The sequence below is a fragment of the Caballeronia sp. LZ028 genome (assembly GCF_031451415.1).
Taxonomy (GTDB): domain Bacteria; phylum Pseudomonadota; class Gammaproteobacteria; order Burkholderiales; family Burkholderiaceae; genus Caballeronia; species Caballeronia zhejiangensis.
Genome location: NZ_JARUXN010000002.1, coordinates 142884 through 197735, shown reverse-complemented (window position 1 = coordinate 197735; position 54852 = coordinate 142884). Strand labels below are relative to the sequence as shown.

The window sequence follows — 54852 nt, the reverse complement described above, 5'->3', positions numbered from 1 at the left end:
TCACGCGATGCAGGATCGATACCTTGCCCGCCAGCGGCAAGCGATACTTCGCGATCTGACCGATCCCGATGTTCCGGTATTCCGGCCTTGGTTTTTTTAATGCTTCAGCCACATTAGACCCCTTCCCAAACTGATTGACGATTCGCGCGCCGTCGACGATCGACACGGGCGCGACCCGCCCTGCCGATTCGCTTTGACGAGCAACCGGCAACGTATTCGGGGATAGTTCTAGCCCGCGCACTGCGCGATAGCGGTATTTTGTCGCGCGATTGATATACTGTCCAATATCTATCTCGTCTTTCTGAAATAGCTTTTTCATATATCGCATGGAATTGCGACATCTCCGCTACTTTCTGGCCGTCGCCGAGGAACGCAATGTGACGCGCGCGGCCGAGCGGCTCGGCATCGGACAGCCGCCGCTCAGTCAGCAGATTCACGCGCTCGAAGACGAACTCGGCGTGCGGCTCTTTCGCCGCACGGGGCACGGCGTCGTGCTGACGGAAGCCGGCGAGGCGTTCGCCGCCGACGCGAAGCGTCTCGTCGACGACGCGCGTCTCGCCGTCGAGAAAGCGCAGAGCGCGGGGCGCGGCGAGATCGGGCAGCTCAATATCGGCTTCACGGGATCGGCGGCGTTCAATCCGGTCGTGTCGAAGCTCATACGGTCGTATCGGCAGGCTTATCCGAACGTCATGCTGACGCTGACCGAAGGCAATACCGCGCAACTGCTCGCGCATCTCGACGCCGGCCGCGTCGATGTCGCGTTCGTCCGTCTCGGCAGCCAGTCGCCCGCGGGCGTGCAGATCAATCACATCGCGATCGAGCCGATGAAAATCGTGCTGCCCGCCACGCACAAGCTCGCGAAAAAGCGCAAGGTGCCGTTGGCGACGCTGGCGGAGGATCCTTTCGTGATGCTTCCGCGCGAGGCAAGTCCGACATTGCACGACGTCATCATCGGTGCGTGCCGTGAAGCGGGATTCGAGCCGGTCGCCGGCCAGCAGGCGCCGCAGCTATCATCGGTCGTCAATCTGGTCGCGGCGGAATTCGGCGTGTCGCTGGTGCCGGCGTCGGTGTGCCAGATTCAGGTCGATGGCGTCGCCTACACCGATGCGCTCGGCAGCGCGATCACGATTCGTCTGGCGCTTGCATCGCGCATCGATGCGACAACCGCCAAGACCGCCAACTTTCTCGATATCGCGCGGCAGATCGTTACGTCATCGACCTGACATTGTCATCAGAACAAGCGTGCATTGCATTCGACGATTTTTCGTCCAACACTTCATGTCGCAAGAAGAGCGTTGAAGAAGGCCGATTCCCGTCAGGTCGAGGAGCAAGGTCATGCGCGAAGATCTGAAGCATCCGCTGCAATGCACGCCCGCGTGCCGCCGGAGCTTTCTCAAATCAGTTGCGTCTGCAACTATCGCCGGGCTCGCGGTTCCGCCGCTCCTCATGACATCCGCTCACGCCGACGCGTTGACGCACGCGCAGCGCGACGCGATGTCGCCCGAGCAGATTCTCGATGCGATGAAGCGCGGCAACGAGCGTTTCCGCAGAGGCGAACGCAAGGCGCGCAACTACCTTGCCGAACAAAAGACGAGCGCAAAGGGACAATATCCCGCGGCCGTGCTGCTCAGTTGCATCGATTCGCGAGCGCCCGCCGAGGTAATCATGGATCTGGGCATCGGCGATATCTTCAACTGCCGCGTCGCGGGGAACATCGAAAACGACGACATTCTCGGCAGCATGGAATTCGCGTGCAAGCTGATGGGCGCGAAAGTCGTGCTGGTGATGGGACATACGTCTTGCGGCGCGATCAAAGGCGCGATCGCCAATGCCGAACTAGGTCATCTCACGGCGTTGCTCGCGCGCATCAAACCCGCCGTGGAAGCCACGAAGTACGACGGCGAGCGCACGGCGACCAATTACACGTTCGTCGACATGGTGGCGCGCAAGAACGTCGAGTCGACCATCGCGCAGATTCGCCAGGAAAGCGCCGTGCTGAGCGACATGGAGAAGCAGCACGCCATCAAGATAGCCGGCGCGATGTACAACCTCGGCACCGGCGCGGTGGACTTCTTCGGCTCTTAACTTTCGACGCGCTCGCGAAGTTCTTCCGTTTGCCTGACGACACCGCGCTTCGCGGACCAATACTCGGTTCGCACGCCGATGTCCTCCGACACGAACGGTCCGCCGCGCGTCGAGCGGTAGTGCGCGAGCGCCTTGTACACGAGACGTTGCCCGATCAGCAGAATCGGCACGTTGAGCAGCACCATCACGATGTTCATCAGATCGGAAAGCGCCCACAGGTTAGGCAATTCGAGTCCCGCAAGCACGGTGAGCGCGCCGAACGGCACGAACACGAGCGAGCCGACGACGCGAATGCCGATGATGAAACCTCTGCTTCGTGAAATGAAGTTGGCCGAGATTTCGGCGAACGAAATCATGCCGAGCAACGTCGTGAACGCAAAGAGGCCGTAGCACACGCACATCACGATCTTGACGACATGCGCGACCGAAACCGGCACGAGCGTTTCGACCGATGCGAGATAGACCGTGATCTTCGATGCCCTGACCGACTCCCACGCCTGACCGTCCACCGTGCCGGTCCATACGTGCGCCATCACGACGATGAAGCCGGTCATCGTGCAGATGACCATCGTGTCGAAGAACACGCCGAGGCTCTGCACGAAGCCCTGTTCGCAAGGGTGATCGTTGTCGGCGATCGCCGCGGCCATCGTGATGGTGCCCTGCCCCGCTTCGTTCGACATCAGCCCGCGCTTGACGCCTTGAGCGAGCGCCGTGCCGATCGCGCCGCCGAAGAGCGCATGCGGCGCGAATGCACCGACGATCACCTCATGAAAGAAGTAGGGAATCAGCGGCAGATTGATGACGATGATGACGAGCGACATCAGACAAAAGAGCGTCGCCTTGATCGGCACGAGCACATCGGTATAAGCGGTCACGCGGCGAATGCCGCCCATGATGATGAACGAGCACGCTGCGATGAGCACCGCCGCGATGACGTAATACACCGTCGACTGACGCCCGAGATGCGTGCCGGTCACCGTATCGGCGATGGTGCCGATCGCGGTGAACACGTTGAACGTTTGCGGCGGCACATTGAAAAGCGCATAGACGATGAATACGAGCGACAGCAACGTGCCGACGAAGCGCTTGTCGCCGAGAATGCGCCGCCCATAGAACGGCAAGCCGCCGACGAACTCGTCGTGCTTTTTCTCCTTGAAGAGCTGCGCGAGCGTCGATTCCATGAACGCGGTCGCCATGCCGAAGAACGCGGCCACCCACATCCAGAACAACGCGCCCGGTCCGCCGACGGAAATCGCGCCCGTAATGCCGACGATATTGCCGGGCCCGGCACGCATCGCGAGCCCGAGCATGAACGACGCAAGCGCGCTGACGCCGGTTTTCGACGACTGCCTGCGCAGCATCATGCGAACGATCTTGCCGACGTTCATCGTCTGGATGAAGCGCGTGCGGATCGTGAAGTGAATGCCCACGCCGACAAGCAAAAGGATCGCGAACGAAAACTGCCCGAGCACGGGGATTTGTGAATAAGCCTTGAAATTCGTGGGGAAATCCCACAAGAAATCCGAGACGGGCGCAATGCAGGCAAACAATGCATTCACGGATTGGAAGAGACTTTCCACGCTTGGGCGTTCCTTTCTTGCTTCGGCCTGTCTGAGACAGGGGTTCGGGATGTTGATAAACGAGTCGTCGCGCGTGCCGCAATGGACGCGCAAACGTGTGCGAGGCCGCGATTATACGGGTCGGCGTCGTACATTCATCCGACGATCGTTTCGTGCAGAAAGGCGCTGGCACAACGAGACAGTTAGTTGCAGCGAGAAATCAAGCTCAGCTCATTCTTCTCTTGCACAATCACGTTCCCAACGCTGCTGGAGAATGAAGATGAAGATGACCGAACGCCTCGCGAAACTTCTCGTCGTGGCTTCGATGGCCCTGCTCGCGTCGCTCGTCAGCTTTGGCAATCTGACGGACTACGGCAGCAACCTGCAGTTCGTCGAGCACGTCATGCGAATGGACACGACGTTTCCCGGCAACGCGAACATGTATCGCGCGATCACGTCGCCGGTGCTTCAGCATCTCGGCTATGACGCGATCATTTTTCTCGAAACGCTCACCGCGCTTCTTTGCTGGACAGGCGTCATCGCGATGGCCCGCGCACTGCGCCAGGAGAGCGCGGCCTTCGCGCGAGCCAAACGCTGGGCGATCGCGGGCCTCACGCTCGGCTATCTCACCTGGCAAGTCTGCTTCATGTCGATCGGCGGCGAATGGTTCGGCATGTGGCAATCGCAGCAATGGAACGGCACCGAAAGCGCGTTTCGCTTCCTCATCACGTTTCTTCTGATATTGATCTTCGTGACGCGTAGCGAATCAGGTTGAACGCCGATCAGTTCAACGCGACCGCAGCCGCCGCGCCAACGGGCGTGCCTTCGATCGCCACCGACTTCTGCCCGTCCGGCCCCACGGGCACATCGCCGACGAGCGTCGTGCGATACAACTGGCGATCGAAGTCGAGATCGAAGATATCCGTCGGCGCGAGATGCGCGGTCGTGCGGTTGTCCCAGAACGCGATGCTGCCCGGCTCCCACTTGAATCTCACCGTGAATTCCGGCCGCGTCACATGCTCCCATAGCAGTTCGAGCAACACCTGACTTTCGCGCGGCGCGAGCCCCGCGATGTGCTTGAGAAAGCCCGGACTGACATACAGCGCGCGTTCGCCGGTCTCCGGATGCACGCGCACCAACGGATGCTCGGCGACGAGCGTGTGATCCGTCACGGCCTTCGTGAACGCATCGGTGCCGCTTGCGCCTTGCGGCGGCGCGAAACGATGCACGCCGCGCAGACCATCGACGAACGCGCGCAGCGGCGCAGACAGCTTCTCGTATGCGATCACGAGATTGGTCCATTGCGTATCGCCGCCATAGGGCGGAATCGTGACGCCGCGCAGGATCGATGCGAACGGCGGATTCACCGCGGCAGTCACATCCGTATGCCAGCCCGTCCACGGACGCAGCACCGATTGCCCTTCGAAGCGCGTGGCCTTGCGAAACTTCGAAATCGAGTAAATCTCCGGATGCCCGTCGACGTGGCCGAACACCGGATGCCCCACCGTGAGCTCGCCGAAGTGCGCCGAGAACGCGATGTGTTGTTCGTGACTCAGGAACTGCTCGCGGAAGAAGACCACGCGCCATTTGAGCAACGCGGCGCGAATTGCTTCGACCTGTGCGGAAGACAAGGGACGCGTAAGGTCGACGCCGCCGATCTCCGCGCCGATATGCGCCGACAGCGGGCTGACAGTCACTTCCGTTTCATTCCCGATGGCCACTGCATTCATTTCGGATTCCTTTGGATGATGGATAAATGAAAGACGTGTCAACTGCCTTGCGCGCTCGAATCGTCAGCGAAGAAATAGTCGCGCCATGATTTCGGCTCGTGACGAATCACGCCGACCTTATGCAGGAATGTGCCCAGTTGCAGCGTGTTTTGCGGCGTCGTCGCGAAGCTCGCTTCCTTGTCGCTGAGAATGCGCTCGACGAACGCAGGCGAGAGCTTCGACCCGTCCTGACGAATATAGATGGCCGCCGCTTCAGCCTTGTCCTTCTCGACGAGCTTCGCCGCATCGTCGAGCGCCGCGCGCACGGCGGCGTAGGTCTTCGGATTGTCCTTGCGCCATTTGTCGGAAGTCACGACAACACTGCCCGTCGACGGTCCGCCGAGGATTTCGGTGGAACTCGTGACCTTGTGGATCTTCGGATCTTCGAGTTCCTGATACTGATAGGGCGCGTTGGAGAAATGCAGATTGACGACCGAGTTGCCCGATAACATCGCGGTCGTCGCATCGGCGTGCGGCATGTTGACTTCGAAACGGTCGAGCCGCGCATACTCGGCATCGCCGAACGCCCTGGCCGACGCCATTTGCAGCAGACGTCCCTGCTGCGACACTGCGACGGACACCACCGCGATGCGATCCTTCTCGCCGATATCCCTGATGCTGCGAATGCGCGGATCGTTCGTCACGAGATACACCGGCACCGCGCTTTGCGCCGCAATGGCCCGAAAATCCTGATGCCCGCGCGTGCGATCCCAGATCGTCATCAACGGCCCGATGCCGATAGTCGCGATATCCGCCGCGCCCGAGAGCAGCGCTTCGTTCACGGCCGCGCCGCCGGAAAGCGTGTTCCACTGCACGTCGATATCGAGGCCCGCGCGCGCGCCGGCCTTCTCGATGAGCTTCTGGTCCTTCGCGACCTTGAGCAGCAACGAGCCGATGCCATATTGATCGACGATCTTCACCTTGCCTTCGGCGTGCGCGCGATGCATCGGTAAAGCACATGCCGCCATCAACGCGAGCATGGCGAAGAGGCGATGCAATGAAGTCGTCGGGATCATGCGGGGATATCGTGGATGAGCGGCGAGCGATCAATGTACTAGCCGCTTCCTCACACGCGAACGAAGAAATCCCGATACGGATAGCTTCGTTCGCGATAAGCGCCAGGGCGGCGCTCACGACGATTCGATGCACTGCGCCGTTCGAAAGACGCAGTGCGGTGCAACATGCTTACCAGTGATAGTTCATGCCGGCGAACACCTGACGTCCGTAACCGAACGCACACCAGCTGCCGTAGTAACACGACGCGACGTATTCCTTGTTGAAAAGGTTCTGCGCGTTCACATACAGCTCGACGCCCTTGAACTGCGGCATGGCGCGGCCGAGATCGTAGTTCAGCGTGGCATCGACGAGGAAGAAGCTCGACACCTTGAAGCTGTTGTCGCTGCTATACGTCGTGCCGGTGTAGCGTCCGCCCGCGCCCATCGAGAGACCGGCGAGCGGTCCGCGATTGACCGTGTAATACGCCCACAACGAAGCCTGATTCTGCGGAATCGCGGGCAGGAACTTGCCTTCGAGACCGCTGTTGTCCTTCGTGTACTTCGTGCTGAGATACGTGTAGCTCGCCGTGACGTTCAACGAATCCGTGAGGCTCGCCTTCGCTTCGAGTTCGACGCCGAGCGAGCGCGCTTCGCCGACCGCCGACTGGAAGTTCGGGTTGTCCGCATTGACCGTCAGCAGATTCTTGCGCGTCAGGTCGAACAGCGCGGCCGAGAAGAACGCGTTGTAGCCCTTCGGCTGGAACTTCACGCCGACTTCATACTGACGTCCCTTCTCCGGCGAGAACTGCTGACCGTTGATGTCCGTGCCCGCTTGCGGCGTGAACGATTCGGTGTAGCTGACATACGGCGCGATGCCGTTATCGAACACATACGTGAGGCCCGCGCGCCCCGTGAACGCGCGATCGAACTGATGCGACACGACGCCGTACGTCGTGTTGTTCGAATCGCTGCTCGCCCAGTCCTCGCGTCCGCCGAGCGTGAGAATCACGTTGCCCCAGCGCGCCTGATCCTGCGCATACACGCCGTATTGCGTGCCGCTCAGGATCTGGTGATAGCGGTCCGGCGGCGTGATCGCCTGGTTGTAGTTCGGCGCGAACATGTCGAGCGACGGCGCGGTGCCGAAGCCCGCATCGAAGTTGCTCGCATAGTGCTGGTAATCGAAGCCGAACAGCAGCGTATGGTCGATCGGGCCGGTCGAGACGTTGCCTTCGAGCTGATTGTCGAGCTGAATCGTGTTCAGGTTGTCCTTCGACGCAGCCGTGCCGCGATCGAGCGTGCGCAAGTCGTCTTCGAGCGCGCTCGCATAGACGCTCTTGTAGTCCTGCGCGAGATGCAGCAGACGTCCGTTCGAGCGGAACGACCACGCGTTGTTGAGCTTGCGGTCGAACTTGTAGCCGATCGATTCCTGCACGCGATTGAAGCTCTCGAAGTTGTGATCGCCGTCGTAGAAGTCGCTCGGCAGCTTGCCGTTCGGGTTGTAGAGCACCGTGCCTTGCGGCGGCACGCTGCCGTAGGACGTGCTGTCCGGATCGTGCTGATAGAGGCCGTACAGCGTGAGCGAAGTCTTGTTGTCCGGACGCCACGTGAACGACGGCGCGATCGCGATGCGCTTGTTGTACGTCGATTGCACTTGCCCGTCTTCCGAACGCGCGATGCCGGTGATGCGGTACAGATAGCGATCGTCGCCCGCGATCGGCCCGGAGAAATCGAACTTGGCCGACTTGTGCGCGTAGTTGCCGAACTCGATGCCCACTTCATGCAGCGGCACGACCGTCGGCATCTTGCTTTCCTGATCCAGCAGGCCGCCCGCCGCCGCCTGACCGTACAACACCGAGACCGGGCCCTTCAGCACTTCGACGCGCTCCATCAAATACGGATCGATCTGCGGCACCGCGTACCAGCCGTTGTCGAGCAGCTTGAGACCGTTCCAGTACTTGTCGGCGTCGAAGCCGCGCACTTTGAGCATGTCGTAACGCGTCGCGATGCCGCCGCGCGTTTCGGGCGTCACACCCGACACATAGCGCACGGCCGCATTGAGCGTCTGCGCGTTCTGCTGATCCATCTGCTCGCGCGTGACGACCGAGACGGACTGCGGCGTCTCGAGGAGCGACGTGCCCGTCTTGAGCGCCGTCGATTCTTTCGCGACGTAGCCTTTCGTCGGACCATACGGTTCATCGACGTTCTGCGCCGTGACCTTCACCGCGGGCAGCGTGCTTTCGGCCGGCGCGTTCGACGCCGCAGCCGCCGATGCACCCGACGGCGCATCCGCGGACTGTGCGTGGGCGAGCGGCGCTGCCGCGAACAGCAGCAAGGCGGCCAGTTTCAAAGGCCGCATCGCGACCGGGCTCGTCGTTCCTGTCTTCATGCTCATTTCTTTTGGAGGTCCATTGCGTGTGAATGCGAATCGTTATTATTTGCGTCCGCATTGTGACAAGATGTTTTGTCTTTGTAAAGAATCGATTCGAAATCTTTAGTCCAAAAACGACACTCTCGATCTGCCCGAGCCGCGCCAGGCACGCATGGCCTGGACTGGATTCGTTAATGCGGATGCGGTCGACCTCGCCGCCTTCATCGGCGCATGGACGCGCGCAGCTCAACGAGCCGCTTTCTTCTTCGCTTTCGTCTGATTCAACGAGATCGCCGCACGCACGAGATTCTTAAGCGCGTGTGCATCGATCTTGTCGCCTTCGAAAAAATCGATTGCACGCCGCGCGTTGCCTTCGAGGCTCGCGTTGAAGAGCTTGTCGGGGTCCGGCAGGCTCGCCCCGTGCGCGAAGGTGAGCTTCACTTTGTCCTTGTGCGCGTTGCCCACCGCGATCATGCCGTCGCGATACCAGACCGGGCTGCCCATGTACTTCCACTCCTCGACGATCCCTTCGTCCGCTGCGAGGATGATCTTGCGCACATTGGCGAAGGTCTCGCCGCGCCAATCCGCGATGCCCGCGATCAGTTCGTCGATACATTCCGATGCATTCATGCATTTCTCCTGTTTTTGTTCGTGAGCGACATCAGCGGACGAGGCCCGGACTGCCTATGGTGATTTGCAGCCTTTGCGCCTGATCGAGATGAAAGATGAATGAAGGACGCGAGCGGATCAGCAAGGTTCGCGCGTCCGCGCTGCGCGCCGTGCGGATATAGCCTTCGACGGTACGCACCAGCTTCTGCAACGAGACGACCTCGTGTTCGAGATACGCTTCGTCGAAATCGTAGGTGCTGGTTTCATCGAGCTCGGCGATCTCGCTGTTGCTTTGCTTCGTCAATGCGTCGCTCGTCGCGCTGCGTTGCGGCTCCGTGCCGAAGCGCTGCGTCAGCGTCATGATCTCCTGATTGACCTGCGCGTGTTCCGACACGATCCGTTTCGCGTAGACCTGCAGGCTGTTGGAGCGCGTCTTGCGCAACGCGAGATTGGCCGCCGCGATTTCGGCCTGATTCGCGACGAAGACGACGCCGAGCATCTGTTCATCCGTAAGCGAAGGCTCTTGCGCGTACACACGAGCCGTCCAAAAGAGCAACACGAGCAACGCCGCGACGATGCGCTTGCCGTTCATGCGCGCCTCCCGATCATGTCGACGGCGATGACTTTACCTTGAAACATGTGCTTCACCTGTCCGAAACGGTGGCCTTTCGTGTTCGATATGCGAGCCTTCAGGTCGCCCACTCCTCGCAAAGCAGCGTCCAGTATGGAGTGCAGGCCGATGCGTGGACTAAGATGTAGCCTTTGATCCAAACCAAGCTCCTGCCGCTTTTTACGAAGACGGCGGCACATCAACTTTCCCTTCAACTCTATGAACGCCGAAACGGTTTGGCCCGAGCAATCCTTCGACTGTGAAGGCTGGCGCGGCGAGATGGCTTCGCGCATCGCCAGCTTCGACTGGTCGGACACGGCCATGGGCCCGATCGGTCGATGGTCGAAGAGTCTGCGGGCAGCCGTGCAACTTCTGCTTGCTTCGCCTGTGCCGCTCGTCATGCTCTGGGGCCGGCGCGGCACGATGATCTACAACGACGCCTATGCGGGCTTCGCCGGTGGACGTCATCCGTTTCTGCTCGGCAAGCCTGTCGAAGACGGCTGGCCCGAGATCGCCGCGTTCAATCGCAATGTCGTGGACACCTGTTTGTCCGGCGCAACGCTGTCCTACGCCGACAAGCGTCTCACGCTGCATCGCAATGGCCGGCCCGAAGACGTGTGGATGGATCTGCACTACAGTCCTGTCGCAGAAGACGACGGTCATCCGGCAGGCGTGATTGCCGTCGTCGTCGAAACGACTCGCAAGGTGCTTGCCGAAGACAAGCTGCTCAAGCTCATGCAGACGCTGGAAGAACGCGTCGCGGAAGCGGTCACGGCGCGCGTCGAGGCCGAGGAGCGGTTTCGTCAGGTGCAGAAGCTGGAAGCCATCGGCAATCTGACGGGCGGCGTCGCGCACGACTTCAACAACGTCTTGCAGATCATCTCCGCGAACCTGCAGTTGATCGAACTCGCGACGCGCGACAAACCCGATCTCACACGCAGGCTGCGCGTGATGAGCGAAGCCGTCGCGCGCGGCGGCAAGCTCGCCTCGCAGATGCTCGCCTTCGCGCGACGTCAGCCGCTCAATCCCGCCGTCGTCGATCCGGCGAAGCTCGTCGCGGACATGTGCGAGTTCCTGCAACGCGCGCTGCCCGAATCGATCAAGCTGAAGACCACGGTATCGTGCGATGCCTGGAATCTCTTCGTCGATCGCCATCAACTGGAAAACGCGCTGCTCAATCTCGTCATCAATTCGCGGGACGCGATTCATGAAGGCGGCAACATTCAGCTCGAAGTCTCGAACGCGACCCTCGGCGATCAGATGACGACCGGTCTCGCGTTGCCCGCGGGCGATTACGTGAAGCTGGTTGTTACCGACGACGGCGATGGCATGCCCGACAGCGTAAAAGCACGCATGTTCGAGCCTTTCTATTCGACGAAAGCCGAAGGCCAAGGCACCGGCCTCGGCCTGAGCATGGTGTTCGGCTTCGTGTCGCAAAGCGCGGGCTGCGTGGATGTCGAAACGCAGGTGGGCGAAGGCACATCCGTCGCGTTGTACTTCCCACGCTGCACGCAAGTCGAATCGACGAATGCGCACGGCGCGCGCCCGCGTGCATCGAGCGGCGGCGAAGTGGTGCTCGTCGTCGAGGACGATGCCGACGTGCGCCTCGCGACCATCGACATGGTTGCGCAGCTCGGCTACAAGGTGCTGTCGGCGCCGAGCGCGGAATCGGCCCTTGCCGTCCTGCAGAAGCATGGCCACGTCGATCTTCTTTTCAGCGATGTCGTGATGCCCGGCACGCTGCGCGCGAACGAGCTCGCGAAGATCGCGAGCGCGCCGCCGTATAACGCGACCGTGGTGTTCGCATCGGGCTATACGCGCGACATCATCTTTCACGAAGGGCGGCTCGACAAAGGCGTCGTGCTGCTGAAAAAGCCCTTCACGTTCGATGACCTCGCACGCACGATCCGCCATGCGCTCGATGCGCGGCGCTGAACGTCAACGCGACACGCGCGCCTTCGCCCAGTCGGCCTTCTTCGCAAGCGCGATGAACGCCGCGAGATATTCGACGCTGACATCGGCTTCGCGCGCGCCGAGATAAATCTTCTTCGCAATGCCCTTCCTCCCTAGCTTGAGCACGGCGAGCGGCATGCGGTCCGCGTATTCTTCCGCGAGCCAGCGTGGCAGCGCCGCGACGCCACGCGCACTCGCGACCATCTGCATCATGATGTCGGTCGTCTCGATCGTCTTGTGCCTTCTCGGCACGACATTCGCGGGCGTGAGGAACTGGGTGTAGATATCGAGGCGATCGGTTTCGACCGGATACGTGATCAGCACTTCCTGCGCGACCTGCTCCGGCGTGACATGAGCGGCATCGGCGAGCGTGTGCGCTTCGGGAACGACGAGCACCTGCTCGTAATCGAAGACGGGCGTGAAGCGCAAGCCCGGTTTCTTCAGCGGATCGGGTGTCACGAGCACGTCGATGTCGTAACCGAACAGCGCGCCGATGCCGCCGAACTGAAAGCGCTGCTTCACGTCTACATCGACATCGGGCCAGCGCGCGAGATACGGCGACACGACCTTGAGCAGCCACTGATAGCACGGATGACACTCCATGCCGATGCGCAAGGTGCCGCGCTCGCCTTCGGCATATTGCCTCATGCGCGCTTCGGCGAGTTCGAACTGCGGCAGCATGCGATTGGCGAGGCCAAGCAGATACTGGCCCGCCTGCGTGAGCCGCATGCTGCGCCCTTCGCGCGTCCACACCGCCGTGCCCAACTGCTGCTCCAGCTTTTTCACCGTATGGCTCAGCGCGGATTGCGTGAGGTTGAGCACGTCGGCGGCGGCGGTCAGCGAGCCTTGGCGCTCGACTTCTCGCACGACCATCAGATGCGCGCGTTCGAGCATAGGCGTCTCCATGAACAAAGTTAATCGATGCATGAAATTAAACCATTTTTATTCATGCATCGGAAATTCTATCATCGTCGCCATTCACTCTCTTTCCGACGAGAACACGCAACGATGGCCACGACACACAACCTCGGTTTCCCGCGCATCGGCGCAAACCGCGAGCTGAAGTTCGCGCTCGAAAAGTACTGGAAAAAAGAGTCATCGCGCGACGAGTTGAAGGCGGTCGGCGCTCACTTGCGCGAGCGCCACTGGAAGCATCAGTCGCGTCTCGATCTCGTGGCGGCCGGCGATTTCGCGTTCTACGATCAGGTGCTCGACATGAGCTTCACGCTCGGCAATCTGCCCGAACGCGTGCGCGGCTTTCACGGCGATGCGCTCGACAACGCCTTCCGCGTCGCTCGCGGAGGCTCTTCCGAAAGCGCTGAGGAACATGCAGCGTGCTGCGAGGGCGTGGCTGCGGGTGAGATGACGAAATGGTTCGATACCAACTATCACTACATCGTCCCCGAGTTCGATGCGGCGACGCAGTTCACGCTCGATACGTCGCGTCTCGTCGAGCAGCTCGGCGAAGCGCGCGCGCTCGGCGTGAACGCGAAGCCCGTCATCATCGGGCCGGTGACGTATCTCTGGCTCGGCAAGGCGAAGGACGACTCCGACAAGCTCGCGCTTCTCCCGCGCCTGTTGCCCGTCTATGCGGCGCTGCTCGATCACTTCGCGGCGCTCGGTATCGAATGGGTGCAGATCGATGAACCCGCGCTCGTCACCGAACTCGATACGCAATGGCGCGACGCTTTCGTCACCGCTTACGATGCGCTCTCACAACGACGCGTGCGCCTTCTGCTTGCGACCTACTTCGGCCAGTTGCAGGAGAATCTCGATCTCGCGTGCAAGCTGCCGATCGACGGCCTGCATATCGATGCGATCAACGCGCGCGATGACGTCGGCGCCGCCGCAAAGCTGTTGCCGGATTCGTCGGTGCTATCGGTCGGCGCGATCAATGGCCGCAACATCTGGAAAACCGATCTGAACGCCACGCTCGACTGGCTCGAACCGCTGCATGCATCGCTCGGCGACAGGCTGTGGATCGCGCCATCGTGCTCGCTGTTGCATACGCCCGTCGATCTTGCGAGCGAAATGAAGCTCGATGCCGAAATCAGATCGTGGCTCGCATTCGCGCTACAAAAGCTCGATGAACTCGATGTGCTCGCACGCGCCTTGAACGACGGTCGCGCCAGCGTCGCCGATGCGCTCGCGTGCAACGCGGCCGCGATCGCGAGCCGCCGCGCATCATCGCGCGTGCATAACCCGGCGGTGAAAGAAGCGCTCACAAAGATCGACGCGACGCTCGGCCAGCGCGCGAGCGCATACGAAACGCGCGCGCAGAAGCAGGCCGCGATGCTCGCGCTGCCCGCCTATCCGACGACGACCATCGGCTCGTTTCCGCAAACGAACGAAATCCGTCATGCGCGTCGTCAGTTCAGGAGCGGACAGCTCGATGCAACCACCTATCGCGCCGCGATGGAACGCGAAATCACGCGCGCCGTGAAGGAACAGGAGGCGCTCGGGCTCGACGTGCTCGTGCACGGCGAAGCCGAGCGCAACGACATGGTCGAGTACTTCGGCGAGCGGCTCGACGGCTATGCGTTCAGCGAGTTCGGCTGGGTGCAGTCGTATGGATCGCGCTGCGTGAAGCCGCCGATTCTGTTCGGCGATATCAGCCGTCCGAAGCCGATGACCGTCGAATGGACCCGCTATGCGCAAGCGCAAACCCGGAAGCCGATGAAAGGCATGCTGACCGGTCCCGTCACGATCCTGAACTGGTCGTTCGTGCGCGACGATCAACCGCGTTCCGAATCGTGCCGGCAACTCGCGCTCGCGATCCGCGCTGAAGTGCTCGATCTGGAGGAGGCCGGCGTTCGCGTGATCCAGATCGATGAGGCCGCGTTGCGCGAAGGCCTGCCGCTGCGCCGCGCGCAATGGGATGGCTATCTGCGCTGGGCGGTGGAAGCGTTTCGCATCGCCGCGAACGGCGTGCGCGACGAAACGCAGATACACACGCACATGTGCTATTCGGAGTTCAACGACATCATCGCATCGATCGCCGATATGGATGCCGATGTCATCACCATCGAAACGTCGCGCTCCGACATGGAACTGCTCGAAGCCTTCGACCATTTCAAGTATCCGAATCAGATCGGGCCGGGCGTGTACGACATCCACTCGCCGAATATCCCGAGCGAAGCGCAAATCGTCGCGTTGATGACGAAGGCAGCGGAGCGGATTCCGCGCGAGCGTCTGTGGGTGAATCCCGACTGCGGACTCAAGACGCGTCAATGGGGCGAAGTGATTCCCGCGCTGCGCAACATGGTCGCGGCCGCGCATACGCTGCGTGCATCGGCGTAAATCGCTTCATACGGTCAGCATGTTGCGGCCTGCGAGCTTCGTACGGTATAGCGCGACGTCCGCATGGCGGCATTGCGGCATGGCCCTTGCTCGCCGAATACACATATCCTCGTCCAAAGGAGACGCGCATCATGAAGCTCTATTACGCGCCCGGCGCATGCAGTCTCGCCGATCACATCGCGATGCACGAAGCCGGCCTGACCTTCGACCGCGTGAAGGTCGATCTGAAGACCAAGGTGACGGAAGACGGCACGCCCTTCTGCGAAATCAACCCGAAGAGTTATGTGCCCGTCGTCGAGTTCGACGATGGCAAGCGTCTCACCGAAAACGTCGCGATTCTTTCGTGGGTCGCGCAAAAAGCGCCATCGCTCGCGCCTTCCGGCGACGACGGCCATCTGCGTCTGCTGGAAATGCTTGCGTTCATTTCGACCGAGATCCACAAGCAGTTCGGACGCGTGTTCCGGCCGACATCCGATGCGGAAGCGTCGGCGGCGCGCGAGAAAATCGGCCAGCGCTTTGCGTATGTCGCGAAGACGATGCGCGGCTATTATCTCTTCGGCAACGATGTAAGCGTCGCGGATGCCTATCTCTTCACGATGCTGACGTGGGCGCAGAAAATGGGCGTCGATATGCCCGCCGAGCTCCAGGCGTTCTACAAGCGCATGCGCGAGCGCCCCGCAGTGAAACTTGCGTTCGAGCACGAAGGGCTTGAATGAGGGAAACGCGTTGCTGGCCGCAAAGCCCGGAACGCGCCTTGCGCCATGCTTCGTACCAACATCGACTTACGGAGGCAGGTCATGCAAGCGAACAGAACCATCGCGATTTCGGCTTTACTGATGGCGCTCTCGGGCGGCGCATTCGCCGCAGCCGATCAGACGCAGCCGGGCGCAAGCCACGGACCGTCGAGCGCGAAGAACGCGCAGGATGCGGCTGGCATCACGCCGAACTCCGGCCACAGCAGCGGGCCGTCGACCGGGCCGTCCGGCGTGGGCGGCTCATCGAATGGAACGAGCGGCGCGGGTGCGGGCACACGCCAAGGATCGGGCGGCATGCAGCCGCGTCTGAACGGCAGCGGCGGCACGAACGGCCAGACGAGCCCGTCGACGACCGGCGGCGGCGCGCAAGGCTGGTAATGCGTCAGGGCGTGTCGGGTGTGTCGAACCAGTCGTCGGCGGCGCGAAGTTCGAACGAGCATTCGTTCGCGTTCGCCTGACCCGAGCGCGACTGGTCGAACGCACTCCGCACGTGCGCGATCACGCGATCCTGCACGATGAGGCGCTGCGCGGTATCCATCGCGCCATATCGCTCGAACTGACGCGCCGCGATGCGCAACACGACGCTGCAACGCGCATCGAGCGTCGTGTCGCGGCCCGTCTCGATGGCCCACGATACGTTGATGACGATGTCGTCGCCTTCGTCCACCACGCCTACGAACGGCGTCTTCCGTGCATCGAACGCACGCGACAACGCCACCTGCAATTCCTCCACGCGCTGATCCTGATCGGTGTATTTCATTCCTCGCTCTCCCGAATGCCTGTTCGATAATCGCCCAGCAAGCCGCGCTCCTGTCTGTAACGCGAACGGGTCCGTTGCTTGCTGCGCCCGATACTAAGGCGCGCGCCGCGTGCCGCATCACGATTCCGGGAGGCCCATCATGACGCCAGACAAGCCCGTGCCGCATGCCACCGCCGACGATATGGACGAACCCGTAGGCGAAGACACGAAGCAGCGTCAACTCGACGAACGCGAAAAGCGCACGCACGACGCATCGGAAAACGAATTGCCGTCGACGCAGGAAAAGAATCCCGTTCCGCCGGATTCCAACGCAACGTAGCCGATGCATCGCGCAGGTCATTCAACGAGGGATCAAATCATGTCTACCGAGACTTACGTTCGCAACGGACATCGCGTCGAGATCACGATCGATCACGATCCAACGGGTCAATGCACCTGGTCCTACACGATCGATGCGGACGGCTTCACCGAAATGCGCGATCGGCCGTTGGAAAGCGCGGACGCCGCGAGGGAAGCGGCCGCGACGCACGCGAACGCCAAGGCCGACGCACTACCCCCCGGCGACGAGGCCGGGGCCTAAGCGCTCCGGCGGTCTTTGATTCGGCGGATCGCCGATGGGATGCGGCGCGCCATCGGGCGGCACGGGATCGTCATCCGGTACGGAAGGATCGGGATCGACGTCGGGCGGCGGGATTTGCATGCGTTGGTCGGCGTCTGCGGAAAAGCGCGGTGAGTTCATCCTCATCTCCGGTTTGTCGGTCAGATGAACTTCCGCATTCCCCATGCCGCGGCCCTTGTCATGGCAACAACGTCGATGAATCCAGATCGGCGAGCTTGCCGAGTTCTTCGCGCCGCGTATCGCATGCATCGCGCACGCGCTGCCCAAAGCCGATCCAGATCGCGAACGCGACGACAGACATACTTCCAAGCGTGATGAACGCCGCCGGATAGCCATAGTGATGCGCGATCCAGCCGCCGAGCATCGGGCTCAGGCACGCGCCCGCCGCCTGGACGCCAAGCACCGCGCCCTGCCCCAGATTCACTCGTCCGCTTCCGTGCAGCAGATGCACGACGAGCGCGGGCACCGCGACGGTCTGCAAGCCCGCGCCGATGCCATCGAGCACCTGCACCGGCACGATGCCCCATGAAGGCGCGATCCACGCGGCCGTCATCGCGCGCAGCGGAAGCGTCGCGAGCGTGACGAGGATGATCCACCAGAAGCCCCATCGGCGAATCAGGCGGCTCGCATAGGCCGCCGCGACGAGCATCACGATCTGCGAGATCACGATATTGGCGGCCGTCACATGGCTGGGATCGGCAGTATGCGCCGACGCGACTGCGAGACTGTAGAGCGGCAGCATCGCGGAATTGCCGAGGTTGAACGCCGCGAGCGCGGCCGCCAGCACGAGCAGCGAGCGGTTGCGCAGCAGAACCTGTATGGCATCGGCGCGCGTGTCGGAGGGATCGTCGTTGTCGTCCTTTGCAATGCCGCGCGCGAAATGCCGATGCACCGAGCGCGGCGGAATCCACAGCGCCGCGAAGATGCAGCCCGCACCGAACGCCGCGCTCAACCCGAAGATGTACGGCATGCCGAGCCACGCGCCGAGCCAGCCCGAAAGCGCCGCGGCCGCAATATTGCCCGCGTGATTCGCCACCTGATTGCGTCCGAACTGGCGATCGAAATTCTGCCGTCCGACGATGCCGAGCGTGAGGCCCGCGAGCGCGGGGCCCATCGTCGCGCCCGCGATCGCCGTGGCCACTTGCGACAGCGTGACGGGCCAGAAGCCCTGCCACATCCAGATGATGATCGCCGCGACGATGGACAGCGCGCTCGCGACCGCGACGATGGCGCGCCGGTGCGGCGTGGCATCGACGAGCGCGCCGGCGGGCGTCGTCACGAGCATGCCGACGATGCCGCCGATGGTCAGCACCGTGCCGATGCGGTCCGGCGTCCAGCCGTGCGCTTGCAGATAGATACCAAGAAACGGGCCGACGCCCGCCTGGACGTCCGCCGCGAAGAAGCTCACGGCGATGAGCGGACGGGTTGGCTTCACATTGTGTATTGGCATGTTTTGGATTCAGAGCACGACCTGCACGCTAGGTTCGACGACACATTCGCTTCGAAGTCCGTAGTATTCCGCGCTCGATGCCGAATGGATCTTAGCGCGCAGCATGAGGCCCGTTAACGCTTGCTTCGGCGCTGGCGTCGATCGACGATCGCTGCCGTCATCGCGCGCGGGGCGCAAGGCGCGATGCTCGCGTGCATCGTTCGATGTGAGTGTCATCCGAGGTATGCGTCTCCTTTATGCCGTGCCGAACGCACAGCAAATCGCATTCCGCGTGCTCGCGAGCAGTGGCGAACTGGGACTGTCGCTTGCTGCCTCTTCAACGTTCTGACCTTTTTCGGGAAATGTTCATGAACAACTTTGAAGAAGCGCGGGAACGCATGGTCGAACGTCAGTTGAAGGGGCGCGGCATCAGGAACGCGCGCGTGCTCGAATGCATGAGCGCCATCGCCCGCGATGCCTTCGTTCCCCCAGCCCTTGCCGAATTCGCCTACGAGGACAGCCCGTTGCCGATCGCCGCGGGTCAGACGATCTCGCAACCGTACATCGTCGCGCTGATGCTCGAAGCCGCCGACCTGCAACCTGGCGATCATGTCCTCGACATCGGCACCGGCTCGGGTTATGCGGCGGCGATCGCGGCGTGTATCGCGGCGCGCGTCGATACCATCGAACGGCATCGCGAACTCGCCGACGATGCCGCCGCCTTGCTCAAGGCGCTCGGGCTCACGAACGTCAGCGTGCATCATGCGGACGGCACGCTCGGCATGCCGCAGCACGCGCCCTTCGACGCGATCATCGCGGCGGCGGGCGGTCCATCCGTGCCCGACGCATGGCGCGCGCAACTCAAGATAGGCGGACGGCTCGTGATGCCCGTCGGCGACGCGCGCGAATCCCAGCGTCTGATGAAATACACGCGCACGGACGACGATGTGTGGCGCGACGAAGACCTCGGCGGCGTGATGTTCGTGCCGTTGATCGGCGCGCAAGGCTGGAGCGACGAACCCGACATTCGCACGGACAAACCCACGCTCGAGGAGCCCGTTGCGCGCACGTTGCCCGATCTGATCCGCGCATCGGCGGTGCGTCTGCCCGCGCTCGATGCGCCCGACTTCGCACATGCGTTCGATCGTTTCGCGGACAAGCGCGTCGTGTTGCTCGGCGAAGCGAGCCACGGCACCGCCGAGTTCTATGTAGCGCGCGCCGCCATCACGCGGCGTCTCATCGAACGGCACGGCTTCAGTTTCGTCGCGGTGGAAGCGGACTGGCCCGATGCCGCGATCATCGACGAGCACGTTCGCGGCCGTCCGCGCGCGCGACCCGAAGCACGACCGTTCACGCGTTTCCCTACGTGGATGTGGCGCAATACCGAGTTCGCCGCGTTCGTCGCGTGGCTGCGGCAGCACAACGCCGCGTTGCCCGACGAGCGCCGCGCCGCGTTCTATGGACTCGACCTGTATAGCCTTTCCGAATCCATCGCCGCCGTGCTCGCGTATCTCGACGCACAGGACCCGGGCGCGGCGCGCATTGCCCGCGTGCGCTATGGATGCCTCACGCCCTGGCAGAAAAACCCCGCTGTCTATGGACGCGCCGCGTGGCAGGCGGGCTTCGGCACATGCGAGGAAGCCGTCGTCGCGCAATTGCGCGATCTGCTGGACAGACGGCTCGCCACGTCCGCGAGCGATCACGGACTGCTCGACGCGACGCATAACGCGCGGCTCGTCGCATCGGCGGAGCAGTACTATCGCGCGATGTACGGGGCATCGGCGGAAAGCTGGAATCTGCGCGACACGCACATGTTCGACACGCTCCACAGCCTGCTCGATGCATGGGGACCGGACGCGCGCGCGGTCGTATGGGCGCACAACTCGCATCTCGGTGATGCATCCGCGACCGAGATGGGCCGCATGCGCGACGAGTTGAACGTCGGTCAGCTATGCCGCGAGCGCTTCGGCGACGACGCCGCGCTCATCGGCTTCGGCACGCACGCGGGCACGGTCGCGGCGGCATCGGACTGGGAGGAGCCGATGCAGATCATGCAGGTGCGGCCATCGCGCGCCGATAGTTACGAGCATCAGTTTCATCTTGCGGGCGTGAGCCCGTGCCTCGTCGATCTTCGTGCGGGCGTGAACGATGCACTGCGCGACGCATTGGGCGAGGAGCGGCTCGAACGCTTCATCGGCGTGGTCTATCGGCCCGATACCGAGTTGTACAGCCATTACGCGCAAGCCGAGCTGTCGGCGCAATTCGATGCGTTCGTGTGGTTCGATACGACGCGCGCGGTCAGCGCGATCGAGCCTTCACAAGTCACGCACGAGACGCCAGAAACCTTTCCGTTCGGCGTCTGACGCGCGTTTGCGCGTAATGGAGCGCGTAATGGAGCGCGTAATGGAACGTAAGCGTTGCTTACACATGCTCACGTCATTTTCGTTGCCCATTGCGTACAGTCCGGGCATCCAGAACATCCCTTTGCCACTTCGAGAGGAACGAACATGAAGAAGAGTCGAATCGTCGCCGCACTGGTTTGCGCGAGCATCGGACTGACGACGGGCGCCGTTTTCGCACAGCCCGCACCCGGCGGTCCGGACGGCTATCACGATGCGCATCGCGCACCGGGCGGTCCGGGCGGTCCCACTGCCAAGGGCGGTCCCGGCGCGCCGGGTCATGGTCCGGAGATGAATGGCCGCGACGCGCCCCGCCCGCCGCAGCATGCCAACGATGAGCCGCGTCGCGACTGGCGCAAGGGCGAGCGTCTTGATAACGATTACCGAAGCCGTCAGTACGTCGTCGACGACTGGCGCGGACAAGGCCTGCGTCAGCCGCCGCGCGGTTATCAGTGGGTCGGCGTCGGTGCGGACTATCTGCTGGTTGCGGTCGCGTCGGGCGTCATCGCGCAGGTCGTGTTGTCGCATTGATCTGCGTTGAATGCGCATAAAGAAAAGCCCGCCTGTCGAGGCGGGCAAGATGCGCTTAAACGAGAGGGGGTCGAAGCGCACATCCAACGCGGTACGTTACGAATCGATTCGTGCGACTACAGCTTCCTGCGAATCGTGCCGGGCGAATCGGCGCTTTCCGTGGTCCTTGCCGGCGGGTCCGGCACAGCGACCGTCTGATCGAAAACGAAGCCCATTGCGATGTGCTCGGTGTTCGTGGATCCACATGCGGGGCACGTATCGTCTTCGAGAGCATCGTCTGAATATATGAGCTTGTTGCATGCTGCACAGCGTATAAGCATCTGTACTCCCGAAGTTCCAAGAAGATCGTCTCTCATTTATATGTCAAAACGAACGCACAGCCAATTGTTCTTTATGGGTGCCTTATGGGTCGCCTGTCGGGTCCCCTCTTGGGTCGCCTCGAGCACGCTTTAACCACCACGTTAATTCGCTGTACACCGTTCAGCGGATGATGCTCCACTCGGACTCGATCGCGCCCGCAGCCATCGCGCACTCGCTGAACGGCGGCACCGGCTGCGCATCGGGCGCGCCGTGCCAGCGCACTTCGAAGCGCTCTTCCATCCGTTCCGGTCCCTTTGCCGCGCCCGCAATCGAGGCGAGCCTGCAACCCGCCGCCTGCATCGATTCAGCCAGCGTGTCCCGCGAAAAGACGCCTCTTTCATAAGTTATCCGGAGCTCCGCATGATTCTCGCGCGGTATGCGTCTTTCGACCTCCTTCAGAAACCAGAGCACGACGATCCCGAGCCCGAGTCCCGCCGCGCCGAGTCCGAGCTGACCGCCGCCGAAGCACAGTCCGACCACGGTCACGAACCATAACGTCGCCGCTGTCGTCACGCCTTTGACGAGGCCATCCTTGCGAAGAATCGCACCCGCGCCGATGAAGCCCACGCCCGACAGTATCCCGAGCGGCAGGCGCATCAGATCGATCTGCACGAACGAACCGGGCGTCTTGCCCGCCTGAGCAAGCAATGCGTTGACTTGCAGCATCGCGAGACACGCCGCGAGGCATACGAGCAGCGTGGTTCTCAATCCGGCGACTTTGCCCGATTCGCCGCGATTCAATCCGATGAGAATGCCGGCAAGCACCGCCAGCGATATTCGAATGCAGACATCCGGCCATTCGAGGGTGAGAGGCATGAGCGCCATCGTATGTGTCCTGAAGCAATCGTCCGCGTAAAGCGCTCTAGCAATCATCACGCCCGCATGGGTTCATCGCACCTTGCAGCGATTGAAAGACAGCGGCATGGCCATTGCGCGCAAGCCAAACAAGGCGTGCATGCAATGCGGCGCATTCTTTCGATCGTGTTTTCCGGAGACTTCAATCATGGCTATTACCGTCGGCGATTTTCTGGTCGATCGCCTGCATGCATGGGGCGTGCGCCGCATTTACGGTTATCCCGGCGACGGCATCAACGGCGTATTCGGCGCGCTCAGTCGCGCCAAGGGCAAGATCGAATTCATTCAGGCGCGTCATGAAGAGATGGCTGCGTTCATGGCATCGGCACATGCGAAGTTCACCGGCGAGTTGGGCGTATGCATCGCGACATCGGGTCCGGGCGCGGCGCATCTCGTCACCGGTCTCTACGACGCGCGCCTCGATCACATGCCCGTTCTCGCCATTGCGGGCCAGCAGGCACGCGCCGCATTGGGCGGACACTATCAGCAGGAAGTCGATCTGCCCGCGATGTTCAAGGACGTCGCCGGCGCCTTCGTTCAACAGGCGAGCGTGCCCTCGCAGATTCGTCATCTCGTCGATCGCGCGGTGCGTATTGCGCTATCGGAGCGCAAGGTGACGGCGCTCGTGCTGCCCAACGATCTGCAGGATCTGGAATACGAGCCGCCGGGCCGCAAGCACGGCACACTGCATTCGGGCGTGGGCTATCGCGCACCGAAGACGGTGCCTTATGCCGACGATCTGCAACGCGCCGCCGATGTGCTCAACGCCGGCAAGAAGGTCGCGATTCTCGTTGGCGCGGGCGCGCTGGAAGCCACGGACGAAGTCATCGCTGTCGCGGACAAACTCGGCGCGGGCGTCGCGAAGGCGCTGCTTGGCAAGGCCGCATTGCCGGACGATCTGCCCTTCGTCACCGGATCGATCGGCCTGCTCGGCACCGAGCCGAGCTACAAGCTGATGACCGAATGCGACACGCTCTTGATGATCGGCTCGGGCTTTCCCTACGCCGAGTTCCTGCCGAAGGAAGGCGAGGCGCGCGGCGTGCAGATCGACCTCAAGGCGGACATGCTTTCGATCCGCTATCCGATGGAAGTGAATCTCGTCGGCGACAGTGCCGAGACCTTGCGCGCGTTGCTGCCGCTTCTGGAACAGAAGACGGATGGCGCGTGGCGCAAGGACATCGAAGGCTGGATGGACGACTGGTGGAAGAAACTCGAAAAGCGCGCGATAGAGCCTGCGAAAGCCGGCGTGAATCCGCAGCGCACGATCTGGGAGCTGTCGCCGCGCGTGCCCGCGAACGCCATCGTCACGAGCGATTCCGGTTCGGTCGCGAACTGGTACGCGCGCGATCTCAAGGTCAAGCGCGGCATGAAGTGCTCGCTCTCGGGCGGTCTCGCCTCGATGGGCGCGGCCGTGCCCTACGCGATCGCGGCGAAATTCGCGTATCCGGAGCGTCCGGTGATCGCGCTCGTCGGCGATGGCGCGATGCAGATGAACAACATGGCCGAGCTCATCACGGTCGCGAAGTACTGGAAGCAATGGTCGGATCCGCGCTGGATCTGCATGGTGCTCAACAACGAAGACTTGAATCAGGTGACGTGGGAACAGCGCGTGATGGAAGGCGATCCGAAGTTCGAGGCATCGCAGGACATTCCTTCGGTGCCTTATCACAAGTTCGCGGAATTGATCGGGCTGAAGGGCTTTTATGTCGACGATGCCGAGCGCATGGCCGCCGTGTGGGACGAAGCGCTCGCGGCGGATCGTCCCGTCGTGATCGAAGTGAAGGCCGATCCGAACGTGCCGCCGCTGCCGCCGCACATCACGATCGCGCAGGCGAAGGCTTTCGCGACCACGCTCATGAAGGGCGATCCGAACCAGAGCCATGTGATCGTCGATACGGCGAAGCAAGTGCTGGGCGCAGTGCTGCCGGGCCACAAGGACAAGTGATCGTCCATGCATCTGAGGATTCACGACGGCTCGGCATATCCGACCGTCGGCGGCGTGAATCCTTCTCTCACCATTCAGGCGATCGCGCGTTGCACGGCGGACAAAATCGAAGCGCTTGCCGCACGCGGGGAGTCATCGCGATGAGAAAGCCTCGGGTCGTGGTCATCACCGGAGCGAGCGCGGGCGTGGGCCGCGCGACGGCGCTCGAATTCGCCCGACGCGGCGTGGACGTCGCGATGATCGCGCGCGATCCGCAAGCGCTCGAAGACGCCGCCGCCGACGTGCGCGCGCTCGGCGTGCGTGCGCTGAGCATCGCGCTCGACGTGAGCGAAAGCGGCGCGCTCGACAGTGCCGCCGCGCGCGTCGAAGCCGAGCTCGGCCCCATCGACGTATGGGTCAACAACGCGATGCTGACCTCGTTCGCGCGCTTCGCCGATATGCCCGAACGCGATTTCAGGCGCATCACGGACGTCACGTATCTCGGCTTCGTGTGGGGCACGAGGGCCGCGTTGAAACGCATGACGCCGCGCAATCGCGGCGTCATCGTGCAGGTCGGTTCGGCGCTCGCGTATCGATCGATTCCGCTGCAATCGGCCTATTGCGGCGCGAAGCACGCGATACGCGGGTTCACCGATTCGCTGCGTTGCGAGTTGCATCATGCCAAGAGCCGCATCCATCTGACGATGGTGCAGATGCCCGCGCTCAACACGCCGCAATTCGACTGGGCCAGGAGCGCGATGCCGCACGCGCCGCGTCCCGTCGCGCCGATCTACGAACCCGAAGTCGCAGCGCGCGCGATATGGTGGGCGGCCACGCATCGGCGGCGCGAGCTGTGGGTCGGCATGTCGTCGGTCAAGGCGATAGTTGCGAATGCAATCATCCCCGGTTTGCTCGATGTCTATCTCGGACGCACGGGCTTTCGCGCGCAGCAGGACCCCGCTCTCTCCAGCGGCGAACGTCCGGGCAATCTCTCGCAACCGGTCACTGAACTGCATCGGGTGCATGGGCGCTTCACGGACGAGGCGAAGCGCGCGAGCGCGTCGTTTTGGGTGGAGACGCATCGCGGCCTGCTGCTTTGCGCGGGGCTCGGGCTGGGCGCCATCATCGCGCGCTTGATGCGTCGGCGCGCGTAACGACGATGACCGGCATTCGCTTCATGCGTTGTGATCGTGCGCGGTGATGCCATGACGCGCGCCATGCTTGCGCAGCGCGTCCTCGAAGAACGCGGGCGGCATCGGCTCCGGCAAGCCGTATTGCGGCTTCAGTTCGGCAAGCGCACGATCGAAGCGCACGAAGGTCGCGAAGTCGCGCGGATAACGCCGTGCATCGACACCGAGAAAGCGCCCTTCGCGTTTCGCCTTGGCGGTCAACGCGCCCCATTCGTCGATGCTCGTCACGCCGACGCCTTCGGTGCCATGCGAGAACAGCATCATGTCGATCTCGTCGAAGGACTCGCGTTCGAGAAAGCGGCGCAGCGTCTCTGCCGAAGGGTCGGTGCAGAAGACGAGCCAGAATGGGATCGCGCGCAATCGCAGCGTCGTGTACGGGTCCATCAGAAGAAATGAATCGACGACGAGCCGCTTCGACTCGATCCCCATCTCGCGATACCACGCGCGATACAACTCGGCCGTCGCGAAGCTGAACGCTTCCGGCTCTTCGAAGCGCCATTCGACGACGCGCCAGTTCTTCTGCTTCGCCAGCGCGACGATGGATTCGGTGAGCGCCACGTCATAGCCCCATTCGGCTTCGGGCGCGCGCAGGGTCGGCACGGGCGCGTCCCATCGCGTGCGCTTCACGCCATAACGCGCGAGATAGCGCGCGACACGCGGCCCGCCTTCGAAGTACTCGCGCTCGGTCGCGCCGCCCAGCGCGCCGAACTGATAGAACGATCGGTCGCCGGTGCGCGTAACGGGCCAGTCGCGCGTGCATCGGACGATATGAAGCGTCGCGTCCGGCGCGAGACTGCGCAGCAGAAACTCGCGATACGCCAGCGGCAGCGCGCGCAGCTTCAACCGGAAGTAGCTCATCGCGGAGAGCATCAGCCGGTCCTGATTCGGATCCTGCATATGATGAATCGCGATACGCGGATCGGCGCGAAGCAACGCATCGACGGCGGCGAGGCCGTCATCGAAGCCGCTTTGCGCATCGTCGGGATCGCTGAAGGGCGCGCGCACCGGGCACAGAAACGTCTGCGGCAGCCAGGGCACGCCGAGCGCCGCCGCAACGTGCATGAGCGCGCCATTCGACGAACCGATGAACGCGGCATCGTAGGTGCGCTGCGGGTAAAGCCCCGCGATCCATTCGCCGATGCCTTCCACATCGAGACGCCGCGCCTGCCGCGCCGTGATGCCCTCCGACATGCCGCCCACGGTGTACACCCATTCGCGGGCGCGCTTCGGCAGCAGGTTGATCGGCGGCATCAGGCTATCGAGCAGCGGCGACTGGCTCGGGCTGCTGAAGCGTTCGCCATGCAGACACGCGGCGAGCGCCTGCACCATGCCCGCGGCCGAATCGAAGCGGGCAATGCCGCGCGGTGGCTTCGTCATCTCGATGCGCCGCCCTGAAGAAGAAACGTGCGGATCGCGAGCGCGAAGCTATGCGGATAGACATAGTTGAGCGTGTGCGTGCCGCCGTCTATCGCCAGCAACGCGCCGTTCGGCACGCGCGCCGCGACTTCGCTCGCCCACGCGAGCGGCGCGACGGGATCGCGCGATCCGGCGACGACGAGCGTCGGCGCAACGATGCGCGACAGCTTGCGCTCGATGCGATCGCGCATGAGTTCGCGCATCGTCGCGAGCGCGCGCACCACGCCCGCTTTCGCATAGTCGATGCGCCCGATCGGCGCCGACGATCTCGCCTGTTCGAGCCGTCCATTGCGCCAGTCGCGACAAACTTGCGTGAAGAGCGAGCGCGCATCGCGATCGACGGTCGGTCCTTGCAGCACGAGCCGGTCGACCGACTCGGGATAGCGCGCGGCGAAATCCGCGAGAATCTGGCAGCCGAAGGAATTGCCGATGAACATCGCCCGCTCGATGCCGCGCGCGCCGAGCCAGAGGCGCAACGCATCGGCGAGTTCGGGCACCGACAGCGCGCCGCCGCGCAGTTTGCTTTCGCCGAAGCCGGGCAGATCGGGCGCGTACACGTCGAAGTCGCTGCGCAACGCGAGCGCGAGCGGCTCCATGTAGCGGCTCGATATCACGAGACCATGCACGAGCACCACGGGCAGGCGCTTCGCGTGGCCACCTTCGCATGCCGCGTGACGCGAGAACATGCGATACGGTCCGGCCTGCGTGTAGCGCGCCGTGATGCCCTTGCGGGCGCTTTCATCGGAAAGGGCGGGCGTGCGCTTGAGGCGCTTCCATTCGATCGCCGCCCAGGCCACGAACGCGCACGCGCCGACGCCCGCGACGATGCGCCATGAAGGCCGCGCGGCCGTCACGCGGCGGGATCGAGCGCGACCTTGATCCATCCCGGTTGCCTTTGATCGAATGCCTTGTATGCGTCGATGACGTTCATCATCGGCTCGCGTGTCGACAGCACGCGCAGCGGATCGAACGATCCGTTCCTCACGCGCTCGACGAGTCCGGGCGTCACCGCGCGATGATTGCAGTTGCCCATCTTGATGGTGAGATTCTTGTTCATCGCCACACCGAGCGGAAAGAAGCGGTCGTTCGGCGGATACACGCCGATCACGCCGAGCGTGCCCGCCTTCGCCAATGCAGCCACGCCCCAGTCGAGCGCCTGCGTGGGCGCATCGCCGGGAATCCAGTTGCCGTCGTGTTCGTTGCGCTGCGCCGTGACGGTCCTGCTTTCCGCTTCGCCCTGCTTGACGGCATCCTGCGATGCAGCCGGCCCGCCCTGCGCGTGCACTGCATCGACGCCCACGGCATCGATCACACGATCCACGCCGATGCCGCCCGTCAACGCGAGAATCGTTGCGACGGGATCCTCCTCGTCGAAGTTCACCGCTTCCGCGCCTTGCGCGCGCGCCATCGCGAGACGATCCGTCAGGCGATCCACGACGATCACGCGTCCCGCGCCGAGCATGAACGCACTCGCGACGGCGAACTGGCCGACCGGTCCCGCGCCGAAGACCGCGACGGTATCGCCGTCACGCACCTCGGCAAGTTGCGCCCCGAAAAAGCCCGTCGGAAAGATATCGGACAGCAGGATCGCGCGTTCGTCGTCGATATTCTCCGGCAATTTGATGAGGCTCGCATGGGCTAGCGGCGTGCGCGCGTATTCGGCCTGCAATCCGTCGATCGGCCCTGTCGACTTCGGTCCGCCAAAGAACGCCGTGCCCGCGGCCGCGCCATTGGGATTCGCCGAGTCGCACTGCGCCGTGTAGCCCGTGCGGCAATACGAACAGCAGCCACACGAAATCGTCGATGGAATCAGCACGCGGTCTCCCGGCTTCAGGTTGCGCACGCCGCGACCGACCTGCTCGATCACGCCGACGCCCTCGTGGCCGAGTATCGTGCCCGGCACCATCCCTGGCAGCGTGCCGCGCACCATGTGCAGATCGGTGCCGCAGATCGCGCTCGCGGTCAGGCGCACGATCGCGTCCTGATCGTGACGAATCGAAGGGTCGGGCACGTTATCGAGCGATATATCGCCTATTCCATGAAACACAACCGCTTTCATTGCACACTCCTTGAATGGCCGGGTCCGTGTGCGATTTCAGCAATGGATGCGCCCGCGCACCGCATTAGGGACTTTCGTTTCAGCGAGAAGCAACAGCGGGTCCAGACCGGGTACGGCGCTTGCCCGCATGTTCGACACACATCGAGGAATGCGCCATGAATACGCTGCGCATCGGCGATCTGCATCCGACGCAGGCGACGCACGGAGAACGGCAGGTCCGCCGCAAAGCCGAGGAATATCGCGCGCTGAGCGCACATGAACTGGCAATGTCGATAGCCGCGAAGCCGATTGCCGTCGTGCTCGGGCCGGGCGGCGAGCCGTATGTCATCGACCATCATCATGTGGCTTGCGCGCTGGCCCGCATCGGCGTGCAGGACGTGCCGTTCGTGCTGGTGCGGGACTTGTCGTCGTTATCGCGCGCGGCGTTCTGGCTGACGATGGAGAACGAGGCGTGGGTGCATCCCTACGACGCCGATGGCCGCCGCATCGCTTTCAAGGACATGCCGGTGCATATGCGGGACGCCATCGACGACGATTTCCGCAGCCTTGCGGCCTTCGTGCGCAGCGCGGGCGGCTACGAAAAAACCGACGTGCCGCTTGCCGATTTTCGCTGGGCGGACTTCTTTCGCGCGCACTTCCCGCGACCGCGCGACGATGCGCAATTCGACGCGCTGCTCGAACGCGCCGCCGGTCTGGCGCGCAGCGACGCGGCTCTCGGCCTTCCCGGTTTCATCGGATGATCTTCAACGCGGATTCGCCGCGATGAAATTCTTGAGCGCGGTATAGACGGGTTTCTTCGTCACGCCGTCGTTGAGCATGATGCCGTAAGGGCCCTGACCGGTGGGCGGATCGTCGTAGAGCTCGTAGACCTGTATCGACTGAATGTTGTATTGCGGCGCGATTGAGAGAAGCCTGCCCATCATGTCGTTGGCCATGTAAGTGGCCGCCTGATCGACGGTGCCGGGAAAGTCCGGACGCATGCCCACTTCGTTGATCCAGATCGGCTTGCCGAACGACAGCAGCGTGCCGACTACGTTGTAGCAGCGGATTCCGCATGCGTGCGTGATATCGCCCTGCTCCGAGTACCAGTGCCACGCGGTGATGTCCCACGTCACGATGGGATGTCCGCTCGTGCCGTCGGGTTGCGTGCCGTTGGCGAGCATCGTATCGAGGCCGAGGTGCATCCACGTATTGCCGCCGATGATGATCTTGCCGACAGCATCCACCGACTTGATGCCCGCGATCAATCCGCGAATCACGCCGCGCGCGATCCGATAACAATCGTTGTGGTAATCGGCCGGATTCACGCCGTCGACCGCACCGACGAGACATGTCGGTGCAAGTTCGTTGGTGACTTCGTAATAGGCATATTGCTGCACGCTGACGATTTGCTGAGCGAGCGTGAAGCTCGCCTGATAAGCCGAATTCTCATCGGCGAAGTTGAGGTCTTGCAGGATCACCGGATAAACCATCACGCCGGATTGCGCCATGATCTTCGCGAACTTCGCGAGATTTTTCGCGCCGGCTACGTTGGAAATGTCGTTGCGGTACATCGTCATGTTGAGGTCTTTCAGTTGCGCGGCTTGTTGCTCCGGCGTCGACGTCTGATATGGACCGACCCAGTTGGCATGACCGTTCATGCCATAAAACACGCTGCCCGCAGGCGCAATCACAGGCTTTGCGGTGCTGCTCGCGCCGCCGGGGCTGCTCGCCGCCGACGGCGCCGATGCAACCGCTGGCGCCGATGCAACCGCAGGCGCCGACGCTCCGCCGTCCGAAGGGCTCGACGCCGCTATGGGACTCGATGCACCCGAAGGACTCGATTGCGCGCCACCGGTCGTGCTCGCGCCGCCAGTTTCACCGCCGCCACCGCCGCCGCATGCGGCCAACAGAAGCGCGATCGCGAAACCCGGCCATATCGAAAGCCGCCCCGCTGAAATAATGCGCCGCGATTTGAAGATATGAGCAACGGATCGAACGAAAGTAATGGCTTTCATGGCGCGTTCGGAATATTCAAAATAGATATCGAGCGGCCGGTTCATTGCCGGAATTGAAACGCCCGCGTCGCGCGGCGAAATGCGAGCGCGAACAGGCTCAGCCGCGTTCGACGAATGACGAACGCGGCCCCGCTTCGATACGAGAGATAAGACGACGCCCCACTGACCGATGCGCGCAAACGCGATGGCGCGAGCGTGGCAATCGCCGGACGCAACAAAGGGCCTTCGCGCTGCGTTTCAATCGAGCGCGCGAAGGAGAATCGGAAACCATCGAAAGACACGAACATGCATGGACATGCATGTCGCAAATACGTTAGTACATCATAACGTCGGTGCGCGCTTATTCAAGCATTGCGAGTGAATCGGCGAAGAATACTTATCGAATCGATAAGATCCATTGGACTGATGAAAACGCTTCGCGAAATAAAGCGCATTACATGCGTTGCGCCGTAAGGCTATCGTTGGGATCGTGGATTGCTCGGGGAACGAAGCCCCGCGCGCCCGTCTGGCGTGCCGGAACCTCACTGCGAGCCAATCTTTCAAGGAGATACATGCGGATGCCTGCTACGCACAAAGCGATCCATTGTGCCAGCCGTAGCACCCGCGCCATGATCGCTTTTCTCGCCGCATTCGTTTGTCACGCGAGCGCGCGCGCCGACGCGCCGCTCAATTACTTCCTTCACGCCGACGGTCCCGCCGCCACGCCGACGATGCGTCTCGGCTGGGCGCTCGCGGCACTGGCCGTCGCCGTCGCGCTGATCGTGAGCGCATTGCTCGTCGGCGCGATCATCCGCAAGCGTCCGCCGCCCACGAAGCGCGATGCATCGCACGTGCAGGGCGAAGGCGGCGGCATGCGCTGGGTCTGGATCGGCACGGGCATCTCGTCGGTCGCGCTTTTCGTCGCGCTCGCCTATGTGCTCGTGACGCTCGAATCGGTCGCGTCGCCGAGAAAGGAGCCCGCGCTGACCATCGCGGTCACGGCCTACGACTGGTGGTGGAAGATCGACTATGCGGGCGTGACCACGGCCAACGAGATTCACATACCGGTCGGCGAGCCTGTGAAAATCGAATTGCGCAGCGCCGATGTCATTCATGCGTTCTGGGTGCCGCGTCTCGCGGGCAAGACTCAGACGATACCGGGTGTCGTCAACGAGCAATGGATTCAGGCGGATCGCGCGGGCGTGTATCGCGGGCAATGCTCGCAGTTTTGCGGCGCGCAACACGCGCATATGGCCTTCGAAGTGATCGCGGAACCGCGTGCTCAATTCGATGCGTGGTACGCGGCGCAAGCGCGCCCGCATGCCGCCGACGCCACCGCGAGCGCCGGGCAGCGACTCTTTCTCGATCGCTGCGCGGGCTGTCACGCCGTGCGCGGCAGCGATGCGAACGGCACGCAAGCGCCCGATCTCACGCATCTGAATTCGCGCAGGCTCATCGCCGCCGGCACGTTGCCGAACACCGAATCGAATCAACTCGACTGGATACGCCATGCACAGCGCATCAAACCGGATTCGCTGATGCCATCGATCGCGCTCACAGCGGCCGAAGCCGCCGCGCTCTCCGCTTATCTTCGGACACTGCAATGACCGAACACGCCACGTCCCCGCCGCCGCTGCAACGCACGCTCGCGATCGGCCGCATCGAACCCGGCAGCGCCGAAGAACGCAAGCTGCGCGAGACATGGGAAACGCCACCGGGATGGCGCGGCTGGCTTTCGACCGTCGATCATAAAAGCATCGGCTTGCGCTATCTCCTCACCGCGTTTGCGTTTCTGATCGCGGGCGGCATCGAGGCGCTCATCATGCGCGTGCAGCTTGCGCGCCCGGACTCGACGCTGCTCACGCCCGAGCAATACAACCAGCTCTTCACGATGCACGGCGTGACGATGATCTTCCTTTACGCGTTGCCCGTGCTCTCCGGCTTCTCCAACTATCTGTGGCCGCTGATACTCGGCGCGCGCGACATGGCGTTTCCGCGCCTGAATGCGCTGTCGTACTGGATCTTTCTTTTCGCCGGACTCTTTCTGTATGCGAGCTTTCCGTTCGGCGAAGCGCCCAACGCCGGCTGGTTCAACTATGCGCCGCTTGCCGGTCTCACTTACAACACCGGTCCCAACATCGATGTCTATGCGCTCGGCATGGTGCTGCTCGGCATCTCGACGACAGTCGGCTCGATGAACTTCGTGGTCACGTTCCTGCGCATGCGCGCGCCGGGCATGTCGCTCGATCGCGTGCCGGTGCTCGTGTGGGGCACGCTCACCGCATCGGGCGGCAACCTGCTTGCAGTGCCATCGGTGAGTCTCGCGTTCTTTCTGTTGTGGCTTGACCGGCGCATCGGCACGCATTTCTTCGACGTCGTCAACGGCGGCCGCGCGCTGCTCTGGCAGCATCTCTTCTGGATCTTCGCGCATCCGTGGGTGTATGCCGTGGTGCTGCCCGCGATGGGCATCGTCTCCGATGCGCTCCCGGTCTTCTGCCGCAGGCCGCTGGTCGGCTATCTGCCGGTCGCGCTGTCGACCGTCGCGACGATGGTCATAGGCTTCGTCGTATGGATCCATCACATGTTCGCGACGGGCATTCCCGCGCTCGCGCTGTCGTTCTTCGGCGCGGCGAGCATGGTGATCGCGATACCGAGCGCGGTCGCGACGTTCGCATGGATCGCGACGATATGGACGGGACGTCCCGTGTTTCGCGTGCCTTTTCTGTATTTCGCGGGCTTCGTGTTTCTCTTCGTGATCGGCGGATTGTCGGGCGTGCTCACCGCAGCGGTGCCTTTCGACTGGCAACTCACGGATACCTATTTCGTCGTCGCGCATCTGCATTACGTGCTACTCGGCATCAACGTGTTTCCCGTTATCGGCGGCATCTACTTCTGGTTCCCGAAATTCACCGGGCGCATGATGAGCGAGAGGATCGGGCGCATCGGCTTCTGGATTCTGTTCACGGGCTTCAATATCGCGTTCTTTCCGATGCATATCGCGGGTTTGCTCGGCATGCCGCGACGCATCTATACCTACGCGCCCGACATGGGCTGGAACACGGTCAACATGATTACGTCGATCGGCGCGTTCCTGTTCGCGTTCGGCGTGCTGATCTTCGTGTGGGACTTCGTGTACAGCCTGCGGCGCGGTCCCGTTGCGGGCGATAACCCCTGGGATGCGCCCACGCTCGAATGGGCGACTTCATCGCCGCCGCCGCCGTATAACTTCGCGATCGCGCCGCGCATCGCGAGCCGTCATCCGCTATGGGAGGAACGCATTTCCGGCAAGATGCGTTCGCGGCTCGACGAAGGGTACATCCTCGACAAGGGACGCGAGGCGCTCGGCACCACCGCGCTCGACGGCGATCCCGACGTGATTCTCAAGATGCCGGAAGACTCGTATGCGCCTTTCTGGCTCGGCGTCGCGTCGCTGGTGTTCTTCTCGGGCCTCGCATTGACCGCATGGTGGCTCGCGGCGCTCGGGTTGATCGGATGCGGCGCGGCCATCGTCGTATGGTTGTGGCCGCGCCGCGAACTCGGCCAGCGCGACGACGCCCGAGCCGCACGAAACCGGAGCGACACCATGAGCGATTTCGCGGAAGCGTTGCCCGAACGCGCGCGTCTGCCCATCGGCAGTCCGGGCGAACGGTCGGGCGGATGGTGGGGATGTCTCACGCTCGTCGCGACCGAAGCGGCGCTCTTCGGCTATCTGATCTTCTCGTATCTGTATCTCGCTTCGCAGACGACACAACACTGGCCGCCCGAAGGCATGCCGAAGCTCGGCCTCGGCATCGCGAACACCTGCATTCTGTTGTCGAGCAGCGTGTTCGTATGGGCAAGCGAGCGCTTCGTGCGGCGCGGAAAACGCGGCATGGGCGTGCTGATGCTCGCTATCGCGCTCGCGCTCGGGGCGATCTTCGTCGGCATACAACTCAAGGAATGGGCCGATCATCCCTACGGCCTGACGACGCATCTCTACGGCTCGCTCTACTTCACGATCACCGGCTTTCACATGATGCATGTGCTCGTCGGCCTCGTCGTGCTCGCGTTCCTGCTGCTATGGACCGCGCTCGGCTACTTCGACCGGGCGCGTTCGGCGGCGCTGACCATCGGCGGCTTGTATTGGCATTTCGTCGATGTCGTATGGCTCTTCATTTTCGCGACGCTGTATCTGTCGCCCTACGTGCTGGCGAAATGAAATGAACGATGCATCGCCCATCGACGAAAAGCGGCATCCCGTGCGTCCGGGCGGCATGGCGCTCGCGATCGGTCTCCTGCTCGCACCCGCCGCGTGGATGACGCAGACGACGCTCGCGCAGACCATCGCCGCGTGGGGCTGCTTCCCGCATGAGCGTCCGGTGAACGCGCCCGCGATGCCTTGGCTCGAGCACGGCATCGTGCTGCTGGCGCTGGTCGCGTTGCTGCTGGGCGTCGCGGGCGGCGTCGTCGCGTGGCGCAACTGGCGGCGTACGGGCGAGCTTGCATCGACGCTGAAAGAGCATGGAACGATCGACAGACATGCGGCCCGCGATGCGTTCATCGCGCGGGCGGGGGCGCTTGCGAGCGCGCTCTTCGTGTTCGCGCTGATCGCGACGGATCTCGCGTGGCTGCTCGTGTCGCCATGTGGAGGACGCTGATCGTGACGACGTTCCGACGCCGCGCGCTCTTCTGCGCTTTCACGCTGATCGCATCGATGCCGCTCGCTCGCGGACAGACGCCCGATCTCGTCACGCGCGGCGCGTATCTCGCGAAGGCCGCCGATTGCGCCGGCTGTCATACCGCGCCGCCCGCGCCCGGCAAACCGCAGCCGCATCCGTTCGCGGGCGGCCTGCCGATGGGCTCGCCCTTCGGCACGATCTGGTCGAGCAACATCACGCCGGACCCGCAACATGGCATCGGGCGTTATAGCTACGAGGACTTCGCGCGCGCGTTGCGTGAAGGCGTCGCGCCGGGCGGCAAGCATCTTTATCCGGCGATGCCTTATCCATCGTTCTCGAAGATCAGCGACGGCGACATGCGCGCGCTCTATGCCTATTTCATGCACGGCGTGGAACCCGTCGCGCAAGCCGCGCCCGAAACGCATCTGCCGTTTCCGTTCAGCCAGCGCTGGGCGCTCGTCTTCTGGAATCTGGCCTTCAGGCCGACGGAACCGTTCACGCCCGATCCGAAGCGCGAAGCGCAATGGAATCGCGGCGCCTATCTCGTGCAATCGCTCGGGCACTGCGGCGCGTGCCATACGCCGCGCGGACCTGCCTATAACGAACGCGGCTATACCGAATCGTCGCGGACGTATCTCACGGGCGGCACCAACGATCACTGGTACGCGCCGAACCTGACCGGCGTATCGGGCGCGGGACTGGGACGCATTGCACCCGACGACATCGCCGCGTTTCTCAAGACGGGGCACGGCGCGGGTCTCGCCACCTTCGGCAGCATGGTGCAGGTGGTCGAAGACAGCACGCAATATCTCGACGATCAGGATCTGCTCGCGATCGCGTCGTATCTGAAGAGCCTGCCGGCGAACGGAAACGGCGGCACCTACGATGCGCGCTCGCGCGCGGCGCAACAGAGCGTGGCCGCATTGCGCACCGGCGACGACGAGCGTCCCGGCGCGGGTCTCTATCAAAGCGCATGCGCGCGCTGTCACAAGAGCGACGGCGCGGGTGAAGCGTTCAAGTATCCGCGGCTTGCGGGCAATCCGGCCGTGCTGTCGGAGAAGCCCGATTCGCTCGTGCGGATGGTGCTGCAGGGCGGCAACGCGCCATCCACGGAACATGGGCCGCAGCCGAAGAAGATGCCCGCGTTCGCCGACAAGCTCACCGATACGGAAATCGCCCGCGTGCTGACCTTCGTCCGCTCGGCATGGGGCAACGATGCTTCGCCTGTCACGACGCGCGACGTGCGCAGCATGCGCGATGCGGTCTCGAAGCGCGCGCAACCTTGAATTGACGAAGCGAAAGTGACCGATTCACTGCGCCGCATCGGCGATTCGCGGCGCGTTGTACCATGGTTGACTGGACAAAATTTCCTACTACGCGAACGTCCGCCATGGCCAACACCAGAGCTTTAGAGGAACTCGCACGTCTTGACCTGCATATCGAGAATTGCGGGCGGCGCATCGTCGAGCAGACGGAACGCCTCGAATCGCTCCGACAGTGCGGATGGAACACCGACGACTCGGAAAGCCTGTTGCGCAATCTCATCACCAGCCTGCGCGCGCTCGATCAGCTTCGCAAGACCGTGGTCAAGGAAGTCGACGAAGCGGACCACTGATCGCCATTACCGCTCTTCGCGCGTCGTAAGGCGCGGATTCCGCACGCCGTGTTTCGATTCCTGGAACGCTCGATGCTGACACGACCGCATGACCGCGCATGCGGTCGTCTTTCTAACCAGCACCGGAGTCGTGAATGAAAACACTCGTCAATGAAAGAGCGCGCAGCGCCGCTCGTACAGGCGCCCTCAGGGAAAGCCGGGCCACGGTCGTTCTTGAAGCGGCAGCGTAAGGAGCACGACATGAGCAATACCACCGATAGCGGATACCCACGCCCGCCGATGCCGGCGCAACAGCAGGACAATCGCCCGGGACTCACCGGCCCGATGGACCCGCCGCCCGATCACGGCGAATCGAGCTACAAGGGCAGCAACCGGCTCGCCGGCAAAGTCGCGCTCATCACGGGCGCGGACAGCGGCATCGGCCGCGCGGTGGCGATCGCCTATGCGCGCGAAGGCGCGGACGTCGCCATCTCCTATCTCAACGAGCATGACGACGCCGAGGAAACGAAGCGCTGGGTCGAGAAAGCCGGACGCCGCGCGCTGCTTCTGCCCGGCGATATCACGGATCGCGAGCATTGCAAGCAGATCGTCGCGAAGACGGCCGAAACGTTCGGGCGCATCGACGTGCTCGTGAACAACGCGGCGTATCAGGCGACTTACGACAAGCTCGAAGACATCAGCGACGACGAATGGGACAAGACCTATTCGACGAATATCGGCGCGATGTTCCGCATCACGAAGGCCGCGCTCGCGCATATGAAAGAAGGCAGTTCGATCGTCAACACGACGTCCGTCAATGCCGATGCGCCGAATCCCGGACTGATCGCGTATGCGAGCACGAAGGGCGCGATCCAGAACTTCACGGGCGGGCTTGCGCAACTGCTGGCCGAGCGCGGCATACGCGCGAACTGCGTGGCGCCGGGGCCGATCTGGACGCCGCTGATTCCATCGACGATGCCGCCTTCGAGCGTCGAGAACTTCGGCAAGCAGGTGCCGATGAAGCGCCCCGGACAGCCTGCGGAACTCGCGGCGCCTTATGTGATGCTGGCATCGGACGAGGCGAGCTACATATCAGGCGCGACCATCGCGGTAACGGGCGGCAAGCCGATTATTTAGCGCGGCCGGGGCACAGCGAATGCTGTTTTGAAAGCATGAAAGGCTTCGCGCAAACCCGCGCGAAGCCAACGACAAGAGCGGGCGATGAGCCCGAACAATCATGCAATCCGACATGTTGAAGCTGGCCCGTGAATCCGGAATGACCGTTCTGCTCGACGGCAGGATCGGACAGCAGGCGTACATGAGCGTCAGCGGATCGGCGGATGCGCTGCAAAAATTCGCTCACGACGTGCACGCTTCGCTATCCAGGGAGCCGCGACGCAAGGCACGCGCGGCACGCTCGCCCAGCCTCAATTCGCTCGTCATGGCGCGTATGCGCGAGTGCATCGCCGCACGCGCGTGTCGCGGCGTCGGCACGCTGCATCGCCGCCGACAGACCCCGCGCGGAGCACGTCCTACGTTAAGATCCCGCTCTTCCACTGCGCGATGCGAGCGACAATGAGCGAGCGATGCTGCATCATGGCCGTCAGCGTGTCTTCGAGCGTGCTGAGCAGCCTGACCGCATCCGTCGTGTCGTGTCCGCCGGAGCGCAGTTGCTCGATGATCTTGCGCTGACGCTCGATGCGTTCCTTGCCTTCGTTGATATCGCGATCAGCCTGGACAAGCGCCAGGCTCTCCGCTTCGAGATCCATTCGATCCTCCGTTTCCCGTCAGTTCGTCAGTTCGCGGATGAAGATGCTGTCTGCACCGCTTCGCGCAACAATTCGACGAGACGTTCCGCTTCGTCGATGCGCGCCTGCTCGATTTTTATCTGATCTTCATTGCCCGACCGCTCCGCCCAGCGCTGCCGCTCTTTCGCGAAGATGACGCGCTCGTGCACCGCGCGCATGGCCGACCAGATCGCCGTCTCCGAACGCGCTTCGATGCCCTCCTCCAGCGACAGCCCGGTGAACGCATGTCCGGTATGGCAGCGATAGCGCATCGGATGATCGTCCTTGATGCGCCACAGCGCGCCGCCGCAATCGGGACATGTCAGCGCCGACCGCTCGCCGACTTCGTCGAGCGAATCGATATCCGACAGGCGGCTGGCTGCGAGGCGAGCCTCTTTCTCGAACACGTTCTTGTTCATCTGCGCTCCCTCGGAAGCTTCGTCGGACGACATCCCGTGCACCGCCGCCTGAATGCACCGCGAGAGTTCGCGCTCGACACACAGCAAGTCGGCGCCGCACGATTCGAGTGCGGCACGCGGCATGCTCGGCGCTTCGCAATCGTCCGGATTCTGCACGATGGCGAAACCGCGTTGGGCGCGGATGTTGGCGAGACCGGCAGCGCCATCGTCGAGATCGCCGCTCATCACGACGCCGACGACACGCGCCCCGTATTCCATCGCGGCACTGCGAAACAGCGGATCGGCGGCGGGCCGCGAGAAGTTTTCCTTCGCACCCTCGCTGAGCCACACGCGCCCTTTCGACAACACGAGATGCCGGTCCGGCGGCGCTACGCGGATGGTTCCATGTTCGACCTTTTCGCCATGCGTTGCATAACGCGCGATCAACCGTCCCCAACTCGTGAGCAGGTCCGGCAGCATGCTGGCGTGACGGCCGATATGCAGCACGACGAACACCGCAGCCGGAAGATCGGCGGGAAGCGCGCTAACGAGCGCCCTGAGTCCCTGAAAACCGCCTCTCGATGCACCGATCACCACGATGTCCCGTTCAGCCATAGCGCCTCCTGTCTGATCTGGGAAGCAATCGGCGGACCGGGGCCGGTGCTTCAGCCGCCGCGCTCCTTCTCGCGCCCCGGCTCGAGCAATACATCGAGTGTATGAAGCAGCTCCGAAAAATCAACCGGCTTGGTCAGATGCGCGTCGAAGCCCGCCTGACGCGCCGCGCGTTTATCCTCGTCGCGGCCGAACCCCGTCAGGGCGATCGCCTTCACATCCGCGAGCGTCGCGTCTGCGCGCACGCGCCTGATGAACGTGTAGCCGTCGATGCCGGGCAACTGGATATCCGATATCACCGCATCCACGGAACCCTTGCCGAGCAGTTCGAGACCCTGCTCGGCGCTCGATGCGATCTGCACCGACGCCTGCTCGAGCTCGAGCAGCGCGGCGAACGATGCGGTCGCTTCGACGTCGTTGTCGACGAGCAAAAGGCGCGCGCCGCTGACGGGCCGCGCGCGGTCCTCGCTGCGCGGCGGCACGGCCTGTTGCGTCGCGGCGGCGGGCAGCCAGACCGAGACCGTCGTGCCGCGGCCGAGGCCATCGGAACGCGCCTCGATGCGCCCGCCGTGCATGTCGACGAGCTGCTTCGCGAGTGCAAGGCCGATGCCGAGCCCGGACGATGTCGGATTGCGCCCGCCTTGCCGGTACATGTCGAAGATATGCGGCAGAGCGGACGCCTCGATGCCCTGCCCGGTATCCACGACATCGATACGCACCATGCCGCCGTCGCGCGCGATCCGCAGATCGACGGAACCGCCGCGATCCGTGAACTTCAGCGCATTGGAAACGAGGTTCCAGAGAATCTGCTCGCAACGCACAGAATCGGCGAATGCGTAGATCGGCTCCGCGCGATTGCTCGCGAGCAGCGCGATTCCACGTTGCACGGCTTCCGTTTCGGCGACATCCGCGATGCGCGCGAGTACGCCCGCGACATCCACCGGCGCGATGCTCAGCGCGAGCTTGCCGGTGCGAACGCGCGAAAGATCCAGCAGATCGTCGATGATCTGCGCCTGCCCGCGCACCGCGCGGCGGATCGAATCGGCGGTTTCCTGCACCACTTCGATACCGCGCGTTTCCGGCAGGCGCGGCAGGATTTCCGCCTTCATGCCGATGAGATTCAGCGGATGCTTGAGTTCGTGCGACAGCATCGCGATGAAGTCGTCCTTCAACTGGTTCGACAGCGACGCCTTCTCGCGCTCGGCGTGCTCGTGCGCGAGCGCTTCGCGGTTGGCGTCCTCGCGCATCTTGCGCTCGGTCAGATCGCGCGCGATCTTCGCGTAACCCGTGAACGACGGATCGGAGATCGGCGTCACCACGCCGCTGCAATACACGCGGCGTTCGTCGCGCGTGATGTGCCAGCGTTCGTCGTCGGCGCGTCCGTCGCGTTCCGCGAGTTCGCGCTCGTTCGCCGGCACGTTCGCCGCGCGGTCTTCGGGCGAGTAGATGAGCGAGATGTTCCTCCCGACGACTTCCTTCTCCGAGAAGCCGAAGATGCGCTCCGCGCCCGCGTTCCAGGTGACGATCGTGCCGTTCGGATCCTGCACGATGATCGCGTAGTCGGCGGTCGATTGCGCGACGAGCCGCAGACGCTCTTCGCCGATGCGCGCCGTCTCTTCGGCCACATGCCGCGCCGTGACGTCGATGAGCGTGAGCACCGCGCCGTCGATGCGGTCATCGGCCGTGCGGTACGGCAAGAGGCGCATCAGATACCATTTGCCGTCGTGGCTCTCGACTTCGCGCTCGATGAGCTTGAGCGTATCGAAAGCCTGCTTCACGTCGTCCGCGAGCGAGGAATAGCGCAGCGAATGCGTGATGTCGAAGAGCGAGCGGCCGATATCGACGTCGATCAGCTTGAACACGCGCGTCGCGCTCGTCGTAAAGCGCTTGACGCGAATCTGCTTGTCGACGAACACCGTGGCGATTTCCGTCGCCGCGATGATGTTCTGCAGGTCGTCGTTCGCCTTCGCCGTGTCCTCGACGCGCGCCTGCAATTCGGCGTTGACCGTGGTCAGTTCCTCGTTCACCGATTGCAGTTCTTCCTTGCTGCTTTCGAGCTCTTCGGTCGCCGAGCGCAGCTCTTCGTTGATCGCCTGCAATTCCTCGTTCGACGCCTTCAGTTCCTCGACGGTCGTCTCATGCTGCTCGATCGTCGTCGCGAGTTGCTCGCGCGTGTGCTGCAGTTCGCGTTCCAGTTGCAACAAGAGCGGATCCTGGCCGCGTTGCTCGGGCAGTCCTTCGTCGGCCATGTGCTCTTGCACCTCGTCGAACAATACGAGGAAAAAGTCGGCGTTCACGCCGGTGTCATGAAATGGACGCACCGTCATGTTGACCCAGACGGCGCGGCCGTCCTGAGTCAGCTTGACGCGCCGCGCCTCGACGCTGCCGCCCGTCTGATGCGCGCGAAAGAGCGTCGTGCGCAGGTCGAGCCGCAACTCGGGCAGCACGAGCGCCATGATGTTCGAGGACAATTCGCCGCCGCCGTGCCGCAGGAATCGCCCGGCCGTCGTGGACAGATGCACGATGTTCGAATCGCGATCGACAACGACGCTAGGCGGCGCATATTCTTCCAGCACGCGCTGATGCAGCGCCGCGAAGGAGAAGCTGCGGCGCTCCGGCGTTTCGGGCCCGGCGGCCATGCTCACCGGCGCGGCGGTCGTCATCAGCTCTTCGCGCGGCCCGATGTTCGTGGGGCCGAGCGAAGGAAACGAGACCGGCGGCTTCACGCGGTTCAGCACGGTGCGCGCGCGATAGATGCGGCTCTTCTTGTCCACGATGGTGAAAAGATCGTCGGCGGTATCGGCGGATTCGGCCGTGCCGAGAAAGAGATAACCGCCCGCCCGCAGCGCGAAGTGAAAGAGCTCGAGCACTTGCCGCTGCACCGCGCGATCGAGATAGATCAGCACGTTGCGGCAGGAGATCAGATCGAGATGCGAAAACGGCGGATCGCGCAGCAGGCTGTGCGCGGCGAACAGAATGCGCTCGCGCACCGATTTGACGATCTGGTAGCGTCCGCCTTCGTGCTTGAAATAGCGGCGCAGAAGCTCAGACGGGATATCGGTCGCGATCGAGCCGAGATAGGAGCCGCTGCGCGCCTGCGCGATGGCGGGCTCGTCGATATCGGTGGCGAAGATCTGATAGGTCGCCTCGAAACCGGCGGTTTCGCGCGCCTGCGCGAGCATGATCGCGAGCGAATAGGCTTCCTCGCCGGTCGAGCAGCCGGGCACCCACACGCGTATCTGCGACTCGCCCTTGGTCGCGTCGAGCAACTGCGGCACGACATCGCGCCGCAGCGCGTCGAACGCCTCGCGATCGCGAAAGAACTGCGTCACGCCGATCAGCATGTCGGCGAGCAGCGACGTGGTCTCGTCCGGATTCGAGCGCAGATGATCGCGGTATGCGCCGATATCGCGCAGCCCGTTCACCTGCATGCGCCGCTCGATGCGCCGCAGGATGGTCGCGCGCTTGTAATGACGGAAATCGTGTCCGGTGCGAACGCGCAGCTGCATGAGGATATCGCCCAGCGCGCGCTCGGCGCTGCCCGCCGTGGGCGGCGTTTCCTTCTCGGCCGCTTCGTTGGCCTCGGCGATCGGCAGGTGGATTTTCTTGGCGTTGTTCCAGAGATCCAGCAGCTTCTCGGGCATCTCCGCCGCCGGCAGGATGAAATCGACCTGGCGCGTGGTGATCGCGTGTTGCGGCATTTCGGCGAAATGCGCGTCTTCCGGTTTCTGCGCGACGGTGATGCCGCCCATCTCCTTGATGCGCGAGAGTCCCGCCGCGCCATCGGAGCCCGAGCCGGACATCACGATGCCGATCGAACGCGTGCCGTGCGCCGACGCGAGCGTGGCGAAGAAGTGGTCGATGGTCGTGGGCGCGCCGTTGGCCGCGCGATCCACCGCACGAAGATGACCCTCCGACATTTCCAGATGCTTGTCGGGCGCGTTGATATAGATATGATTCTTCTCGATGGCCGTGGTCGCGGAGACCTGCATGACCGGCATGTCCGTCACGCGTTGCAGGACTTCATCGGCGCGGCTCAGGCGATCCGCCGGCAAATGCACGATGACCACGAACGCCATGTCCATTTCGGCCGGCGCGTTATCGAAGAAATTGAGCAATGCTTCGATGCCGCCCGCGGACGCGCCCATGCCAACTACGGCGAAAGGCAAGGGTTCGAAGTTCTCGGATGCCGCCGCCTTCGATCGACTGCTGGTCATGTCTCCGAATCCTCCGGGTTCATCCCTTGTTTCCGATCACCGCGCATATTGTTTGAGTTCACTCGTGAGCCATGTCGTTGTAATGAAAACGCGGCGCGGGACGCGCGTCGCGCCTCTTGAGGCATCGATTGTAGTGTACGCAACGCGACCATTCGGCGCGCGGGTTTCAATTCGACGCGTTTGGCACGCGTCGTCAGACATGGAAGCATAAAACCGGCCGCTGCGTCAGGACACGCAGGGAGAGAAACGTCGCCCGGAGACGAACCGTGCGTCGCGCTACTTCGCGTCGTTGGCGGCGAGCGGCTCGGGTCCGTCCGGAGCCTCGATGACCGCGTGCACCGCGCGCTCTTGCGGCGGAGCGGCGTGCGCGTTGCGCAAGCGCATGATGGTCTGCCGCGACGTGTTGAGCGAGCGGGCGATCTCGGTCACGGTGAGGCCGGCGTCGAGACCGAGCATCGCCTGACGTTGCTGCGCTTCAGAAAGCGAACTCGGGCGGCCCTGCGCGACGCCACGCTCCTTGGCGGCGCTTGCAGCCTCGCGCGCGCGGCTGCGGCGCGTGACGCGCTCGAGCTCTTCCGCGAGCCGCAGCGTCTCGACGAACGCGAGACCTTCCTTCGAGCACAGATCGCTCTTGCCGTACGCGAGACAGATCGTGGCGATGCCGCGCCGCTCCAGCAGGCCGATCGTCGCGACGACGTCCTGCACGCTGTTGCCGAGACACCAGAGTCTCGTCGTGATCATCGTGTCGCCCGCCTGCAGCCGTCGCAACGCGCGCTGGAACGCGGGGCGCGCAGCCGCGGCGATCGTGCAGCTGCAGCGCTCGACGAAGACCGCGCTCATATCGACGAGAAAACCCGCGGAGTCTATCTCCAGCAAGTCGCGCTCGTGGGTCGGTACACCTCTGCTTTCCTCGAAAACGTATACGACGGTTGCCATCGGTTCGGCCTTTTTCCGGTGCAAAGATCGTGCGCGAGCCATAACGGACAGACGCACGGATGCCTGCAGTATGACAGTCCGAAACGCGCGTTCAAGGTACGAAACCCGTTATTTTCGGACTTTCGGACGCAGTCGAAGGAACGAGCGGGATCCCGCTCGACTTGTTTCGAAACGATGCGAACGATCGTTTCAGGCGGCGGCTGCCGAATGCCACAGACGGCGGTCCACCTCGTCCTTGCCCGTGACGAGCGCGAACGCACGGGCTTCCTCGACGGACGCGAAATGTCCAAGCACGCCCGTCGCGCGCTGGAGCCCTCCGGTGTCGGAGATGATCGTCATCGCGGCGTAGAGACCGCCGTCGAATGCGGCCATCGGCATGATGACGAAGCCGCGATAGGTGACCTGAGGCTGGTTCATGGCGTGCCCTCTCTCTTTATCTAATGACCGTCCCTTGCTCTTTCGGGCAGTGTGAATGCCCGTAGGCTGTGCGCAGATTGTCCATCAGAAGAATGAGCCGACGATCAGGGGAAACCATAATCAAATATCGTACGAAAGCAATCCCTTTAGGCGGCACGACCGTACGTTCACAACTCCGGGCGCGCCAGGTCGGCCTTCACGAGCTCGTCGCCTCGGTCGAGCGCGGCGGCGACCGCGGCCGCCTTCGACGGAAACGGACCGATGCTGTCGGCGCCGTCGAATGGAAACAGCAGCTTGCCGTCGGTTTTGCGCACGACCTTGAGCGTGCCGAAAAAACCGCTTGCGCTGCTGCCCCGGTACGAGGCGTAAATTTGAAAGTCGTCCTCGCTGGTTCCGGGCGTAGGCGTCATCGTGCGCGTCGGATACAGGACCAGCTTAGGGCGTCGGCCGCTCGATTGATTCACTGGAATCACCGCTTCTCATGTCGATGATTCATTGTGGGACACCGCACATGCGCTCATCGTGTACTTAACGCATCCCTTCGCGCCGCTGTTGCGAAGGGGGTCGACGGCATGTCCATTGCTGCATGCCAAGACCCGAAAACCGGGCGACTTGCGCATAAACCGCGCGAAGTCCCAATGCCCGAGACCGATAACAAGAACGATGAAGGAAGCGCAAATGCGGGCCACCATCCTCTCCCACGAAGTACCGTCGGAAGTATCGTCCGTGGAGGTGCATCGCTTCAGCTTCAGGATCGACGACGAGCCGTCGCGACCCATGACCGAATTCATATCGCTGCGCACGGCGCGCGTGCTCGTGCAGCACTTCGAGGATGGCAACGCGTTCATCCGGATGCTGCGGGCGATCGTCGCCGCGCGTCGCGACGAATACGACGACCTGCTCGGACGCGTGTATACGGATCAACCCGGCTGAAAGGATCAGCGGCGCGCTTCGGTCGCCATTCTCAACGCGAGGCCGGCGAGCACCGTGCCCATCAGCCAGCGTTGGATCAGCAGCCATGCGGGCTTGCGCGCGAGAAAGAGCGCGATGGTTCCGGCGGTCATCGCGACGATCGAATTGACGGTGATGCTGAGGATGATCTGCACGACGCCGAGCACGAGCGACTGGCCGAGCACGCCGCCGTGCGAAGGATCGATGAACTGCGGCAACAGCGACAGATACAGCACCGCGATCTTCGGATTCAGCAGGTTGGTGACGAAGCCCATCGTGAAGAGCTTGCGCGGGCTGTCGATCGGCAGATCGCGCACCTGAAACGGCGAGCGTCCGCCGGGCTTCACGGCCTGCCACGCGAGATAGAGCAGATAGAGCGCGCCGCCGAAGCGCAACGCGTCATAGGCGAACGGGATTGCGATGAGGAGCGCGGTGATGCCGAACGCCGCGAATAACATGTAGACCACGAAGCCGAGCGCGACGCCGCCGAGCGAGATGAGTCCTGCGCTACGGCCCTGACAGATCGAGCGCGAGATCAGATAGACCATGTTCGGCCCTGGCGTGAGCGCCATGCCGAGCGCGACCAGGGCGAAAGCGAACAGTTGCGGCGTATGAGGCATCGACGGACTCCGGCGGAAATAATGTCGATGCATTCTCCCGCGCGGTTTTCAACGACGCCAGATACGGAACCGGCGTCGCCCGTCTATACACTTCCTGTTTAACGCATGCCGCCGCTTGCAATGAGACTTTCGCCGGTCATCCAGCGCGCGTCGTCGGATGCGAGGAACACCGCGATCGATGCGATATCGTCCGGCTGACCGAGACGTCCGAGCGGCGTTTGCGCGAGCGCGGCCTTGTCGAAGTCGGAATCGATGATGCCCGCGCTATGCGTGCCTTCGGTCACGACGACACCCGGATTGATCGAGTTCACGCGAATCTTGCGCGCGCCCAGCTCGCGTGCGAGCACGCCCGTGATCGCATCGACGGCGCCTTTGGTGCCGCTGTAGACCGCGCTCGTCGGCGGCGTGATACGCGTCACGACCGAACTCACGTTGATGATGCTCGCGCCTTCGCCGAGGTGTTTCGCGGCGGCTTGCGTCGTCAGCAGCGTGCCGAGCACGTTGATGTTGAACTGTCTATGAAAGTGCTCTTCGGTGATCTCTTCGAGCGCGGCGAATTCATAGACGCCCGAGTTGTTCACGAGGATATCGAGGCGTCCGTAGGTCTCGATCGCCGCATTCACGATGCCCTGCGCATCGGCCGCTTTCGACACGTCGCCGCCCACGGCGATCGCCTTGCCGTTCGATATCGTGATCTCCGCGACGACTGCATCCGCGCCCGCCTTGCTGCTCGCATAATTGACGACGACCGACGCGCCTTCTGCCGCGAGCGCCTTTGCAATCCCGGCTCCGATACCTTTCGATGCGCCCGTGACGACCGCGACCTTGCCTGCGAGTTTGCTCATGATGGAATCCTTGAAGAGGTTATTTAATGCCCGGATGCGCCGTTGCGTTTTGCAAGAGCGGCGCGACAGGATGAAATGTAGCCATCTCCGCCAAGGCGATAAAGCAGCGTAGAGTGAAAAGAGTTGAGGCCTCACGCGAATAATCGATCGGAGACGGCGCATGAATACGACTATGCCTCGCACGGACGTTCAGTTCGCCGGTCAGATTCCCGAGCTTTACGAGCGGCTTCTCGTGCCGATGCTCTTTGCGCCCTACGCCGAAGATCTTGCAGCGCGCGCGGCGGCGCTCGCTCCATCGCGCGTGCTGGAAACGGCAGCGGGCACCGGCGCCGTCACGCGCGCGATGGCGCTTGCATTGCCCGCTCATGTCGATATCGTCGCGACCGATTTGAATCAGGCGATGCTCGATCGCGCCGCGACGACGCCCATCGGACGCACCGTGACATGGCGGCAGGCGAACGCGTTGCAGTTGCCTTTCGACGATGCAAGCTTCGATATCGTCGTCTGTCAGTTCGGCGCGATGTTCTTTCCCGACAAGCCCGCGGCTTTCGCAGAAGCGCGTCGCGTGCTGCGGCCGGGCGGCGCGCTGCTCTTTAACATATGGGATCGCATCGGAGAGAACACGTTTGCCAATACGATCACCGATGCACTCGGCCATCTCTTTCCCGATGATCCGCCGCTTTTCATGAAGCGCACGCCGCACGGCTACTTCGATCGCGGAGCGATTTCACGCGATCTCGCATCGGCGGGCTTCGACGCGATGCCGCGTTTCGAAACCGTCACGCGACGCAGCCGCGCATCGTCGGCGCAAGAGGTCGCGCTCGCCTATTGCCAAGGCACACCGTTGCGCAACGAGATCGAATCGCGTGCGGGCGCGAGTCTGGACGAAGCGACATCGATATGCGCGCAAGCCATCGCCGCGCGCTTCGGCTCCGACTATCCCGACGGGAAGATTCAGGCGCACGTCATCGAAATCCGGCGCTAACCGAGCACGCGTCCGAGCCATGCAATCAACGCATCCGGCGAGCAACGCGCGCTTCTATAACCGATATGTCCGTCCGGCCGCACGACCCACGCCATGCCGTTCTTCGCGCCGAAGGCATCGGCGAATTCGCGCGCTTCGTCGCTCAACGTCCGATACGCTTCACACGCAGGCACGAACGACGCCGCCTTCGCAACGTCCGGCGACACGATCAGCACCGCGCTCGCCGCCGTGCCGAGTGCGGCGCGCCATGCTTCGACCGTTGCAGCGAACGCGGCGACGCGTGCGCCATCGGCATCGTCATCGATATAGCCGATGAGCGTGTGACGTCCGCGTCCGAGATGATCGTGCAAGCGCTGCGCATGACCGATGAACGCCTCCACGAGACCGCCGGCTTGCGGTGCACGATCCCCGGGCGCGGGCAATTCGGGCGTCATGTCGATGGTTTCGTCTGCAACTATCGAGCTGCTGCCGCGATAACTCACCAGCAATTGCGTCTCGCGCATCGCGGGCTTGATCTCGCCGTGCGCGAGAACCGTGTTCAGCGCGCGGCTCGTCGATTCGACGACATCGAGCCCGACTGGCCGCCGCTCCGCTTCGTAACTGTCGAGCAGCGTCTGACTCGCGAGACCGCGCGACGCGAGCGTGAGTTTCCACGCGAGATTGTGGACGTCCTGCAAGCCCGTGTTCATGCCCTGCCCGCCGACGGGCGGATGAATATGCGCCGCATCGCCTGCGAGAAACACGCGGCCGCGCGAATACTGCTGCGCGATCCGGTGACTCACGCGATACACCGACGACCAGCGCATCGACGAAAGCCGCGTGCCCTTCGGCAGGACCGGCAGCATGATGCGCTCGATCTCGTCGAAAGCGGGCGTGGCGTTCGGCGCGTGTCTGGCGGCATCGTCGGGAAGCAGGACCATCGACAGACGATAGCGACGCACCGAACCGCGCACCGGCAACGCGGCGAGCGTCGTCGATGCGGCCCTGTCCTCACCCGACACATTGAAGCGATACATCCTTCCGCGCGGCAGATTCCAGTCGACATCGACATCGGCGAGCATGAAGGTCTGCGGATACTGATCTCCTTCGAACGCGACGTTCAGATGACGACGCACCGTGCTGCGCGCGCCGTCGCAGCCGACGAGCCAGCGGCATCGAACCGTGCGGCTCTCGCCACATGCGTCCTGTACGCATGCGTCGATGGCATCGGCCGATTCGCTGAAATCGATGAGCGTCGCCCCGTATTCGACGTGCCCGCCGTTGCGCGCGAGCGCCGCTTCGAGAATGCGTTCCGTCTCGAACTGCGCGAGCGAGAGCGCGCCGTACGGCAGCCCGGCGCGCGGCACTTCGGCGCTGAACGCGGGCGCGCCGTCCTGATACGTGTCGGCGCCGGTCAGCCACACGCCCGCATCGATCGCGTCGCGCGCGATGCCGATATCCTCGAAAATCTCAAGCGTGCGCGCCGTGACGCCCAGCGCCTTCACGAAAAACGCGCGCTCGTCGTGTGCATCGATGATGCGCACGTTCACGCCATCGCGGCGCAGTTCGGCAGCCAGCATGAGGCCGACGGGCCCCGCACCGGCGATCAGCACATCGGTCGAATCGAACATGATGCGTGTTTCTCCTGAGGAAACCGGCGAATGTCATCGACTGCCGTCAGGGAGAATAACCGCGAATGCGCGCTCGTGGCGATGTGCATCACCCGGCGAGCGGCCCGAGACGCATGCCGATCGCGCAGCCCGCCGCGATCACGAGAAGCACGGTCGCGGCGATCGTCGCGTAGAGGAAATCGCGTTGCCGCGCGAACACGGCGAGCATCAGCACGACGCGCAGCACCGGCAGCAAGATGAAGAGCGCGACGCCCGCCGTCAGAAGTTTCGTGCCGGCGAAGAGACCCGCGCCGATCAGCGCGCACGCGGCCCATGTGCCGCACTGCAGAAAACCGGCGAGCAGGCGATCGAGCGTTTTCGGCGTGAGGTCTTTCATCGCAGCAGATCGATACCGATGCCTTGCATGAACATCTGACAGGCGACGAGCAGCAGCATCGACAGAAACAGCAGGCGCAGGCGCTCGCCGCGCACTTTCATCAGCACGCGCGCGCCCGCGATCGCGCCGATCACCGAGCCGAGCGCGACCGGTCCCGCGATCGCGCTCACGATCTCCCCGCGCAGAAAATACGCGCTCGCGCTCGCGGCGGCCGTGACGCCGATCATGAAGTTCGACGTCGCCGTCGATACCTTGATCGGCAGACGCAATGCGTTGTCCATCGCCGGAATCTTCAGGATGCCGCTGCCGATGCCGAGCAGCGCGGAAACGAGTCCTGCCGCGTACATCAACGTGAGGCCGACGGGCACGCGGCGCACTTCGTAAGGGATGTCGCGACGCAAGGTTCTGTCGGGATAGCTGGAATGAAGGCCGAGCGCGGCGGCGAGTCCGTTCGATGGAATCGGCCTCGACGTGCCCGCCGGATCTTCGCGGCGGGTGAACATCTGCCACGCCGACACCAGCAGCACGCCCGCGAAGAGGAAATCGAGCGCGGCCACCGGTACGACGCCCGCGACGAACACGCCCGTCAGCGCGCCGAGCGTCGTGCCGGTTTCGAGTACGACGGCGAGCCGCACGTTCGTCAGACCGCCGCGCAGAAACGCGGCTGCGCCGCCGCAGGAACACGCGATCACCGACACGATGCTCGTGCCGATGGCGGCGTGCATGTCGATATGGAAGAACATCGTCAGGATGGGCACGATGAACAGGCCGCTCGCCATGCCCAGCATGCCGCCCGCCGCGCTCGCGCCAAGGCCCGTGCAAAAGAGCCAGAATGTGGCTTCGAAGCTCATCGTCAAAGCATCGGTGAGGTATCGCCAAGGAATCAATATAACATGTTATGACGAGCGGCAAAAGCCGACGATGCGTGGTCTCGCGCTATGATTGCCCATTGCACGACGACAACGACAGCCAACATGGCCCGACGAAGCAAACAGGAAGACATTCAGGCGGAGACTCTCGACACGACGGATGAGGACGCGTCATCTGGCGGCGGTTCCAGCTATCTCGTGCCGGGCCTCGAACGCGGCTTGCGCATCCTCGCCGAATTCTCGGCGCGCGAGCCGGTGCTGGCCGCGCCGGAGCTCTCGCGGCGCATCGGCATTCCGCGCACGACGACGTTCCGTCTGCTGCAAACGCTCGAAGCGCTGGGCTTTCTCGAACGCGTGAACGGCGATCGTAGTTTCCGGCTCGGCGTCGCCGTGCTGCGGCTTGGGTTTGAGTACGTCAACTCGCTGGAGCTGACCGATTTCGGCACGCCGATTCTCGAACGTCTGCGCGATGCGACCGGACTTTCGACGCATCTGCTGATCCGCGATCAGCGCGATGTCGTGTTCGTCGCGAAAGCGCAGAGTCATGAGCCGCTGTTCAGCTCGGTGAAGGTGCATGTCGGTACGCGTCTTCCTGCTCATGCGACCGTGCATGGTCATGTGCTGATGGGCGATTTGTCGATGGCCGCGCTGAAGGCGCTTTATCCCGAGGCTCAACTGGAGAAGTATACGGAGCGGACGCCCGCGACTATCGAGGAGCTTTACGAACGCGTGGAAGAATGTGCTTCGCTCGGGTATGGGCTCAGTGAAGCATCGTTCGAGCGGGGGATTTCGGTCGTTACTGCGCCCGTACGGGATCATTCCGGCGCGATCGTCGCGGCGGTGGCGGCGACCGTGCCGCGGTCGGATATCGGCGCCGATGATGAGAAAGCGCGGCTTGTCGCGAAGGTATGTGGCGCTGCGGTCGAGCTTTCCATGCGGCTGAATTATCGGCCTTCTGAGGGGGATCGTACTGTGGGGCGCGCTGCGAGTGCTTGAGGTTTTCTCTCGCCGGATCCCGTTTTCTTTTTGGTCTATTAGCACTGCCCCTGTGCGGGGCGGCGGTCACTTTCTTTGCTGCAAAGAAAGTAAGTTTTCTTGTCTACGAGTTTAATATTAAAAGAATTTCTCGACCGTCGAATACCGCGAGCGTACACATTGCTAGACACTAGGAGTGTCGAGCAAAGACGCCGCATCGACGCTTTCGCGCATTCCGCCAAGTTCGGTCCTGAGACAAGCCGCGCTTGTTACGTCGCGCATTTCATAGACGCTGTCTTCATGGTTGCGCATTATGTCGACGGTTCTTTGAAGCGTGCGAAATAGCAGTCGCATGGCAGCGATACGTGGATCGAGTGTAGAAGGCTCGGAATACGCTGAGGAAGGTTGTCGCCGTGAGGATGCGTGTGAGACTGCCGATTGTTTTTGATGTAGCACCGGTCTAGCTCCTGTTTTGGACAAACCCAGAGCCGGCCCCTGTCTCTCAGTTGAGGGGGTGGGAACAATGACAGGGTTGGAAGACCGGGACGCTACACCATTGCCAGCAACCCTCGCGGGTTCTCTGCCACGTCCCGCTCTTAGGCCCGACAAAGCATCGAGCGCCGTTGGTCAGATGGCGCACGTGGTCTAGCTGCGCTCCATGTCGAAAGAGCGCGACGAACGTCAGCCCGCATTGCGCGGGCTCACGGGTGCAGAGTGTCTTCAAAACCGCCGAGTCCTGGCTGGCGCTACCACGCGCCAGCGATGTAATTATGCGTCGCACCTGCGCGAAATCATTTTAAGAGAAATCCGACCTTGTATTGCTGCTTCTTGGCAGTGTCTTTGGCCTAAGGGTTTTTTTTGCTTCCTCTCGAAATAATTCCCGCCTACGTTTCGCCGGTCGTGCGCTGAATCCGTATGCGCCCGATTAGATAGGAATGTTTATCAGGCCATGGCCTGACAGCATCTCGATGCAGGGAATCCGAATGGAAGCACAAACAAAGCGATCCACCGCGCTCGCGCGCTGGATCACGGGCAGGCAGAACTACTATCTCAAGGTGCGAGGCGCACCGCCGAGCGATGGCCTCTCGATCATCTCCGTCAAGGCGATCGAACGGCTAGGCAGTCCGTATCACATCACGCTTGAACTGACCGCCAATGTGGAACTGGCGCGCGCCGACTATCTCGGGCACAACGCGACGTTCAGCATCGAGCCGTTACCCGGCGACGGCGCGCCGCGCGAGTGGAACGGCAACATCACGCGCTTTACGCGAACTCGCAAGACGCGCGACTTCTGCGCGTATCGCGTCGTCGTCGAATCGCCGCTTGCGCGTTTGCGCATCACCAAGCGCTCGCGCATCTATCAGAACAAGACCGTGCCCGAGATCATCGAGGCGATCTTGCGCGATCACGATTTCCTCACGCATCAGTTCGCGTTCAAGCTGCGGCGCAAGTTTCCGAAGCTCGTCTTTCACATGCAGCAC

Annotated in this window: 50 protein-coding genes and 2 pseudogenes; 25 read left to right on the top strand and 27 right to left on the bottom strand. The window is 63.0% G+C overall.

Translation table 11 applies throughout. The annotated features are described in order from the left end of the window. Positions 1-319, bottom strand: a pseudogene (locus QCE58_RS15560) (hypothetical protein); the annotation flags it as partial. A gap of 7 nt (positions 320-326) precedes the next feature. On the opposite strand from QCE58_RS15560, the gene QCE58_RS15555 reads away from it, so the two are divergent. Together QCE58_RS15555 and QCE58_RS15550 are read left to right on the top strand one after the other, a co-directional pair. Beyond that, positions 327-1223: a LysR family transcriptional regulator gene (locus tag QCE58_RS15555; RefSeq protein ID WP_250441561.1), complete on the top strand. Its 897-nt coding sequence runs from the start codon at positions 327-329 to the stop codon at positions 1221-1223. Positions 1224-1335: 112 nt separating this feature from the next. Next, the gene (locus QCE58_RS15550; RefSeq protein ID WP_250437462.1) at positions 1336-2085 is read left to right on the top strand and encodes a carbonic anhydrase family protein; all 750 of its coding nucleotides are present in this window, start codon (positions 1336-1338) and stop codon (positions 2083-2085) included. Here QCE58_RS15550 and QCE58_RS15545 read toward each other — a convergent pair. Continuing rightward, complete coding sequence (locus tag QCE58_RS15545; protein ID WP_175981901.1) at positions 2082-3665, bottom strand: sodium:alanine symporter family protein; 1584 nt, start codon at positions 3663-3665, stop codon at positions 2082-2084. The two genes, QCE58_RS15550 and QCE58_RS15545, sit on opposite strands and share 4 nt — an antisense overlap. Positions 3666-3930: 265 nt before the next feature. On the opposite strand from QCE58_RS15545, the gene QCE58_RS15540 reads away from it, so the two are divergent. Further along, positions 3931-4419: a DUF2165 family protein gene (locus QCE58_RS15540; RefSeq protein ID WP_250522377.1), complete on the top strand. Its 489-nt coding sequence runs from the start codon at positions 3931-3933 to the stop codon at positions 4417-4419. Positions 4420-4426: 7 nt separating this feature from the next. Here the strand turns inward: QCE58_RS15540 and QCE58_RS15535 are convergent, their stop codons facing one another. The 6 genes from QCE58_RS15535 to QCE58_RS15510 all read right to left on the bottom strand — a co-directional run bounded on the left by QCE58_RS15535 (position 4427) and on the right by QCE58_RS15510 (position 10318). Further along, a complete protein-coding gene (locus QCE58_RS15535; RefSeq protein ID WP_175981903.1) occupies positions 4427-5374 on the bottom strand; it encodes a TauD/TfdA family dioxygenase in 948 nt (315 codons plus the stop codon). Positions 5375-5412: 38 nt separating this feature from the next. Then, a complete protein-coding gene (locus QCE58_RS15530) occupies positions 5413-6429 on the bottom strand; it encodes an ABC transporter substrate-binding protein (RefSeq protein ID WP_250522362.1) in 1017 nt (338 codons plus the stop codon). 169 nt (positions 6430-6598) lie between these two features. After that, on the bottom strand, positions 6599-8794 hold the full coding sequence (locus QCE58_RS15525; protein WP_239295451.1) for a TonB-dependent siderophore receptor: 2196 nt from the start codon (positions 8792-8794) through the stop codon (positions 6599-6601). 228 nt (positions 8795-9022) lie between these two features. Continuing rightward, a complete protein-coding gene (locus QCE58_RS15520) occupies positions 9023-9406 on the bottom strand; it encodes a DUF1801 domain-containing protein (RefSeq protein ID WP_250522363.1) in 384 nt (127 codons plus the stop codon). Between the two features lie 31 nt (positions 9407-9437). Continuing rightward, complete coding sequence (locus QCE58_RS15515; protein ID WP_175981911.1) at positions 9438-9977, bottom strand: DUF4142 domain-containing protein; 540 nt, start codon at positions 9975-9977, stop codon at positions 9438-9440. Then, positions 9974-10318, bottom strand: a complete 345-nt coding sequence (locus tag QCE58_RS15510; protein ID WP_162483417.1) for a hypothetical protein — start codon at positions 10316-10318, stop codon at positions 9974-9976. Before QCE58_RS15510 ends, QCE58_RS15515 begins: the two co-directional genes overlap by 4 nt. Between QCE58_RS15510 and QCE58_RS15505 the strand changes: the two genes are divergently transcribed. Further along, on the top strand, positions 10215-11930 hold the full coding sequence (locus QCE58_RS15505; protein ID WP_409014124.1) for an ATP-binding protein: 1716 nt from the start codon (positions 10215-10217) through the stop codon (positions 11928-11930). The genes QCE58_RS15510 and QCE58_RS15505 overlap by 104 nt on opposite strands. A 3-nt stretch (positions 11931-11933) precedes the next feature. Here QCE58_RS15505 and QCE58_RS15500 read toward each other — a convergent pair whose 3' ends face one another. Further along, positions 11934-12842, bottom strand: coding sequence for a LysR family transcriptional regulator (locus QCE58_RS15500; protein ID WP_008345931.1), 909 nt, complete (start codon positions 12840-12842; stop codon positions 11934-11936). Positions 12843-12956: 114 nt separating this feature from the next. Here QCE58_RS15500 and metE point away from each other — a divergent pair, with 114 nt between their 5' ends. The 3 genes from metE to QCE58_RS15485 all read left to right on the top strand — a co-directional run bounded on the left by metE (position 12957) and on the right by QCE58_RS15485 (position 16381). After that, the gene (gene metE / locus QCE58_RS15495; protein WP_250522364.1) at positions 12957-15248 is read left to right on the top strand and encodes a 5-methyltetrahydropteroyltriglutamate--homocysteine S-methyltransferase; all 2292 of its coding nucleotides are present in this window, start codon (positions 12957-12959) and stop codon (positions 15246-15248) included. A 131-nt stretch (positions 15249-15379) separates the two neighbouring features. Beyond that, positions 15380-15964 (top strand): glutathione binding-like protein, encoded by a 585-nt coding sequence (locus QCE58_RS15490; protein WP_250522365.1) that lies wholly within the window; start codon positions 15380-15382, stop codon positions 15962-15964. Positions 15965-16045: 81 nt separating this feature from the next. After that, positions 16046-16381: a hypothetical protein gene (locus QCE58_RS15485; protein ID WP_051078958.1), complete on the top strand. Its 336-nt coding sequence runs from the start codon at positions 16046-16048 to the stop codon at positions 16379-16381. A gap of 4 nt (positions 16382-16385) precedes the next feature. Here QCE58_RS15485 and QCE58_RS15480 read toward each other — a convergent pair whose 3' ends face one another. After that, positions 16386-16763, bottom strand: a complete 378-nt coding sequence (locus QCE58_RS15480; RefSeq protein ID WP_250522366.1) for a DUF3022 domain-containing protein — start codon at positions 16761-16763, stop codon at positions 16386-16388. A gap of 139 nt (positions 16764-16902) precedes the next feature. On the opposite strand from QCE58_RS15480, the gene QCE58_RS15475 reads away from it, so the two are divergent. Together QCE58_RS15475 and QCE58_RS15470 are read left to right on the top strand one after the other, a co-directional pair. Then, positions 16903-17082 (top strand): hypothetical protein, encoded by a 180-nt coding sequence (locus QCE58_RS15475; protein ID WP_033536881.1) that lies wholly within the window; start codon positions 16903-16905, stop codon positions 17080-17082. A 39-nt stretch (positions 17083-17121) separates the two neighbouring features. Further along, positions 17122-17343, top strand: coding sequence for a hypothetical protein (locus QCE58_RS15470; RefSeq protein ID WP_250522367.1), 222 nt, complete (start codon positions 17122-17124; stop codon positions 17341-17343). A 217-nt stretch (positions 17344-17560) separates the two neighbouring features. On the opposite strand, the gene QCE58_RS15465 is transcribed toward QCE58_RS15470, so the two are convergent. Then, complete coding sequence (locus tag QCE58_RS15465) at positions 17561-18832, bottom strand: MFS transporter (protein WP_250522368.1); 1272 nt, start codon at positions 18830-18832, stop codon at positions 17561-17563. A gap of 347 nt (positions 18833-19179) precedes the next feature. On the opposite strand from QCE58_RS15465, the gene QCE58_RS15460 reads away from it, so the two are divergent. Together QCE58_RS15460 and QCE58_RS15455 are read left to right on the top strand one after the other, a co-directional pair. Beyond that, positions 19180-21174, top strand: coding sequence for a protein-L-isoaspartate(D-aspartate) O-methyltransferase (locus QCE58_RS15460; protein WP_250522369.1), 1995 nt, complete (start codon positions 19180-19182; stop codon positions 21172-21174). A gap of 144 nt (positions 21175-21318) precedes the next feature. Beyond that, positions 21319-21741: an RcnB family protein gene (locus QCE58_RS15455; protein WP_008345939.1), complete on the top strand. Its 423-nt coding sequence runs from the start codon at positions 21319-21321 to the stop codon at positions 21739-21741. Between the two features lie 480 nt (positions 21742-22221). Here the strand turns inward: QCE58_RS15455 and QCE58_RS15450 are convergent, their stop codons facing one another. Next, the gene (locus QCE58_RS15450) at positions 22222-22926 is read right to left on the bottom strand and encodes an MgtC/SapB family protein (RefSeq protein ID WP_008345940.1); all 705 of its coding nucleotides are present in this window, start codon (positions 22924-22926) and stop codon (positions 22222-22224) included. A 178-nt stretch (positions 22927-23104) separates the two neighbouring features. Here QCE58_RS15450 and QCE58_RS15445 point away from each other — a divergent pair, with 178 nt between their 5' ends. The 3 genes and pseudogenes from QCE58_RS15445 (at position 23105) to QCE58_RS15435 (ending at position 26034) form a co-directional block, all read left to right on the top strand. Continuing rightward, a complete protein-coding gene (locus QCE58_RS15445) occupies positions 23105-24901 on the top strand; it encodes a thiamine pyrophosphate-requiring protein (protein WP_250441572.1) in 1797 nt (598 codons plus the stop codon). A 9-nt stretch (positions 24902-24910) separates the two neighbouring features. Continuing rightward, positions 24911-25045: pseudogene (locus QCE58_RS15440) on the top strand (GMC oxidoreductase); the annotation flags it as partial. Next, positions 25042-26034, top strand: a complete 993-nt coding sequence (locus tag QCE58_RS15435) for an SDR family oxidoreductase (protein WP_250441573.1) — start codon at positions 25042-25044, stop codon at positions 26032-26034. The pseudogene QCE58_RS15440 and the gene QCE58_RS15435, both read left to right, overlap by 4 nt. Before the next feature lie 21 nt (positions 26035-26055). On the opposite strand, the gene QCE58_RS15430 is transcribed toward QCE58_RS15435, so the two are convergent. From QCE58_RS15430 to QCE58_RS15420, 3 genes are read right to left on the bottom strand one after another with little or no spacing between them, the layout of a single operon-like run. Then, positions 26056-27447, bottom strand: a complete 1392-nt coding sequence (locus QCE58_RS15430; protein WP_250441575.1) for a hypothetical protein — start codon at positions 27445-27447, stop codon at positions 26056-26058. Further along, complete coding sequence (locus QCE58_RS15425; protein ID WP_250441576.1) at positions 27444-28370, bottom strand: alpha/beta fold hydrolase; 927 nt, start codon at positions 28368-28370, stop codon at positions 27444-27446. Before QCE58_RS15425 ends, QCE58_RS15430 begins: the two co-directional genes overlap by 4 nt. Next, a complete protein-coding gene (locus QCE58_RS15420; protein ID WP_034470047.1) occupies positions 28337-29545 on the bottom strand; it encodes a zinc-dependent alcohol dehydrogenase in 1209 nt (402 codons plus the stop codon). The genes QCE58_RS15425 and QCE58_RS15420 overlap by 34 nt, the downstream gene beginning before the upstream one ends. Before the next feature lie 155 nt (positions 29546-29700). Here QCE58_RS15420 and QCE58_RS15415 point away from each other — a divergent pair, with 155 nt between their 5' ends. Further along, positions 29701-30285 carry a ParB/Srx family N-terminal domain-containing protein gene (locus QCE58_RS15415; protein WP_250441577.1) on the top strand — a complete coding sequence of 195 codons (585 nt, stop codon included), beginning with the start codon at positions 29701-29703 and terminating at the stop codon, positions 30283-30285. A 3-nt stretch (positions 30286-30288) separates the two neighbouring features. Here the strand turns inward: QCE58_RS15415 and QCE58_RS15410 are convergent, their stop codons facing one another. Beyond that, complete coding sequence (locus tag QCE58_RS15410) at positions 30289-31542, bottom strand: hypothetical protein (protein WP_250441578.1); 1254 nt, start codon at positions 31540-31542, stop codon at positions 30289-30291. A gap of 608 nt (positions 31543-32150) precedes the next feature. Between QCE58_RS15410 and coxB the strand changes: the two genes are divergently transcribed. The 6 genes from coxB (at position 32151) to QCE58_RS15380 (ending at position 38910) form a co-directional block, all read left to right on the top strand. Then, positions 32151-33128, top strand: a complete 978-nt coding sequence (coxB, locus tag QCE58_RS15405) for a cytochrome c oxidase subunit II (RefSeq protein ID WP_250441579.1) — start codon at positions 32151-32153, stop codon at positions 33126-33128. Beyond that, a complete protein-coding gene (gene ctaD / locus QCE58_RS15400; protein ID WP_250522370.1) occupies positions 33125-35719 on the top strand; it encodes a cytochrome c oxidase subunit I in 2595 nt (864 codons plus the stop codon). Before coxB ends, ctaD begins: the two co-directional genes overlap by 4 nt. 1 nt (position 35720) lies before the next feature. Continuing rightward, positions 35721-36158 carry a hypothetical protein gene (locus tag QCE58_RS15395; RefSeq protein ID WP_008345953.1) on the top strand — a complete coding sequence of 146 codons (438 nt, stop codon included), beginning with the start codon at positions 35721-35723 and terminating at the stop codon, positions 36156-36158. After that, on the top strand, positions 36143-37465 hold the full coding sequence (locus QCE58_RS15390; RefSeq protein ID WP_409014132.1) for a c-type cytochrome: 1323 nt from the start codon (positions 36143-36145) through the stop codon (positions 37463-37465). The genes QCE58_RS15395 and QCE58_RS15390 overlap by 16 nt, the downstream gene beginning before the upstream one ends. A 104-nt stretch (positions 37466-37569) precedes the next feature. Next, complete coding sequence (locus tag QCE58_RS15385; RefSeq protein WP_250441582.1) at positions 37570-37794, top strand: hypothetical protein; 225 nt, start codon at positions 37570-37572, stop codon at positions 37792-37794. A gap of 240 nt (positions 37795-38034) precedes the next feature. Continuing rightward, positions 38035-38910, top strand: coding sequence for a glucose 1-dehydrogenase (locus QCE58_RS15380; RefSeq protein WP_175981939.1), 876 nt, complete (start codon positions 38035-38037; stop codon positions 38908-38910). Between the two features lie 395 nt (positions 38911-39305). Here QCE58_RS15380 and QCE58_RS15375 read toward each other — a convergent pair whose 3' ends face one another. The 6 genes from QCE58_RS15375 to QCE58_RS15350 all read right to left on the bottom strand — a co-directional run bounded on the left by QCE58_RS15375 (position 39306) and on the right by QCE58_RS15350 (position 46550). Continuing rightward, positions 39306-39542: a hypothetical protein gene (locus tag QCE58_RS15375; protein ID WP_008345957.1), complete on the bottom strand. Its 237-nt coding sequence runs from the start codon at positions 39540-39542 to the stop codon at positions 39306-39308. Positions 39543-39568: 26 nt separating this feature from the next. Further along, positions 39569-40573: a chemotaxis protein CheB gene (locus tag QCE58_RS15370; RefSeq protein WP_008345959.1), complete on the bottom strand. Its 1005-nt coding sequence runs from the start codon at positions 40571-40573 to the stop codon at positions 39569-39571. 50 nt (positions 40574-40623) lie between these two features. Beyond that, positions 40624-44787, bottom strand: a complete 4164-nt coding sequence (locus QCE58_RS15365) for a CheR family methyltransferase (RefSeq protein ID WP_250522371.1) — start codon at positions 44785-44787, stop codon at positions 40624-40626. A gap of 276 nt (positions 44788-45063) precedes the next feature. Further along, on the bottom strand, positions 45064-45723 hold the full coding sequence (locus tag QCE58_RS15360; RefSeq protein WP_051078960.1) for a recombinase family protein: 660 nt from the start codon (positions 45721-45723) through the stop codon (positions 45064-45066). 189 nt (positions 45724-45912) lie between these two features. After that, entirely contained in the window at positions 45913-46140 is a 228-nt protein-coding gene (locus QCE58_RS15355) for a hypothetical protein (RefSeq protein ID WP_250522372.1), read from the bottom strand. A gap of 167 nt (positions 46141-46307) precedes the next feature. Beyond that, positions 46308-46550, bottom strand: coding sequence for a DUF6723 family protein (locus tag QCE58_RS15350; protein ID WP_033536913.1), 243 nt, complete (start codon positions 46548-46550; stop codon positions 46308-46310). A gap of 268 nt (positions 46551-46818) precedes the next feature. On the opposite strand from QCE58_RS15350, the gene QCE58_RS15345 reads away from it, so the two are divergent. Continuing rightward, positions 46819-47073: a hypothetical protein gene (locus QCE58_RS15345; RefSeq protein WP_250441584.1), complete on the top strand. Its 255-nt coding sequence runs from the start codon at positions 46819-46821 to the stop codon at positions 47071-47073. 5 nt (positions 47074-47078) lie between these two features. Here the strand turns inward: QCE58_RS15345 and QCE58_RS15340 are convergent, their stop codons facing one another. Together QCE58_RS15340 and QCE58_RS15335 are read right to left on the bottom strand one after the other, a co-directional pair. Next, complete coding sequence (locus QCE58_RS15340) at positions 47079-47711, bottom strand: LysE family translocator (RefSeq protein ID WP_239295444.1); 633 nt, start codon at positions 47709-47711, stop codon at positions 47079-47081. 98 nt (positions 47712-47809) lie between these two features. After that, a complete protein-coding gene (locus QCE58_RS15335; RefSeq protein ID WP_250522373.1) occupies positions 47810-48556 on the bottom strand; it encodes a glucose 1-dehydrogenase in 747 nt (248 codons plus the stop codon). Positions 48557-48716: 160 nt separating this feature from the next. Between QCE58_RS15335 and QCE58_RS15330 the strand changes: the two genes are divergently transcribed. Continuing rightward, complete coding sequence (locus QCE58_RS15330) at positions 48717-49541, top strand: class I SAM-dependent methyltransferase (protein WP_250522374.1); 825 nt, start codon at positions 48717-48719, stop codon at positions 49539-49541. Here QCE58_RS15330 and QCE58_RS15325 read toward each other — a convergent pair. The 3 genes from QCE58_RS15325 to QCE58_RS15315 all read right to left on the bottom strand — a co-directional run bounded on the left by QCE58_RS15325 (position 49538) and on the right by QCE58_RS15315 (position 52378). Then, positions 49538-51151, bottom strand: coding sequence for an FAD-dependent monooxygenase (locus tag QCE58_RS15325; protein WP_250522375.1), 1614 nt, complete (start codon positions 51149-51151; stop codon positions 49538-49540). The two genes, QCE58_RS15330 and QCE58_RS15325, sit on opposite strands and share 4 nt — an antisense overlap. A gap of 88 nt (positions 51152-51239) precedes the next feature. Beyond that, the gene (locus QCE58_RS15320; RefSeq protein WP_250520168.1) at positions 51240-51527 is read right to left on the bottom strand and encodes a DUF1634 domain-containing protein; all 288 of its coding nucleotides are present in this window, start codon (positions 51525-51527) and stop codon (positions 51240-51242) included. Continuing rightward, entirely contained in the window at positions 51524-52378 is an 855-nt protein-coding gene (locus QCE58_RS15315) for a sulfite exporter TauE/SafE family protein (RefSeq protein ID WP_309779830.1), read from the bottom strand. The genes QCE58_RS15320 and QCE58_RS15315 overlap by 4 nt, the downstream gene beginning before the upstream one ends. Before the next feature lie 123 nt (positions 52379-52501). Between QCE58_RS15315 and QCE58_RS15310 the strand changes: the two genes are divergently transcribed. Beyond that, positions 52502-53392 carry an IclR family transcriptional regulator gene (locus QCE58_RS15310; RefSeq protein WP_008345979.1) on the top strand — a complete coding sequence of 297 codons (891 nt, stop codon included), beginning with the start codon at positions 52502-52504 and terminating at the stop codon, positions 53390-53392. A 962-nt stretch (positions 53393-54354) separates the two neighbouring features. Continuing rightward, positions 54355-54852: phage late control D family protein (locus QCE58_RS15305; RefSeq protein WP_309779827.1), on the top strand; the 498-nt coding region annotated here is incomplete at its 3' end.

Bases quoted from the DNA above. Each gene is read 5' to 3' on its own strand.
- QCE58_RS15435 (WP_250441573.1), top strand. From the start codon at position 25,042: ATGAGAAAGCCTCGGGTCGTGGTCATCACCGGAGCGAGCGCGGGCGTG.
- QCE58_RS15445 (WP_250441572.1), top strand. From the start codon at position 23,105: ATGGCTATTACCGTCGGCGATTTTCTGGTCGATCGCCTGCATGCATGG.
- QCE58_RS15380 (WP_175981939.1), top strand. From the start codon at position 38,035: ATGAGCAATACCACCGATAGCGGATACCCACGCCCGCCGATGCCGGCG.
- QCE58_RS15395 (WP_008345953.1), top strand. From the start codon at position 35,721: ATGAACGATGCATCGCCCATCGACGAAAAGCGGCATCCCGTGCGTCCG.
- QCE58_RS15550 (WP_250437462.1), top strand. From the start codon at position 1,336: ATGCGCGAAGATCTGAAGCATCCGCTGCAATGCACGCCCGCGTGCCGC.
- coxB (WP_250441579.1), top strand. From the start codon at position 32,151: ATGATCGCTTTTCTCGCCGCATTCGTTTGTCACGCGAGCGCGCGCGCC.
- ctaD (WP_250522370.1), top strand. From the start codon at position 33,125: ATGACCGAACACGCCACGTCCCCGCCGCCGCTGCAACGCACGCTCGCG.
- QCE58_RS15410 (WP_250441578.1), bottom strand. From the start codon at position 31,542: ATGAAAGCCATTACTTTCGTTCGATCCGTTGCTCATATCTTCAAATCG.
- QCE58_RS15425 (WP_250441576.1), bottom strand. From the start codon at position 28,370: ATGGATCAAGGTCGCGCTCGATCCCGCCGCGTGACGGCCGCGCGGCCT.
- QCE58_RS15555 (WP_250441561.1), top strand. From the start codon at position 327: ATGGAATTGCGACATCTCCGCTACTTTCTGGCCGTCGCCGAGGAACGC.
- QCE58_RS15505 (WP_409014124.1), top strand. From the start codon at position 10,215: ATGAACGCCGAAACGGTTTGGCCCGAGCAATCCTTCGACTGTGAAGGC.
- QCE58_RS15480 (WP_250522366.1), bottom strand. From the start codon at position 16,763: ATGAAATACACCGATCAGGATCAGCGCGTGGAGGAATTGCAGGTGGCG.
- QCE58_RS15465 (WP_250522368.1), bottom strand. From the start codon at position 18,832: ATGCCAATACACAATGTGAAGCCAACCCGTCCGCTCATCGCCGTGAGC.
- QCE58_RS15315 (WP_309779830.1), bottom strand. From the start codon at position 52,378: ATGAGCTTCGAAGCCACATTCTGGCTCTTTTGCACGGGCCTTGGCGCG.
- QCE58_RS15360 (WP_051078960.1), bottom strand. From the start codon at position 45,723: ATGGCAACCGTCGTATACGTTTTCGAGGAAAGCAGAGGTGTACCGACC.
- QCE58_RS15470 (WP_250522367.1), top strand. From the start codon at position 17,122: ATGTCTACCGAGACTTACGTTCGCAACGGACATCGCGTCGAGATCACG.
- QCE58_RS15515 (WP_175981911.1), bottom strand. From the start codon at position 9,977: ATGAACGGCAAGCGCATCGTCGCGGCGTTGCTCGTGTTGCTCTTTTGG.
- QCE58_RS15475 (WP_033536881.1), top strand. From the start codon at position 16,903: ATGACGCCAGACAAGCCCGTGCCGCATGCCACCGCCGACGATATGGAC.
- QCE58_RS15415 (WP_250441577.1), top strand. From the start codon at position 29,701: ATGAATACGCTGCGCATCGGCGATCTGCATCCGACGCAGGCGACGCAC.
- QCE58_RS15540 (WP_250522377.1), top strand. From the start codon at position 3,931: ATGACCGAACGCCTCGCGAAACTTCTCGTCGTGGCTTCGATGGCCCTG.
- QCE58_RS15320 (WP_250520168.1), bottom strand. From the start codon at position 51,527: ATGAAAGACCTCACGCCGAAAACGCTCGATCGCCTGCTCGCCGGTTTT.
- QCE58_RS15530 (WP_250522362.1), bottom strand. From the start codon at position 6,429: ATGATCCCGACGACTTCATTGCATCGCCTCTTCGCCATGCTCGCGTTG.
- QCE58_RS15525 (WP_239295451.1), bottom strand. From the start codon at position 8,794: ATGAAGACAGGAACGACGAGCCCGGTCGCGATGCGGCCTTTGAAACTG.
- QCE58_RS15355 (WP_250522372.1), bottom strand. From the start codon at position 46,140: ATGAACCAGCCTCAGGTCACCTATCGCGGCTTCGTCATCATGCCGATG.
- QCE58_RS15350 (WP_033536913.1), bottom strand. From the start codon at position 46,550: ATGACGCCTACGCCCGGAACCAGCGAGGACGACTTTCAAATTTACGCC.
- QCE58_RS15330 (WP_250522374.1), top strand. From the start codon at position 48,717: ATGAATACGACTATGCCTCGCACGGACGTTCAGTTCGCCGGTCAGATT.
- QCE58_RS15455 (WP_008345939.1), top strand. From the start codon at position 21,319: ATGAAGAAGAGTCGAATCGTCGCCGCACTGGTTTGCGCGAGCATCGGA.
- QCE58_RS15385 (WP_250441582.1), top strand. From the start codon at position 37,570: ATGGCCAACACCAGAGCTTTAGAGGAACTCGCACGTCTTGACCTGCAT.
- QCE58_RS15430 (WP_250441575.1), bottom strand. From the start codon at position 27,447: ATGACGAAGCCACCGCGCGGCATTGCCCGCTTCGATTCGGCCGCGGGC.
- QCE58_RS15490 (WP_250522365.1), top strand. From the start codon at position 15,380: ATGAAGCTCTATTACGCGCCCGGCGCATGCAGTCTCGCCGATCACATC.
- metE (WP_250522364.1), top strand. From the start codon at position 12,957: ATGGCCACGACACACAACCTCGGTTTCCCGCGCATCGGCGCAAACCGC.
- QCE58_RS15340 (WP_239295444.1), bottom strand. From the start codon at position 47,711: ATGCCTCATACGCCGCAACTGTTCGCTTTCGCCCTGGTCGCGCTCGGC.
- QCE58_RS15325 (WP_250522375.1), bottom strand. From the start codon at position 51,151: ATGTTCGATTCGACCGATGTGCTGATCGCCGGTGCGGGGCCCGTCGGC.
- QCE58_RS15500 (WP_008345931.1), bottom strand. From the start codon at position 12,842: ATGCTCGAACGCGCGCATCTGATGGTCGTGCGAGAAGTCGAGCGCCAA.
- QCE58_RS15345 (WP_250441584.1), top strand. From the start codon at position 46,819: ATGCGGGCCACCATCCTCTCCCACGAAGTACCGTCGGAAGTATCGTCC.
- QCE58_RS15520 (WP_250522363.1), bottom strand. From the start codon at position 9,406: ATGAATGCATCGGAATGTATCGACGAACTGATCGCGGGCATCGCGGAT.
- QCE58_RS15390 (WP_409014132.1), top strand. From the start codon at position 36,143: ATGTGGAGGACGCTGATCGTGACGACGTTCCGACGCCGCGCGCTCTTC.
- QCE58_RS15370 (WP_008345959.1), bottom strand. From the start codon at position 40,573: ATGGCTGAACGGGACATCGTGGTGATCGGTGCATCGAGAGGCGGTTTT.
- QCE58_RS15510 (WP_162483417.1), bottom strand. From the start codon at position 10,318: ATGGCCGTGTCCGACCAGTCGAAGCTGGCGATGCGCGAAGCCATCTCG.
- QCE58_RS15460 (WP_250522369.1), top strand. From the start codon at position 19,180: ATGAACAACTTTGAAGAAGCGCGGGAACGCATGGTCGAACGTCAGTTG.
- QCE58_RS15375 (WP_008345957.1), bottom strand. From the start codon at position 39,542: ATGGATCTCGAAGCGGAGAGCCTGGCGCTTGTCCAGGCTGATCGCGAT.
- QCE58_RS15335 (WP_250522373.1), bottom strand. From the start codon at position 48,556: ATGAGCAAACTCGCAGGCAAGGTCGCGGTCGTCACGGGCGCATCGAAA.
- QCE58_RS15485 (WP_051078958.1), top strand. From the start codon at position 16,046: ATGCAAGCGAACAGAACCATCGCGATTTCGGCTTTACTGATGGCGCTC.
- QCE58_RS15450 (WP_008345940.1), bottom strand. From the start codon at position 22,926: ATGGCGCTCATGCCTCTCACCCTCGAATGGCCGGATGTCTGCATTCGA.
- QCE58_RS15365 (WP_250522371.1), bottom strand. From the start codon at position 44,787: ATGACCAGCAGTCGATCGAAGGCGGCGGCATCCGAGAACTTCGAACCC.
- QCE58_RS15310 (WP_008345979.1), top strand. From the start codon at position 52,502: ATGGCCCGACGAAGCAAACAGGAAGACATTCAGGCGGAGACTCTCGAC.
- QCE58_RS15420 (WP_034470047.1), bottom strand. From the start codon at position 29,545: ATGAAAGCGGTTGTGTTTCATGGAATAGGCGATATATCGCTCGATAAC.
- QCE58_RS15535 (WP_175981903.1), bottom strand. From the start codon at position 5,374: ATGAATGCAGTGGCCATCGGGAATGAAACGGAAGTGACTGTCAGCCCG.